Raw genomic sequence first — 44,707 nt, 5'->3', positions numbered from 1 at the left:
CCACGCCCCCCGCCCCCCCCCGCCCCCCCCCCCCCCCCCCCCGCCCCCCCCCCCCCCCCCCCCCCCCCCCCCCCCCCCCCCCCCCCCCACCGCTACGCCCGGGTGACCTGCAGCCCGGTGTCGGCCTCCCCGGCCACCCAGTCGACGACGACCTCGTCGCCGTCCCGGATGTCACCGGCCAGCAGCGCCCGGGCCAGCTGGTCGCCGATGGCCGACTGCACCAGCCGGCGCAGCGGCCGGGCCCCGTACACGGGGTCGAACCCGTTCAGCGCGAGCCACTCGCGAGCGGCATCGGTGACGGTGAGGGTCAGCCGGCGGGCCGCCAGCCGGCGGGCGAGGACGTCGACCTGGATGTCGACGATCCCGGCCAGCTCGTCGGTGCCCAGCGCCCGGAACACCACCACGTCGTCGAGCCGGTTCAGGAACTCGGGCTTGAAGTGCGACCGCACCACCTCGAGCACCGCGTCGCGCCGCCGGGCCTCGGGCACCGACTGGTCGGCGATGATCTGCGAGCCGAGGTTCGAGGTCAGGATCAGGATGGTGTTCCGGAAGTCCACCGTCCGGCCCTGGCCGTCGGTCAGCCGGCCGTCGTCGAGCACCTGCAGCAGCACGTCGAAGACGTCGGGGTGCGCCTTCTCCACCTCGTCCAGCAGGACGACGGTGTAGGGGCGGCGCCGGACGGCCTCGGTGAGCTGCCCGCCGGCCTCGTAGCCGACGTAGCCGGGAGGCGCACCCACCAGGCGGGCCACCGAGTGCTTCTCGGAGTACTCGCTCATGTCGATGCGGACCATGGCGCGCTCGTCGTCGAAGAGGAACCCCGCCAGCGCCTTGGCCAGCTCGGTCTTGCCGACGCCGGTCGGACCGAGGAACACGAACGAACCGGTGGGGCGGTCGGGGTCGGCGACGCCGGAGCGCGCCCGGCGCACCGCATCCGAGACGGCGCGCACCGCATCCGGTTGCCCGACGACCCGCCGGCCCAGCTCCTCCTCCATGCGCAGCAGCTTCTGGGTCTCGCCCTCGAGCAGCCGCCCCGCGGGAATGCCGGTCCAGGCCTGGACGACCTCGGCGATGTCGTCGGGGCCGACCTCCTCCTTGAGCATGGAGTCCTGCTCCGCGACCGACGCCTCGGCCTCGGCGAGCGCCTTCTCCAGCTGCGGCAGCCGGCCGTAGCGCAACTCGGCCACGCGGGCCAGGTCGCCGTCGCGCTCGGCGCGCTCGGCGTCGGTGCGCAGCCGCTCCAGCTCCTCCTTGATGTGCTGGATCCGGCCGATGGCGCTCTTGTCCTGCTGCCAGCGGGCCGTCAGCTCGGCGAGCTCCTCGCGCTTGTCGGCGAGGTCCTCGCGGAGCGCGGCCAGCCGCTCCAGGGACGACGCGTCGTCCTCCTTGGCCAGCGCCATCTCCTCGATCTCCAGCCGCCGCACCGCGCGCTCGACCTCGTCCACCTCGACGGGACGGCTGTCGATCTCCATGCGCAGCCGGCTGGCGGCCTCGTCGACCAGGTCGATCGCCTTGTCGGGCAGGAACCGGGACGTGACGTACCGGTCGGACAGGGTCGCCGCGGCGACGATGGCGCCGTCGGTGATGCGGACGCCGTGGTGCACCTCGTAGCGCTCCTTGAGCCCGCGGAGGATGCCGATGGTGTCCTCGACCGAGGGCTCGCCGACGAAGACCTGCTGGAAGCGGCGCTCGAGGGCGGGGTCCTTCTCGATGTGCTCGCGGTACTCGTCGAGCGTGGTCGCGCCGACCATGCGCAGCTCGCCGCGGGCGAGCATCGGCTTGATCATGTTGCCGGCGTCCATCGCGGAGTCGCCGGTCGCGCCGGCGCCCACGATGGTGTGCAGCTCATCGATGAACGTGACGACCTGGCCCTCGGCCTCGGTGATCTCCTGGAGGACGGCCTTGAGCCGCTCCTCGAACTCGCCGCGGTACTTGGCGCCGGCGACCATCGAGCCCAGGTCGAGCGCCATGAGGCGCTTGCCCTTGAGGCTCTCGGGCACGTCGCCGGCGACGATCCGCTGGGCCAGGCCCTCGACGATCGCCGTCTTGCCGACGCCCGGCTCACCGATGAGCACCGGGTTGTTCTTGGTCCGCCGCGACAGCACCTGCACGACCCGGCGGATCTCGGTGTCCCGGCCGATGACCGGGTCGATCTTCCCCTCACGGGCGCGCTCGGTGAGGTCGACGGCGTACTTCTCCAGCGCCTGGAAAGTGCTCTCGGGGTCGGCCGTCGTCACCTTGCGGTTGCCGCGCACCGTGCGGAAGGCCGCTACGAGGGCATCCCGGGTGGCGCCGGAGCCGGTGAGGACCGCGCCGGCCTCGCCGTCGGAACCGGCCAGGCCGACCAACAGGTGTTCGGTGGAGACGTACTCGTCCCCGAGGGCACTGGCCTGCTCCCCCGCGGCGTTGATCACCCGCAGGAACTCCCGCGACGGCGAGGGCGCGGACACCGTCGACCCGCTGACGCTCGGCATCCGCCGCAGGGCGGCGTCGGCCTTGCTGCGCACGTCGAGCGGGTCGGCACCCACCGCGGTCAGCAGCGGGCCGGCGATGCCGTCGGTCTGCTCCAGCAGGGCGACGAGCAGGTGCAGCGGCTCGAGGGCCGCCTGACCCCGGTCGACGGCCAGGCGCTGGGCACCGGCGACGGCCTCCTGCGAACGGGTCGTGAGCTTGCTCTCCATGCTGGGGCGCACGTCCTTTCGTGTCTCCGGCACGCCGCCCGTCCGTGGCCGGCGTCTCTGCCTGCTGCAACGAGCCGGGGGTTGAGTCTGTTCCGCTCAACTCTGCCAGTTTCTGCGGGCGACCGCTCCGCCAGCCCCCCTCCGGACGGGCACCCCTCCCTCGGGGGGCGGGGGGCGGAAGGTCCCGGCCCGGCGAGCGGCGTCCCCTAGACTCCGGGGCATGACCGCTCTGCCGGCTCCGAGCGCGGCGCTCGACGACCAGCTGTGCTTCGCGCTGTACGCGGCCTCCCGGGCCGTGACCGCCCGGTACCGCCCCATGCTCGACGCGATCGGTCTGACCTACCCGCAGTACCTCGTGATGCTGCTGCTCTGGGAGTCGGACAACCAGACCGTCGGCCAGCTGGGCTCGCGGCTGGCCCTGGACAGCGGCACCCTCTCCCCCCTGCTCAAGCGGCTCACCGCTGCCGGGCTGGTCACCCGGCACCGGCGGATCGAGGACGAGCGGTCGGTCGCGATCGCCCTGACCGACGCCGGGCGGGCGCTGCAGGACAAGGCCGAGGCGATCTCCGCGGAGATGATCGCCGCCATCGGCTTCGACGCGACCGAGTTCGACGACCTGAAGTTCCGCCTCCGACTGCTCACCGACCGGGTCAACGGGAGCGCGGCGACCGAGGACGGCTCGGGCTCCGGACGGTAGGGCGTCCGCCGCGCGGGTAGGAGGCGGCCACGGCGCCGCCCGAGCCGAGGGCGGCCACGGCCCGGAAGGGGCAGCATGCCCACTCGCACCGCTCGCACGGCCTGGAACGGCACGCTCCAGGAGGGCTCCGGACAGGTCGAGCTCGCCAGCTCCAAGATCGGCACCTACGAGGTGTCCTTCCCGAAGCGCACCGCAGACGAGGCCGGGGGGACCACGAGCCCCGAGGAGCTCATCGCAGCGGCCCACTCGGCCTGCTTCGCGATGGCGCTGTCCAGCGAGATCGGCAAGGCCGGTGGGACGCCGCAGTCTCTCGAGGTCTCCGCCGACGTCACGCTGGGCCAGAAGGACGGAGCCCCGGCCATCACCGGCATCACGCTGACCGTGCGGGGTGAGGTCGAGGGCCTCGACGCCGGCGGCTTCGACAAGGCGGCACAGGCCGCCAAGGCCGGCTGCCCGGTGAGCAAGGCCCTGGCCGGCACCGAGATCACCCTGGACGCATCCCTGGAGGGCTGACCCCCCCGGCTGGACCGGCGACGGCCCGCCTCCCCTCGGGAGAGGCGGGCCGTCGCCGGGTCCGGTCAGCGGGTGGCGGGCCCCGATCCGGCGCGCGCCGGCTCGCGGGTGCGCTCGACGTCGGCGTTCCGACCCTCGATGGTCGGTGTCGACCGAGGTGTCAGTCCTTCGACTCGGCCTCGCGCGCCTCGCCGATCCGGTTGAGCCGCTCGAGGAGGACGGCGAGCGTCGCGACGTCCTCGGCGGGCCAGCCGGCGAGGTCGCTCTCCCAGCGGGCGCGCCGCACGCTCCGGATGCGCGCCAGCCGCGCCGCGCCCTCGGCCGACGGCGTGAGCACCTGCGCCCGGCCGTCGTCCGGATCGGCGCCCCGCTCGACGAGCCCGAGGTCCACCAGGCTGGAGAGCTGCCGGCTGACGGTGCTCTTGTCCAGGCCGAGCCGCGCCACCAGGTCGCTCGCCCGCAACGGCCCGGTGTCCTGCAGCAGCGCCAGCAGCCCGTAGGCGGCGCCGTCCAGGTCCGGGTGCAGTTCACGGGCCAGCCGGGTGGAGATGGCGCGCGAGCGCCGCAGCAGCAGCCCGATCTCGCGCTCCAGCGCGACGTACGCCTCGTGGGCGTCGATGCCCGGGCCGCTCACCGGGCACCCCCCGGCCGCCAGACGACGAGCGCCGAGCTCGGCCGCCGGTGCGGCACCAGGTCCGCACGGTAGACCGCCGGAACCGCTGCCTCCGCCGCCATCCGTCGGTTCTCCGAGTGCTGCAGCTCGGCGAGCAGCTCGTGCACCCGCGCCTGCAGCGCCTCCACCTGCGACTCGAGCTCGATGATCCGCTTGATGCCGGCCAGGTTGACGCCGTCCTCCTGGGAGAGCCGCTGCACCTCGCGCAGCAGCGCGACGTCGCGCGGGCTGTAGCGGCGCCCGCCGCCGGGCGTCCGGCCGGGGCTGACCAGCCCCAGCCGGTCGTACTGGCGGAGGGTCTGGGCGTGCATGCCGGCCAGCTCGGCGGCCACGGAGATCACGAAGACCGGCGCGTCCTCGGCGACGGCCCGCCCCACGTCCGCACCCGGTGGCATGGTCATCTTTCGCCTCCGGCCCGCACCGCGGCGGTGATCTGCGGGCGCGGGTCCTCGTCCATCTCCTCGGCCAGGTTCTCGATCACCTTGCGCTGCGCCGGGGTGAGCCGGGCGGGGACGGCGATCTCCACGGTGACCAGCAGGTCACCGGAGCGACCCTTCCCCGGGGCGCCGCGGCCGCGGACCCGCAGCGTGCGGCCGCTCGCGGTACCGGCCGGGACCTTGAGCGACACGCTCCCGTCCAGCGTGGGCACGGTGAGCGTGGTGCCCAGCGCCGCCTCGGCGAAGGTGATCGGCACGGTGAGCGTCAGGTCGTCGCCCTTGCGGCCGAACAGCGAGTGCTCGGAGACGTGCACGACGACGAACAGGTCACCGGCGGGCCCGCCGCGCCGGCCGGGCGCACCCTTCCCGGGCAGCCGGATGCGCTGACCGTCCTTGACCCCGGCCGGGATCCGCACGGTGATCGTGCGGGTCTGGCTGGTGATCCCGCTGCCGGCGCAGGTCGGGCACGGGTCGTCGACCACCTGCCCGCTGCCGCGGCAGTTGCGGCAGGGCTCGGAGAAGGCGAACGCTCCCTGGCTCCGGCTGGTCACCCCCGCGCCCTGGCAGACCGGGCAGGTGTGCGGGCTGGTGCCGGGCTTGGCGCCGCTGCCCGCGCAGGTCGGGCAGCTGCCCGGGCTCTGCATGCGCAGCGGGACCGTCACTCCCAGCACGGCCTCGTCGAACGACAGCGTCGCCTCGGTCTCGACGTCCTGGCCACGCGCGGGCCCGGACGCGGCCTGGCTGCGGGCGCGGGCGCCACCGCCGGCGCCCCCGAAGAGGCCACCGAGGATGTCGCCCAGCCCGCCGGCGCCCCGGGCCCCCGCGCCGCCCCCGGCGGCACCGAACAGGTCGCCGAGGTCGAAGGGCTGGCCGCCGGGGCCCGCCCCCGGGAAGCCGCCGGGGAACCCGGCCCGCGCACCGGCTCCCCCGGCGCCGAACAGCCGTCGCGCCTCGTCGTACTCCCCGCGCCGCTTGGGGTCGGAGAGGACGTCGTAGGCCTCGGAGACGTCCTTGAAGCGGGCCTCGGCGTCGGCGTTCCCCGGGTTCTTGTCCGGGTGCAGCTCCGTGGCCAGCTTGCGGTACGCCTTCTTGATCGCGGCTGCGTCGGCGTCCTGGGGAACGCCGAGCGCGCCGTAGTAGTCCTTCTCGATGAAGTCACGGGTGCTCATCGACCCACCTCCGGTGAGGAACCGGAAGCCTTCGGCTGGTTCATCCGGCTCCCTCTCGCGCTCGGTCCGACGCCGCTCAGCCGGCGGCCGGGTCGGTCGGCTCGGCCCCCTCGGCGGCAGCGGGGGCCGGTGCCGGAGCCTCGGGCTCGGTGACGGCCACCATCGCCGTCCGCAGCACCCGGTCGCCCCGGCGGTAGCCCCGCCGGAGCACCGTGGTCGCCGTCGGCACGCTCACCTCGGCGGAGGTGTCGTGCATGACGGCCTCGTGCAGCGACGGGTCGAACTCGTCGCCGGCTGCCCCGAAGGCCTCCACGCCCAGGCCGTCGAGCAGCCCCAGGATGCGGTCGGCCACGAGCTTGAAGGCCCCGGTGAGGTCACCGTGGTCCCGGGCCCGCTCGATGTCGTCGACGATCGGGAACAGCTGGGTGGCGAACCGCTCGGCCGCCTGGTCGACGGCCAGCGTCCGGTCCCGGTCGATCCGCCGTCGGTAGTTGGCGTACTCGGCCGTGACCCGCTGGAGGTCCTCGGTGCGCTCGGCCAGCTGCCTCGCCAGGTCCTCACCGTCAGCGATCTGCTGCGGTGCGGTGGGCTCCTGCGGCGGTGCCTGCTCGGCGACCGGAGTCTCGTGCTCGCTCATCTGCTCCCCTGGGAGGTCGGTACCGGACCGGACGCCGGCCGGCTGCTCGCCGGCCGGCGTCCGTACTGCACCAGTGGTGGGGTCGATCCGCCGCTTGTCACGGATGACCACCCGCGGCTGCTCGTCCCCCGAACTCATCGGCGGTCGTTGTCCTCGTCGACGATCTCGGCGTCGACGACGTCGTCGTCGTTCGTCGTCGCGCCGCCCTCCGCCGCCCCGGCCTCCGCACCGGGAGCGCCACCGGCCGCCTCGGACTGCTGGGCGTACAGCGCCCCGCCGACCTCCTGCGACACACGGGCCACCTTCTCCTGCGCGGACTTGATCGCCTCGATGTCCGAGCCGCCCAGCGCGCTGCGCAGCTCGGTGAGCGCCTCGCCGAGCTCGTCCTTCTTCTCGGCCGGGATCTTGTCGCCGTTCTCGGCCAGGAACTTCTCGGTCTGGTACTGCAGCGACTCGGCGAGGTTGCGGGTCTCGGCCTCCTCGCGGCGGCGCTTGTCCTCCTCGGCGTGCGCCTCGGCGTCCTTCATCATCCGCTCGATGTCCTCCTTGGGGAGGGCCGAGCCGCCGGTGATGGTCATCGACTGCTCCTTGCCCGTGCCCAGGTCCTTGGCGTGGACGTGGACGATGCCGTTGGCGTCGATGTCGAAGGCGACCTCGATCTGCGGGACGCCGCGGGGCGCCGGGGGCAGCCCGGTGAGCTCGAACATGCCGAGCTTCTTGTTGTACATCGCCATCTCGCGCTCGCCCTGGAACACCTGGATCTGCACGGACGGCTGGTTGTCGTCGGCCGTCGTGAAAATCTCCGAGCGCTTGGTCGGGATCGTGGTGTTGCGCTCGATGAGCTTGGTCATGATCCCGCCCTTGGTCTCGATGCCCAGGGACAGCGGGGTGACGTCGAGGAGCAGGACGTCCTTGACCTCGCCGCGCAGGACACCGGCCTGCAGCGCGGCACCGATGGCCACGACCTCGTCGGGGTTGACGCCCTTGTTGGGCTCCTTGCCGCCGGTCAGCTCGCGCACCAGGTCGGAGACGGCCGGCATGCGGGTCGAGCCACCGACCAGGACGACGTGGTCGATCTGGCCGACGGAGATGCCGGCGTCGCGGATCGCCTGGTTGAACGGCGCGCGGGCGCGGTCGAGCAGGTCCTGGGTCAGCCGCTGGAACTCCGCCCGGGTGATCGTGATGTCCAGATGCAGCGGGCCCTCGGCGCCGGCGGTGATGTAGGGCAGGTTGACGTTCGTCGACTGCGCGCCCGACAGCTCGATCTTGGCCTTCTCGGCGGCCTCGCGGAGCCGCTGCATGGCCAGCTTGTCCTTGGACAGGTCGATGCCGTTGGAGGCGTTGAACGTCTGCACCAGGTGCTTGACGACGCGCTCGTCCCAGTCGTCACCACCGAGGTGGTTGTCACCGGCGGTGGCCTTCACCTCGATGACGCCGTCCCCGATCTCGAGCAGGGAGACGTCGAAGGTGCCGCCACCGAGGTCGAAGACGAGGATGGTCTGCTCGGTCTCGCCCTTGTCCAGCCCGTACGCCAGTGCGGCGGCGGTCGGCTCGTTGACGATGCGCAGGACGTTGAGGCCCGCGATCTCACCGGCCTCCTTGGTGGCCTGGCGCTGCGCGTCCTCGAAGTAGGCCGGAACGGTGATGACGGCGTCGGTGACCGGCTCGCCCAGGTAGGTCTCGGCGTCCCGCTTGAGCTTCTGCAGGATGCGGGCAGAGATCTCCTGCGGCGTGTAGTTCTTGCCGTCGATCGCGCCGGTCTTCCAGTCGGTGCCCATGTGACGCTTGACCGACCGGATGGTGCGGTCGACGTTGGTGACCGCCTGGTTCTTCGCCGACTGGCCGACGAGCACCTCGCCGTTCTTGGCGAAGGCGACGACCGAGGGGGTGGTGCGCGAACCCTCGGAGTTGGCGATGACCGTCGGCTCGCCGCCCTCCAGGACGGTGACGACGGAGTTGGTGGTGCCGAGGTCGATACCGACCGCTCGAGCCATGGAGATGGCCTCTCTTCCGTGTGCTGGGGTGGTACTGGTCCGTGGGGGGGCAGCCGAGGAACCGGGCGGCACGGCGTCCTTGCGCCGAGTTCACTCAACTTTCCTGCCCAGCCTAACGGCAGGAAGCCGTACAGTGTTCCCGGGGGGACGGATCTCGCCGCGCAACCCCCACGGCTGCCGCCGGAGGCGGACCTCGCCCGGACGCAGCTGCCCGGTTCACCTTGCCGCGCGGCCGCCGGCCGCGCCGGGCACCGCGTGGACCGCGCCCGTACGGCGAGGTCGAGGCCCAGGCCGGGTGGCGCCCGGTCGGGGTCCGCCCCCCATGGGCGCGGCGCACAGGTGCCGCCAGGAGCCCGGGGGCGGCGCGCTGTCCTTACCCACGAGTAGCCTTTCGGCGCGCCCGCTATCGTGCGTCGCAGTGCGGGCAGCGGTGTCCGTACGCGATCCGAGCGCCGGTGCAGCGGCGCGCGCACCACACACAGCCCCGTCGCCCGTGTGGCCGGCGGGGGGTCGGCCGACGCCACGAGGCGTACGGGAGGGGAAAACATGACGGGCCCGCTGCAGATCGTCCTGGGGACGATCAGCGTCCTGTTCCTGATCGTGTCGTCCGTGATGGCCTACCGGGCCGTCCGGGCGATGGTGCGGATCATCCGCACCGGCCAGCCCGACGGCACCCGCTTCGGTCCGGTCAAGACGCGCCTGAAGACGCTGGCCATCGAATCGCTGGCGCACACCCGGATGCTCAAGTGGACGCCCCAGGGGATCGCCCACTGGTTCGTGTTCATCGGCTTCTACGGGCTGTTCCTGACGCTGGTCGAGGCTTTTGCCGAAGTCTTCAACCCGGCGTTCCACCTGCCGCTCATCGGTGCGTGGAGCGTGTGGAACCTCTTCGTCGACATCATCGGTACCGGCACGGTCGTCGGGATCCTCGTGCTGATCGCCCTCCGTCAGCGCGACCACCCGCGCCGGAAGGGCCGGAGCAGTCGGTTCGCCGGGTCCAACGAGGGCCGTGCCTACTTCGTCGAGTCCGTCGTCCTGCTGGTCGGGCTCTGCATCCTGGGCATCCGCGCGGCCAAGATCGCCTCGGGCCTGGACTTCGCGCCCACCTGGTCGCATCCGGTCTCCAGCGCGCTGTCGACCTTCTTCCCGGACAACCCGGACCTGGTCTCCATCATCGCCTTCATCAAGATCGTGGTGTCGCTGACCTGGCTGGTCGTTCTCAGCCGCACCCTCAACATGGGCGTTGCCTGGCACCGGTTCAGCGCCTTCCCGAACATCTACTTCAAGCGCGAGGCCGACGGCGCCCCGGCGCTCGGCCCGCTGCCCGCGATGACCTCCGGCGGCAAGCCCATCGACTTCGAGGACCCGGGCGAGGACGACGTCTTCGGCCGCGGGAAGATCGAGGACTTCACCTGGAAGGGGATGCTGGACTTCACCACCTGCACCGAGTGCGGGCGGTGCCAGAGCCAGTGCCCGGCGTGGAACACCGGCAAGCCCCTGTCGCCGAAGATGGTGGTCATGGACCTGCGGGACCACCTCTACGCGAAGGCCCCCTACCTGCTCGGTGAGAAGACGGCGTCGGAGACCGCGCCCGACTACGACGTCCTCAAGCCCAGCGACGAGCAGGTCTGGGCGTCGGGTTACGCCCGCATCGAGGGCACCAACGACGCGCAGGCGCACCGGCCGCTGGTCGGCACGCTGGAGGAGGGCGGGGTCATCGACCCCGACGTCCTGTGGAGCTGCACCAACTGCGGCGCCTGCGTCGAGCAGTGCCCGGTCGACATCGAGCACGTCGACCACATCGAGGACATGCGCCGCTACCAGGTCCTGATCGAGTCGAACTTCCCCTCCGAGGCCGGCGTCATGATGACGAACCTCGAGAAGCGCGGGAACCCGTGGGGCATGGGCGGCAACGTCCGCGAGGACTGGATCAAGGAGCTGGACTTCGACGTCCGCGTGGCCGACGGCCCGCTGCCGCACGAGGTCGAGTACCTGTTCTGGGTCGGCTGCGCCGGCGCCGTCGACGACCGCGCCAAGAAGGTCACCAAGGCCGTCGCCGAGCTGCTGAACACGGCCGGGGTGGAGTTCGCCGTCCTGGGCAACGGGGAGACCTGCTCGGGCGACCCCGCCCGCCGGATGGGCAACGAGTTCCTGTTCCAGCAGCTGGCCATGGAGAACGTCGAAACCCTCAACGGCGTCTTCGAGGGCCGGGTGCCCGGCACCCGCAAGATCGTCGCCACCTGCCCGCACTGCTTCAACTCGCTGGGCCGGGAGTACCCGCAGGTGGGCGGCGAGTACGAGGTCGTCCACCACACCCAGCTGCTCGGCAAGCTGGTGGAGGAGGGCCGGCTGACCCCGGTCACGCCGGTCGACCGCAAGGTCACCTACCACGACCCGTGCTTCCTGGGCCGGCACAACAAGGTCTACACGCCCCCGCGGGAAATCCTCGACTCCGTGCAGGGCCTGTCGACCCAGGAGATGCACCGCTGCAAGGACCGCGGCTTCTGCTGCGGCGCCGGCGGTGCCCGCATGTGGATGGAGGAGAAGATCGGCAAGCGGATCAACATGGAGCGCACCGAGGAGGCGCTCGAGCTCGACCCCGACGTCATCTCGACCGCGTGCCCGTTCTGCATCACGATGCTGAGCGACGCGCTGACCTCCAAGAAGCAGAACGGTGAGGCGGCCGAGCACGTCGAGGTGCTCGACGTCAGCCAGATCCTGCTGCGCTCCATGCAGCCGGTCGCGGTCTCGGCGCAGGGCGCGGACTCCGGCCCCGACGTCGGGACCTCGCCCGGCGCCGACCCGGCCGGCGAGGGCTCCGCGGCCACGGAGCACGGTCCGCAGGCCTGATCCACCGCACCACGGCGGGGGGGGGGGGGGGGGGGGGGGGGGGGGGGGGGGGGGGGGGGGGGGGGGGGGGGGGGGGGGGGGGGGGGGGGGGGGGGGGGGGGGGGGGGGGGGGGGGGGGGGGGGGGGGGCGGGCGGGGCGGGCCCCCCCGCCGCCCCCCCCGGCCCCCCCGCCCCCCCCCCCCCCGCGCCCCCCCCCCGCCCGCCGTCGTCGCTCGGGGCTCCCGGCTCCGCCGGCCCCGGGTGGCCGGCCAGGTGGTTGTCCCGCGCACCGACCCGAGGTCGAGCTGCGGCCGGTCATGGGAGACGCTCTGCGGGTGACGCGCAATGCCCCCGCCCGCAACACCACCGGCACCGACCGCCGCCGGGGTCTCGGGTTGATGGCCGTCGCCATCGTGCTCACCGCGCTGAACCTCCGCACGGCGGTCACCAGCGTCGGCCCGGTGCTGCAGGAGATCGAGCGGGGGCTGGGCATCTCCAGCAGCCTGGCCGGGGTCATCACCACGATGCCGGTGATCTGCTTCGCGCTCATCGGGTTCGCCGGTCCGGCGCTGTCGGCGCGCTATCGCGACGCCCACGTGCTCGCGGGCGCCCTGGTCGCGATGACCGCCGGCCTGGCGCTCCGCAGCACGGCCGACGCCTTCCCGGTGTTCCTCGCCGGCACGGCGGCGGCCATGGCCGGCGGGGCGCTGGGCAACGTGATGCTCCCGGGCCTGGTGAAGCGCCACTTCCCGGGACGGACGGGCCCCCTCGTCGGCGCCTACAGCACGGCGATGGGCCTCGGCGCGACCCTGGCCGCCGTCGCCTCGCAGCCCATCGCCGACGCCGCGGGCACCCAGGGCGAGGGCTGGCGCTGGGCACTGGTCGTCTGGGCGCTCCCGGCGCTCGTCGCGGCGGGGGTGTGGCTCGCCGTCCCGGCCGCTCCCGACGTCTCCCGCCGGAGCCACACGACCGTCCGGATGCGGGCCCTGGCGCACAGCCCGACGGCGCTGGCGGTCACCGCCTTCTTCGGCGTCCAGGCGCTGCAGGCGTACGTCGTCATCGGCTGGTCGGCCCAGTACCTGCGCGACTCCGGGCTGAGCGCGGCAACCGCAGGGCTCCTCCTGGGCCTCAACTCCGTCGTCGGCCTGCCGCTGAGCGCCGTCATCCCGTCGCTCACCGTCCGGCCGCGTCTGCAGCGCCCGCTGCTGCTGGTGTTCATCGCCAGCTCCGTGGCCGGGTGGGTGGGCCTCTGGACGGCGCCGACCGCCGCGCCGTGGCTCTGGATGGTGCTCCTGGCCGTCGGCATGGGCACGTTCTCGATGGTGCTGACCCTCATCGGCCTGCGCGCCCGGACGCCCGAGACCGTCTCCGCGCTCTCCACCGTCAGCCAGAGCTGGGGCTACGTGATCGCCGGGACCGGCCCGCTGCTCGTGGGCGTGCTGCGCGGGGTGACCGGCGGCTACGACGGCATGTTCGTCATCGTGCTCGCCGGCGTCGCGGTGCTCTCCGTCGCCGGGTGGATCGCCACGCGGCAGGTGTTCGTCGACGACGAGGTGGAGCAGTCGGTGCCCGGCTGGTCACCGGCGGGGCGCCGCTCTGACGTTCTGGAGAGCGCCGGGGTCGAGGTCCCGGCCGCCGCCCGCGTCACGGACACCCGGCCGCCGCGCGACTAGGGCCGCCGCGTCTCCGCGCGGGTGAAGTTCCGGAACGACCGCGACGGCGTGGGGCCGCGCTGGTCCTGGTACCGCGAGCCGTAGACCGCGGAGCCGTACGGGTGCTCGGCGGCGCTGGTCAGCCGGAACAGGCACAGCTGGCCGATCTTCATGCCCGGCCACAGCGTGATCGGCAGGTTCGCCACGTTGGACAGCTCCAGCGTGATGTGCCCGGAGAACCCGGGGTCGACGAAGCCCGCCGTCGAGTGGGTCAGCAGCCCGAGCCGGCCCAGCGAGGACTTGCCCTCCAGCCGGGCGGCGAGGTCGTCGGGGATGCGCACGACCTCGAGCGTCGAGCCGAGCACGAACTCCCCCGGGTGCAGCACGAACGGCTCGTCACCGTCGGGCTCGACCAGGGTGGTGAGGTCGTCCTGCTGCTCGGCCGGGTCGATGTGGGTGTACCGGGCGTTGTTGAACACCCGGAAGTACCGGTCCAGCCGGACGTCGATGCTCGACGGCTGCACCAGCCCGGGGTCGTAGGGCTCGATGCCGAGGCGTCCCCCGGCGATCGCGGCCGTGATGTCGCGGTCGCTCAGCAGCATGGCGCGGAGTCTAGGGACTGCTGTTCCGCTCCCTGCGGGTGAATGCACCCAGCCCGCCACGATCGAGGCCGCCCGCGCCGGCGAGGCCGACAAAGGTTCGCCGTCGGCGAGATGACGGGCTCCCGCGCGCCGATCCGCCGCTGACCGGAGGTGCCTGTCGCGTCCGGGAGTCGACCAGGTAGTCTCGTCGCCGTTCGCGGGTGTAGTTCAATGGTAGAACATCAGCTTCCCAAGCTGACAGTGCGAGTTCGATTCTCGTCACCCGCTCCACGACGCGTGCAGACGCCGCCGACGAGGCCCCGGTCGATCCGACCGGGGCCTCGTCGCGTACCGCCGAGTTCCGGCCCCGCGCCGGGCCTTTGGTCCCTTTGGGACGAGCCCGTTTCGCACCAGGATGGGCGCAGCGCTTCCCTGGGAGCGTCGAGGCTCCTACGGTCGGGCCGTGTCCCCGCCCGACCGCCGGTGCCGGCGGTGACCGACGACGCCGCGGCGCTCACCGCTGCGGTGCTCGCGGCCGCGTCGAGCGGGCAGCTCGAGGCGACCCTCCACGAGATCGTCGCGGCGGCCGTCCGCCACGTGGACGCAACCTTCGGGGCGCTCGGCGTGCTGACGCCCGACGGTTCCGGCCTGGACCGATTCGTCACGGTGGGTATGGACCCCGAGGACCACGAACGGATCGGCCGCCCCCCGGCCGGTGACGGCATCCTCGGGCTGCTGGTCGCGGAGCCGGTTCCCTTGCGGCTGGCCGATCTGGGCCGGCACCCGGCGTCCGTCGGCATCCCGGCCGGGCATCCGCCCATGCGGTCGTTCCTGGGTGTGCCGGTCCGGGTCCGAGACTCGGTGTTCGGCAACCTGTACCTCACCGAGAAGCGCACCGGCACGGCATTCACCGAGGCCGACCTCGAGGTGGCCCAGGGGCTGGCCGCGGTCGCGGGGCTGGCCATCGAGAACGCCCGGCTGCTGGAGCACGCCGAGCAGCGCCGCGCGTGGTCCCAGGCGGGCACCGAGATCGCCACGGCGCTGCTCTCGGGGCGGCCGGCCGACGAGGTGCTGCGGGCCGCCGCCGCCCGCGTCGCCGAGCTGTCGGGCGCTGACGCCGTCGGGCTGCTGGCTCCGGTCCCCGGCGACGAGGACACCTTCGTGGTGACAGCGGCCGTCGGCCCGAGCGCCGCCGACACCGAGGGGCTGCTGGTCCCGCTGGGCGACACCCGGCTCGGGGCGTCGCACCGGTCGGGGACGCCGCTGCTGGTCGACAGCGCCGCCTTCCCGCCCGCCGAGCCGACGAACGCGAAGGTCATCGGCCAGCTCACCGAGCGATACGGCCCGGCGCTGTTCCTCCCCCTCGGCGGGCCCTCCCCGACCAGCACGCTGGTCGCACTGCGGATCAAAGGCCGGCCACCGTTCGACCCGGCGGTGCTGGACCCGGCGGCGGCCTTCGCCACCCAGGCCACCGTGGCGATGGAGCTGGTGCGCAGCCAGGAGCGCGAGCAGCGGCTGCAGGTGCAGGCCGACCGGGAGCGGATCGCCCGGGACCTGCACGATCACGTGGTCCAGCGGATCTTCGCCACCGCGCTGGCGCTGGACCGCATCGGCCGGTCCCTGGAGGAGTCGGCGCCCGAGGCCGCCGACCGCATCGCCCAGCGCGTCGACGAGCTCGACGGCACGATCGCCCGCATCCGCGCATCGATCTTCGAGCTGCAGGTGACGCAGGACTCCTCGGCGGCGGCGATCCGGCAACGGCTGGCCGAGGTCGTGCGGTCGGTCGCCGACGGGCACGGTCTGCGCCCGGACCTGCGCTTGCGCAGCGAGGTCGAGGACCTACCCGCGGACCTGGCCGGCGACGTGACGGCGGTCGTCCGGGAGCTGGTCACCAACGTCGTGCGGCACGCCGGCGCCACCCGAGTGACGGTGGAGGTCACGCTCACCGACGCGGTCTGCGTCATCGTCACCGATGACGGCTGCGGGTTGCCCGCCGTGACCGTGCGCAGCGGGCTCACGAACCTGGCCGACCGCGCCGAGCGCCGGGGCGGCCGGATGACGGTGACCGCGGGACCCTCCGGCACCGCGATCCAGTGGTCGGTGCCGCTGCCGGCCTGACGCCTCCTCCCGGGACGCCGGCGGGTCAGCGCCCCGGGAGGCGGCTGTCGCGCAGCTCGGTGGCGAGGATCGCCGCCTGCGTGCGACGCTCGAGGCCCAGCTTGGCCAGCAGGTGGCTGGTGTAATTCTTGACGGTCTTCTCGGCCAGCCCCATGCGCTCGCCGATCTGCCGGTTGGTGAGCCCCTCCCCGATGAGCCGGAGGACGGTGCGCTCCTGGTCGGTGAGGGCGGCCAGCCGGTCCCCGCCGGGCCGGGCCGCGGGCGGCGGGCCGTCGGCCAGGAGCCTGCCGCCCGCGGCCACGGTGCGCACCGCCGACACCAGCGCGGGGCCGCGCACCTGCTTGAGCAGGAACCCGGCCGCTCCGGCCCGCACGGCCTCGTCGCGAGCACTCCGGTCGGCGTAGCTGGTGAGCACCAGGCACCGCAGGCCGGGGACGCGGGCCCGCAGCTCCCGGCAGAGCGAGGCACCGTCGCCGTCGGGCAGCCGCATGTCGAGGACGGCGACGTCGGGACGCACTGCCGGAACCCGGGCCAGCGCCTCGGCGACCGTGCCGGCCTCCCCGACGACGGTGAGGCCCAGGTCGTCCTCCAGCACCTCGGCCACGCCCCGGCGGACCACCTCGTGGTCGTCGACCAGGAACACCCGCACACGCGACGAGGACGGCTCCACGGCTGCCCTCCTCCACCGCACCCGCGCGGTACCGCGCAGCGTAGGGCCGGGGACGCCGGTCGGCCAGGTGGTCAGGCGGGGAGCAGCAGCGCCGCGTACAGCGTCAGGCCCGGGCCGAACGCCATCGCCACGATCGGCCCGTCGACGTCGGCGAGCTCCTGCAGCACGAGCAGGACGGTGGCCGAGGAGCAGTTGCCGTGCTCGGCGAGCACCCGGCGGGAGGCGCCGACCTGCTCCTCGCGCAGCCCCAGCTCGTCCCGGACCACGTCGATGATCCGCGGGCCGCCGGGGTGCACGGCCCAGCCGGCGACGTCCTCGACCCGGAGCCCGGCTCCGGCCAGCAGCTCGTCGACCACGTCGCCGACGTGCCGGGACAGCACGTCGGGGACCCGCGGGGACAGCCCCATGCGGAAGCCGAGGTCGGTGACGTCCCAGGTCATGTGGTCGGCGGTGGAGGCGTCGGTGCGCGCAACGATGCCGGCCAGCCGGTGCCCGCGCGCGGCGCCGGGCTCGACGACGACGGCCGCGGCGGCGTCGGAGAACAGCGCGTGCGCGACCACCTGCTCGAGGTCGGCCTGGGCCGGCTGCACGTGCAGGCTGGTCAGCTCGCAGCACAGCAGCACCGCCGGCCGCGACCGGGCGGTGACGAAGTCGCCGACGGCCGCCAGCCCCGGGATCGCCGCGTAGCAGCCCATGTGGCCGACGAGCAGCCGCTGCAGCCCCGCCGGCATGCCGAGGTCGCTGGCCAGCCGGATGTCGAGCCCGGGCGTGGCGTAACCGGTGCAGGTCGCGACGGCGAAGAGCCCCACGTCGCCGGGTGCCAGGCCGGCGGCGTCCAGCGCGCCGGCGACCGCCTGCTTGCCCAGCGGCAGCGCCTCCTGGATGTACCGGGCCATCCGCGGTCCGGTGCCCCAGCCGCTGAGGTCCTCGTCCATCGGGTTGGCCACCGCGTGGCGCCGGCGGACGCCCGCGCCGAGGAAGATCCGGCGGGCGGCGCGCACGCCCTCGTAGTGCCGGGCGAAGAAACCCTCCCAGGCCGCCTCCTGGTCGAGGGTGGTGGGCAGCGCCGAGCCGGCGCCGGTGAGGACCGCCGCGCTCACCGGCGCGGCTCCTCGGCGGACCTGCTGGGGATCATGCGCCCGACGGTACGTGCGCCGCCCGGCGGTCGCCCGCTCACCGCTTGCGCCCGTACCCGGCGAAGATGACCGCCGTGGACCGGATCGGCTTCATCCGCACACCGCCGCGGCGGCCCAACCGCCAGGCGACCGCGTCGCGGAGCGAGGGCCGCAGGCCGACCAGGCGGAGGTCCAGGCCGAGCCGGTCGGCGGCGGCGAGCAGCCGCTCGCGGTCCACGAAGAGCGCGGGGTCGTGGATCCCGGGCGGCGGGCCGCCGGGCAGCCGCTCGGCGACGGTCACGGTGAGGAAGCGGCCGATCCGCGTGGCGGCGAGCGTGTCGATCACCAGCGCGCCACCGGGCCGCAGCAGGCGGGCGCACTCGGCCAGCACCGCGACGTCGTCCTCGACGTGCTCCAGGATCTCGCCGGCGACGACGACGTCGGCGCAGCCGTCGGCCAGGGGAACCGCCAGCACCGAGCCACGCACCGGGAGCACGCCGTGGCTGCGCGCCGTCCGCAGGCCCTCGAACCCGAGATCGACGCCGACGTGCCGGTAGCCCAGGCGCGCCACGTGGGGGGCCATGAGCCCGCCGCCGCAGGCGAGGTCGACCAGGAGGGCGCCCGGCGGAGCCGCGGGCGGGACGTGCTCGGCCCGCGAGGCCGCCAGCCAGTGGAGCGCGGCGAACCCACCCGAGGGGTCCCACCACTGGTCGGCGAGCTCCTCGTACTGGGCGGGGTCGTTGCGCGGTAGGACGCTGTCTCGCACTGCGGGCCCAGCCCTTCTTCAACGGGTCGTCTCCCCAGTTCACCAGGGAGCAGCCAGCCACTTCTCCAGCTCGCCGGCGGTCATGGTCACCGCCTCGCCGAACTCGCTCCGGACATCGTGGGGATCCTCGGTCGTCATCGGCCCTCGGCTCGGTCGTCGTCCCCCCGTACCGCGGCACCGCCCGGGGGAAACGGCGGGTCTGGTACTGCTGGTGGCCCGCCCACCACCCCGGAGGTCCGCGTGTCCGTCACCGTCGTCGGCAGCCTGAACGAGGACGTGCTGGTGGCCGTCGACCGGCTGCCCGCCCGCGGGGAGACGGTCGTGGCCCGGTCCGCGGCTCTGGCCCCCGGAGGGAAGGGCGCCAACCAGGCCGCCGCCGCCGGGCTGCTGGGTGGCCGGGGGGATCACACCGTGCACATGGTCGGGCGGGTGGGCGACGACCCCTCCGGAGACCGGCAGCTGGCCGCGCTGGCCGGGTCGTGGGTGAACGTCAGCCGGGTGCTGCGCACCATCGGCACACCGACCGGGACCGCGACGATCCCGGTGGAGGAGGCCAGCGGCGAGAACCTGATCGTGGTCGTCCCCGGGGCCAACGCCGAGCTGACCCCGGCCGACGTCGACACCCCCTCGGTGCGCTCGGCGCGGGTGCTGCTCCTCCAGCTGGAGGTGCCGCTGCCGTCGGTCGAGGCGGCGGCACGGGCGGCGACCGGCACCGTGGTGCTCACCCCCGCGCCGCCCCGCCCGCTCCCGGCCGCGCTGCTGGAGCGGGTGGACGTCCTGGTGCCCAACGAGCACGAGTTGGTGCAGCTGGCCGGCGAGGAGCCCGGCGAGCGCTCCCCCGCCGAGCTCGTGGGCCTGGCGCGCCGGGTGACGCCGGGCGCGGTGGTGGTCACCCTGGGCGCCCGCGGTGCCCTCGTCGTGCCCGGCGACGGCCCGGCCCTGGTGCAGGCGCCGCCGCCGGTGACCGTCGTCGACACCACCGGCGCCGGCGATTGCTTCTCGGGGGCGCTGGGACAGGCGCTGGCGGTCGGGTTCGAGCTGCCGGACGCCGTGCGGTACGCCGTCGCCGCCGCGGCGCTGTCCACGACCGGCGCCGGAGCGCGCGGGGCGCTGCCCGATGACGACGCCGTGCGGCGCCTGCTCCCGCGCGTCCCCGCCGCCAGCCCGGTCGGCTGACCAGCGGTTCACCCGCGGGAGGACCGGGCACAGCCTCCGTGACCCGAGCCTCGAGGAGGAGCCCGATGAGCGAACCCCAGCGCACGCCGCGCAGCGCAGACCGCGCCGAGGGAGACCCGGCCGGCGAGGAGGCCGGGAGCGGCCGCACGCCCCACCCGGAGGAGCCGGCCGAGGGTCGCACCGACGCGGCAGAGGGTGGCGCGGACACGCCCGACGTCTGACCTCGGCACCGGTCCGGCGCGCGGGCGGCCACCCGGCCACCGGGCCGGCGCACGGCTCGGCCATACTGCGAGTGACAATCATTGTCAGTCGTAGGAGTGCTCGTGCCGGTCCGTCGCCCGCTCGCCGGCGTTCCTGCGGCCCCGGCCGCCCCCTGCGACGCGGAATCCCGCCGCGCGGGGACGGGTTCCTTCGTCGCGTGGTGGTTCTCCCGGCGCAGCGACGCCCCGACGGCCCCGTGAGCCGCCCCGCGGCCCTGGTCCTCGACGACGTCAGCGTCACCCGCGGAGGGCGCACCGTCTGGTCCGACGGCACCTTCACCGTGGCGGCCGGGGCGGTCGTCGGCGTCATCGGCCCCAACGGGGCCGGCAAGACCACCCTCTTCCAGGTGGCACTGGGCCTGCTGCCGGCGTCCGGCGGCCGGGTGGAGGTCCTCGGCGCCCCGCCACGGCGCGGGAACCGCCGCATCGGCTACGTCCCGCAGAACTACACCGCCGCCCTCGGCGACGCCATCCGCTGCCGCGACCTGGTCACGCTCGGCCTGACCGGCAACCGCTTCGGGCTGCGCCGCACCTCGGCCGCCGAGCGGGCACGGGTGGACTCCGCGCTGGAACGGGTGGGCGCGGCCGGTTTCGCCGATCGGCGCATGTCGGAGATCTCCGGGGGCCAGCAGCAGCGGGTCGCGATCGCCCAGGCCATCGTCGACGACGCAGAGTTGCTGCTCCTCGACGAGCCACTGGCGAACCTCGACCTGCGCAACCAGCAGGAGGTCGTGCAGCTGCTCGGCCAGCTCCACCGGGAGCGGGACGTGACGGTGATGGTCGTCGCGCACGACCTCAACCCGCTGCTGCCGGTGCTCACCGAAGCCATCTACCTGCTCGACGGCCACCCGCACCACGACCCGATCACCGACGTCGTGCAGGAGGAGCTGCTCACGCACCTCTACGGCACCCCGGTCGGGGTCGTGCGCACCGCGCAGGGCGACCTGTTCACCCGCGCCGCCTGGCGGGACCCCCAGCGATGAGCGGCGCCCTGGCCGCGGTGGAGTTCCAGTCGAACTGGCTGCAGATCCTGCAGGCGCCGTTCATGCAGAACGCGATGATCGGCGGCTCGCTGGTCGCCATCGCCGCCGGGCTGCTGGGCTACTTCGTCATCACCCGGCAGAACGCGTTCGCCGCGCACGCGCTGGCGCACATCGGGTTCCCGGGCGCGACCGGGGCCATCCTCGTCGGCGCACCCGTCACCCTCGGCCTGGCCCTCTTCTGCCTCGGCGGCGGGCTGCTGATCGGCCTGCTGGGACGGCGGGTCGCCGACCGGGAGATGGCCACCGGCACGATCCTGGCGCTCGCGACGGCGCTGGGCGTGCTGTTCGCCTCGCTGGCCAGCGCCAACGCCAGCACCACGACGTCGGTGCTGTTCGGCAACCTGCTGGCCATCACCCGCGACCAGCTCGCCGCCTACGCGGCCTTCACCGCGCTGGTCGTGCTGGTGCTCGCGGTCATCGCCCGCCCCCTGGTGTTCGCCTCGGTGGACCCGGCCGTCGCCGAGGCGCGGGGCGTCCCCGTCCGGGCGCTCGGCGTGGCCTTCGTGGTCCTGCTCGCGCTGACCATCACGATGGCCGTGCAGGTGGTGGGCACCCTGCTGCTGTTCGCGCTGGTGGTGACGCCGGCCGCGACGGCGCTGCGCCTGACGGCCCGGCCGGCACGCGTGGCGACGCTCGCCGTCGCCCTGGCGCTCGGCTCGGTCTGGGGCGGGCTGGTGCTGGCGGCGATGGTGAACCTGCCGCCGAGCTTCTTCATCGTGGGGCTCGCCGCGCTGGCCTGGGTGGTCGTCCTGCTGGTCACCGGCCCCCGTGCCGCCCGGCGGGCGAACCGGCCGCTGGTGGGCACCCACGACACGCACCGAGGCCGCGAACGGTGACACAACTCTCAACTGCGATCGACTACGCCCCTGTTTTCCACCACGACCGGTCGGGCAGGCTCTGCCACATGGAGGAGCAGAAGCAGAACCCGCGCAACACCCACGAGTCGCCCGCCACGTCACGTGACGAGTCGACCGTCGAGAGCACGACCCGCGCAGTGGCCCGGCTGCTGGCCAATCCCCGCCGCACCCGCCGGGACTGACCCTCGGAGGAGGCGTCGGTGACGCTCCGTCGTCACACCGACACCAGCATCCTCCGCTACCCCGCACAGCCCGGGCGTCTCTCGTCACCCAGAGCGATCACGGTCGGCGTGCCGCGAACTGCTCCGTCACGTGCTGGTGCACCATCGCTGGCGTGACCGCCGCCCTGCCCCTCGCCGCCGACGACGACATCTCGGCACCGCTCCGCCGCAGCCGCGCCGAGCGGCAGGCGATCGTCCTGGACACCGCCGAGCGCCTCTTCGCCGGGCGCAGCTCACGCAGCGTCGGCATGGACGAGCTCGTGCGGGAGACCGGCCTCGGCAAGATGACGGTCTACCGGCTGTTCAAGAGCAAGGACGACCTCGTCGGCGCCTACCTGACGCGGAAGGCGGCCACCGTGCTGGGCTTCATCGACGCCGAGCTGGACCGGCTGGAGGGCGACCCGCGCGCCGCGCTGCTGTCCGTCGTCGACGCGGTTGAGCGCGACGTCACCCGGACCGGGTTCCGCGGCTGCCCGTTCACCAACGTCAGCAGCGAGTACGACGACCCGCAGCACCCCGCCCGCAGCGCGGCCGCCGACTACAAGTTCGAGCTGCACGCCCGCCTCGAGCGGCTGGCCGACGAAATCGTGCCCGGCGACGGCGACGGCGACGGCGACGACCTCGCCGCCCAGATCCACCTGATCATCGACGGCATGTACCTCTCCGGCGGCCTGCTGGGCCCCGACGGCCCCGCCGCGCACGGCCGCCGGCTGGCCGAGCGGCTGATCGAGATCGCGGTCACCCGGGGCTGACCGCAGGATGGGCGGGTGAGCAACGACCGCACCCGGCCCGACCTCGACGACACGACGGTGGAGGCGCTCGGCAAGCTGTCCGAGGCCCTGGAGACCGCCGACCAGGCACGCGGCTTCCTGTACGCGTTCCACCAGCTGACCGGCAAGGCCGACCGGCTCCTCCAGGAGTCCGTCGAGCTGTTCGGCCGCGCAGGGGCCGACCGGCTGGCCCAGGACATCGACCGCGACCTGGTCGGCCGCAACGTCATCGCCGACCGGTGGACCTTCCAGATCGTCGAGGACTTCGACGAGAACTACTGGGGCACCTTCCGCGCCTACGACGCCCGCGCGCGCGACGAGCTCTCCGGCGGCGACCGGCACGTCTACGAGGCCCGGATGAAGCAGCGCGAGCGCACCTCCGGCCACCCCGCCCACGAGGCCGGACCCGCCCTCGAGGACTGAACGCGCACCCCCTCGGCCCGCCGCCCACAGGTCGCGGCGGGCCCGCGCAGGCACCGCGGCGAGCCGTTTCCGGGCCCACGGGTCCGGGCAGATCCTGAGGATGACCATGCCCGATGAGAACAATGCCGGATCGGAACGGAAGGCCCAGCCTCTCGGCGCCCAGAAGGCACCGGGCGAGGACCGCGACTCCCTGGGGGCCACCGAGGGCCCGGCCGACGGCATCGCCGGCCCGGCCTACCCGCCCGCCGACACCGAACCGGACGCGCAGTGACCGCCCCCGATCCGCACCGGCCCGGTACGGCCGGAGACCCGCTGAGCGTGGGCCTGGGCAACCGCTCGACCGGTTCCGCCGACGGCGGATCGGACGCGCCGGCCCCGGCGCCGCCGCAGCAGGCCCCGCAGAAGGAGCGGCACACCGGCCGGACCATCGGCCGGTCGCTGGCGCTCGCACTGCTGATCTTCGTCACCGTCGTTCTGGTGCTGTTCATCGTCTTCAACGGCCAGACGGTGCGGATCAGCCTGGTGTTCGGCGACGTGCAGGGCCCGCTGGTGGTGGCGCTGCTGATCGCCGCGGCGCTCGGCGGGCTGCTGGCCTGGCTGGCCGGCATCGTGCTCCGGGCGCGGCGCCGCCGCCGCTGAGGCGGCGGAGGAACGACCGGGACGCACGACCGGTACGGACGTGCGTCCCGGCACACCCCGAGTGGTCGTGTCGGCTCGAAGAGCTTGCTCCGTCCTACCGACCGGTAATAGCGTTTGTTACCGGCGGGTAGGGATCGCCGTCCATCGGCATGAGCACGGGAGCCAGCGCATGAGCCACTACACCGCGAACCTGCGGGACCTCGAGTTCAACCTCTTCGAGTTCCTCGACACGAAGGATCGCTTCGGCACGGGGCCGTTCGAGCAGATGGACGCCGAGACCGCCCGCGGGATCCTGGGTGAGCTCCGCCGACTGGCCGAAGGGCCCGTCGCGGCCTCCTTCACCGACGCCGACCGCAACCCGCCGGTGTTCGACCCGGCGACGCACTCGGTCACGCTCCCCGAGTCGTTCAAGAAGTCGGTCAAGGCCATCGAGGACGGCGAGTGGTACCGCCTCGACCTGCCCGAGCACCTCGGCGGGTTCGGCGCCCCGCACACCCTGACCTGGGCCGCATTCGAGATGATCCTCGGCGCCAACCCGGCCGCGTTCATGTACGGCTCCGGCACCGCGTTCGCCGCGATCCTGCACGAGCTCGGCACACCGGACCAGAAGCGCATGGCCGAGCTGATGCTCGAGAACGGCTGGGGCGCCACCATGGTGCTCACCGAGCCCGACGCCGGTTCCGACGTGGGCGCCGCCACCACCAAGGCCGTGCAGCAGCCCGACGGCTCCTGGCACATCAGCGGCGTGAAGCGGTTCATCACCTCCGCCGAGCACGACCTCAGTGACAACATCATCCACCTGGTACTGGCCCGTCCGGAGGGAGCGAGGGCCGGCACCAAGGGGCTGTCGCTGTTCGTCGTCCCCAAGTTCCACGTCGACCTCGCGACCGGCGAGCTCGGCGAGCGCAACGGCGCGTACGTGACGAATGTCGAGAAGAAGATGGGGCTGAAGGTCTCCACGACCTGCGAGCTGACCTTCGGCGACGGCCCTGTGCCGGCGAAGGGCTGGCTGGTGGGCGAGGTGCATGACGGCATCGCCCAGATGTTCGAGGTCATCGAGCACGCCCGCATGTTCGTCGGCGCCAAGGCGATCGCCACCCTCTCGGCCGGCTACCAGGTGGCCCTGGACTACGCGAAGACCCGTGTCCAGGGCGCCGACCTCACGGCGACGTCGAAGGACGCCCCGCGGGTGACCATCACCCACCACCCGGACGTCCGTCGCTCGCTGATGCTGCAGAAGTCCTACGCCGAGGGCATGCGCGCGCTGTACCTGTACGCGGCCGGCTTCCGCGACCAGATCACCCAGGCCGAGGCCGAGGGCAGCGCGGACAGCGCCGAGGCCACGCTGGCCGCCAAGGTCAACGACCTGCTGCTGCCGATCGTGAAGGGCTTCGGCTCGGAGCGCGCCACCCAGCTGCTCACCCAGGAGTCGCTGCAGACCTTGGGCGGCTCGGGCTTCCTGCAGGACTACCCGATCGAGCAGTACATCCGCGACTCCAAGATCGACACCCTGTACGAGGGCACCACGGCGATCCAGGGCCAGGACTTCTTCTTCCGCAAGATCGTCAAGGACGGCGGCGTCGCGCTGACCTGGCTGGCCTCGCAGATCCAGGTGACGATCGACGCCGAGGCCGGCAACGGCCGCCTCAAGGAGGAGCGGCAGCTGCTGGCGACGGCGCTGGACGACGTCCAGGGCATGCTGACGGCGATGTTCGGCCACCTCGCAGCCGCCCAGGAGGACATGGCGAACCTGTACAAGGTCGGCCAGAACACCTCCCGCCTGCTGCTCTCGGTCGGCGACCTGGTGACGGCCTGGCTGCTGATCCGCCAGTCGGAGGTCGCGTTGGCCGCGCTGGCCGGCGAGGTCAGCGCACGGGACCGGCTCTTCTACGAGGGCAAGCTCGCCGCCACCCGCTTCTTCGCCACCCAGGTGCTGCCGCGGCTGGCCTCCGAGCGGGCCATCGTCGAGGCCACCGACAACGCGCTCATGGAGCTCGACGAGGGCTGCTTCTGAGTGCTGCGCCGATGGTCGAGGCCGCCGCCCCGGTCCCGGGGAGGCGGCCTCCACCGTTTCGTAGCGGCGATGTCGGGCATGGGGTCGGGGAACAGCCCCGACCGACAGGAGGCCGGCATGACCGACCCGCAGGGCAGCGACCGCATCCAGCAGGACATCCCCACCTCGTCCGGCACCGGCGCCAACAGCGACCTGGGCTCGTCGTTCGACGACGTCCCCCTGACGGCCGACGAGGCGATCGAGCGCGACGCCACCCAGGGCGACGACCTTCCCGCGAACGCCGACGGCGACATCGCCCGCGCCACGCGGGCCGGCGCCTCCGGCGAGGTCCCGGCCCCCACCAACCGATCCGGAGACGACGGCCGATGAGCGAGTCCCAGCCGTCCGGTTACCGCGAGTCCCCCGACACCACGGACGGGCCGGTCGCCGAGGCGCAGGAGGGCGACGCGCCCGAGAGCGACGCGACGCTCACCACCGACGACGACGCGCAACAGGACGACGGCGTCGCTCGCCCGGGGAACACCTCCGACTGAGGCCGTCCCCGCTGCGGCCTCCGGGGCGCCGCAGCGGAAGCCGCCCCTACGCTGGACGCCGTGCCGCACCCGCCTCGGACCGTCCTCACCCAGGACGAGTGGCTGCCGCGGGCGCGGGCGCACGCGGAGCGGATGGCGGTCTGGACCGGTCCGCACGCGGATCGGCGGCGCGCCGGCGTCGCGCACCCGGTGCTGGACTTCCTGTTCACCTACTACTCCGAGACGCCTGGCCGGCTGGCCCGCTGGCACCCCGGCACCGGTGTGGCCCTGGCCGGCCCGGCCGCCCGCGAGCGCCTCGACTGGCCCTTCCACGCCGAGCACGCCGACGGCGCCGTCGGCCTCGACGCCGAGGCCTTCCGGTCCGCCCGGGGGGAGCTGGTGGCCCGGGTCGCGCACCTGCTCCGGTCGACCGCCGGACGACCGGCGCAGTTCGGCTGCTTCGGCATGCACGAGTGGGCGATGGTCTACCGCCCGGACGACGGCGAGGTGCGGCACGGCGCGGTGCCCCTGCGCCTGGGCGTCGAGGGCACCGCCGAGGTCGTGGACGGCCACCGCGTGCAGTGCAGCCACTTCGACGCCTACCGCTTCTTCAGCCGTCGTGGCCGGCCGCTGAACACGCTCCGGCCGACGCGCGCCGACCAGCCGGAGCTGGAGCAGCCGGGCTGCCTGCACGCCACGATGGACCTCTACAAGTGGGCCTACAAGCTTTCCCCCGCCGTGCCCGGCGAGCTGCTGGCCGACTGCTTCGCCCTGGCCGTCGACGTGCGCGTGCTGGACATGCGCGCCTCGCCCTACGACCTGCGCGACCACGGGTACGAGCCGGTGCCCGTCGAGACGCCCGAGGGGAAGGGGCAGTACGTGGCCGCCCAGCGGACCTTCGCCGACCGGGGCGCGGCGCTGCGACGCCGGCTGGTCGCGGTGTGCGAGCGGCTGCTCGGTGACCTCCCGGCCGAGGCCGTACCGTCCCAGAGGTGACCTCTCCGCACACCGGCCGCTGGATCCGGCTCGACGGCACGACGAACATGCGTGATCTCGGCGGGCTGCCGACCACCGACGGCGGGCGCACGGCGACCGGGCGGATCCTGCGCAGCGACAACCTGCAGACCCTCAGCGACGCCGACGTCCGGCGGCTGGTGCACGAGATCGGCCTGCGACAGGTCATCGACCTGCGCACGACGGCGGAGATCCTCCTGGAGGGCCGTGGGCCGCTGCGCTCGGTCCCGGAGGTGACCCACCGGCACTTCACCCTGCTGCCAGAGCGCGGCCACCACACCGACGTGTTCGCGGTCGAGGAGGCCGACGAGCGGCCCGACCTGCCGGCCGGGTGGCTGGAGTCGCTGCTGCCCCGGCAGGTGGCCGCCCACGACGAGGGCGAGCCGCCGGCGGTGCGGTCCTACCTGGGCTACCTCGGCCAGCGGTCGGAGAACGTCGTCGGTGCGCTGCGGGCGCTGAGCCGGGCCGAGGACGGCGCCTCGGTGGTGCACTGCGCGGCCGGGAAGGACCGCACCGGTGTGGTGTGCGCGTTCGCGCTGTCCGTCGCGGGCGTTCCGCACGAGGAGGTCGTGGCCGACTACGCGCTGACGGCGGAGATCATCGACGCGCTGGTGGCCAAGCTGGCCGCCTCCCCGACGTACGCCGAGGACATGGTCAGCCGTGACGTCGCGAGCCACACCCCGCGCGCGGAGACGATGCAGCGGGTGCTGGCCCTGCTCGACGAGCGGTACGGCGGCCCCGCCGGCTGGCTCGACGCGCACGGCTTCGGTGCCGAGGAGCAGGCGGCGCTGCGGGCCCGGCTGCGGGCCTGACGGCTCGGCGGGTCTCGCGGAACCGACCGGTTCGGTGAGACGGCCAGGTCAGCCACGTGCCGGGGTCGGCCGGTCCGCGTACTTGTGCCGGTACATCGCCGCGTCCGCCGTGCGCAGCAGCTGCTCGGCGGTGCCGCCGTCGCCCGGGTACACGGCCACCCCGACGCTGGTGCCGACGAGGACGTCGGTGCCCTCCAGCCGGAACGGCTCGCGGAAGCACTCCACGACCCGGGCAGCCAGGCCGTGGGCATCCGACGGCTCCGCGAGACCGGGCATGACGACGGCGAACTCGTCACCGCTGAGCCGGCCCACGACGTCGCCGGGCCGGACGGCGGCGCGCAGCCGGGCGGATACCTGGCGCAGCAGCTCGTCGCCGGCCGCATGGCCCAGGGTGTCGTTCACCTGCTTGAACCGATCGAGGTCGCAGAACAGGACGGCGGCGTGGGACCGCCGGTCCTCCGCCGCGATCGCCTCGGCGAGCCGGTCGAGGAACAGCACGCGGTTGGGGAGACCGGTCAGCGCGTCGTGGGTGGCCTGGTGCCGGACGGTCTGGAGCAGCCGGGCCTTCTGCAGGGCGGTGGATGCCTGGTCCGCCACGCCGCGCAGCCGGACCTGCACGTCCCCGGCGAGCGAGGCGGGCGCCTCCCCGGTCTGCCAGCCCACCGTCGCCACACCGAGGAACGTCGAACCGGCGAGCAACGGTACAGCGACGACGTCGGCGCTCCCGATGCCCCGGAGGACCGCTCTCAGCCGGGGGCTGCTCGTCGCGTCGTCGAGGATGAGGGGCGTCCGGTCGGTCAGCATCCCCACCAGCTCCGGGGTGTCCTCCGGGCGCAGTACGGTCCCCGCCAGCAGCGCCGCCTGCTCGTCGGACATGCCGGCGGTCGAGGACGCCCGGAGGACCCCCGCGCCCGGGTCCCACAGCAGGAGGCTGGCACGGCTGCAGCCGACGACGCGCCCGAGCGCCGCGGCGACCAGTTCGGTCACCTCGGCCGGATCGGCCACAGCCGCCAGCTCGTGCGACAGCGCCAGCAGCGCGCCGGCCCGGTCGGCCTCTCTACGGGCGTCCTCGAGCGCGATGATCAGGTCGAGGGCGGCCGCCGCGTGGCCGGCATAGGCGGCCAGCATGGCTGCCTCGTCGCCCATCGCCGGATCGCCGGGGCGGTAGAGGGCAGCCAGCCTGCCGTGGGATCGCCGCGCCGACGCGATGTCGACCACGACCGCACCCGGGCCCATGTCGTCCCCGTCGAGGAGTGCGGCGGCCAGCTCGGGCAGCCGCTCGGCCGGCAGGCCGGACCCGTGCACCAGGGGCGCGCCGCCGCCCGGCGCCTGGACAGCCAGGAGGTAGGCCGGCGCCAGGACCGCCTCCGCGGCCCGGGAGACGATCCGCTCCAGCGCCGTGTCGACGTCCTCGCTGGCGACCAGCTCCGTGGCCGCCGACTGCAGGATCTGCAGCCGGCCGCGCAGGGCGAGCAGCTCCGGGTCGACCGCCACGGCCGCCCGGCGGCGCCACGGCAGGCGCGACCGTCGTCGCCAGGTCTCCATGTCCACGTCCTCTGATCGACGCACGGCCCCGGCGGCCGGAGCGCATCCCCTCGATCGAAGGAGGCCAGCTCGCCCCCCGCGCACCCGGTGTACGCGCACGGCTACAGGATGCCAGCAGAGAGGCGTCCTTGGAAGCGGCTGCTCCCGGACGCATGCGACCCCGGTCTCAGCGGAGACCGGGGTCGAGATGTTCGCGGGCCGCGCGGGCGCGACCGCCGCTCAGCGGCCGAGGAAGGCGCTGTTGTTGGCCATCGTCAGGAGCTCGTCCCGCATGGCCGGGCTGCTGCTGCGCGCCAGCGCCTTGGCGAGTGCCCGCCGGGTACGCGCCAGCTGCCGACGCTGCCGCCAGCTGGTCGTCACGCTGTTCATCGTTACTGCCTCTTTCATCGGAGTGAAACACCTGTAGCCGTAGTAACGCAGGCAGTCGCCACTCTAATCCGACGAAACATCGGCATACTGTCGTTTCCACCGAAGGTTCCCCGCCCCTTCGGGTGAGAGTCGTCACGCGGACACCCCTCCGACCTGACGGGCCCCCGAAAACGCCGACGGCGCCCGTCCCCGGGCGGGGACGGGCGCCGTCGTGGTCCCGCGGCAGCGGGGACCCCGCTCGCTCAGCTGGGGCGCTCGACGTCCCCACGCCACGCACCGGTCTCGGTGCCGCGGCTCTCGATGAACTCCTTGAACTTCTTCGCGTCGGCCTTCACCTGGCGGTCGTCGAAGCCGAGCGCTGCGCCGGCCTTCTCCACCAGCCCGGTGGGCTCCCAGTCGATCTGGATCATCACGCGGGTCTTGGCGTCGTCGAGGCGGTGGAAGGTCACCACGCCGGCGTGCTTGGCCTCACCGGTCGTGCTGGTCCAGGCCACCCGCTCCTCGGGGTGCTGCTCGGTGATCTCGGCATCGAACTCCCGCTTGACGCCGTCGACGTTGGTCACCCAGTGGGTGTGCGTCTCGTCGATCTGCGTGATGCTCTCGACCCCGCCCATGAACTGCGGGAACGTCTCGAACTGCGTCCACTGGTCGTAGGCGACACGGATCGGGACGTCGACGTCGATGGACTCCTGCACGCTGGCCACGTTCTCAGCTCCTTGATGTCGCGTGTTCGATCGCGCACCAGCTACCCCGCCGACGTGCGTGCGACACCTCGAAGTAGCAGGTCAGCGGAGCGCCGTCGCGGCCCCCGCGAGGGGGCCTGCCGGCCGGGGTCGACAGGCTCCTCGCGGGGGTCAGAACGCCAGGGCGCTCCCGGGATCGTGCAGCAGTGCGCCGACGTCGGCGAGGAACCGGCTGCCCAGCTCGCCGTCGACGATGCGGTGGTCGAAGGAGAGCGCCAGCTGGGTGACCTGGCGCGGGCGGACCTTCCCCTTGTGCACCCACGGCATCTGGCGGACGGCGCCGAAGGCCAGGATGGCCGCCTCACCCGGGTTCAGGATCGGCGTGCCGGTGTCGACGCCGAACACGCCGACGTTGGTGATGGTGAGCGTGCCCCCGCTCATCGCGGCCGGTGCGGTGCGGCCGGCGCGGGCGGTCTCCGTCAGCTCACCGAGGGCCGCGGCGAGCTCGGGCAGGGTCAGCCGGCCGGCGTCGGGGACGTTGGGCACGATCAGCCCCCGCGGGGTGGCCGCGGCGATGCCGAGGTTCACCTGCCCGTGGACGACGATCTCCTGCGCCGCCTCGTCCCAGGAGCTGTTGACCATCGGATGGCGCCGGGCGGCCAGCAGCACCGCCTTGGCGACGAAGAGCAGCGGGCTGACCTTGACGCCGGCGAACTCCGGGCGCCCGGCCAGCCGGCTGCGCAGCTTCATCATCCGCGTGACGTCGACGGTCAGGAACTCGGTGACGTGCGGCGCGGTGAAGGCGCTGGCCACCATGGCCGCGGCGGTCGCCTTGCGCACCCCCTTGACCGGGACGCGCTGCTCCCCGCCGGTCCCGGCAGAGGTCGCCTTCTCCACCGCAGGGGCGGTCCGGGCGGCGACGGCGGCGTCGACGTCGGCCCGGGTGATGCAGCCGTCGGTGCCGGAGCCGGTCAGCGTCGCCAGGTCGACCCCGAGGTCCTTGGCGTACTTGCGCACCGGGGGCTTGGCCAGCGGGCGCGGGCCACGGCGGCCGGGCGCGACGCCCCGGGCGGGAGCGGCGTCGTCGCGGAGCGCGGCCGCCTCGGCCTGCCGGCCGACCTCCAGGCCGCCGTGGCGGACCGGCTTGCTGCGCATGTCGGGCGCGGTGGCCAGCAACGGCGGGCCGTCGTCGGAGGGCTGCGGCGGGCGGTCGGCGCCCCCGGAGCCGTGGTCGGCGCCCGGGCGCTGGGTCGCGCGGGCCGCGGCGACGCTGCCGGAGCGCCGTGGCCGGCGCCGGGCCTCGGTCGTCCGCGGACCGTAGCCGACCAGCACCGCGGTGCGACCACCGGGCGCGGTGCCCCCGATCAGGCCGGCGGCGGGCTCGGCATCGTCCGCCGGGGCCGGCTCGTCCGCGGGCGCCCCGCCTCCGACGTCGATCGTGATGATCGGCGTGCCGACGTCGACCATGGTCCCGGCCTCGTGCAGCAGTTCGACGACGGTCCCGGCGAACGGCGAGGGCAGCTCGACGGCCGCCTTGGCCGTCTCGACCTCGCACAGCGGCTGGTTGACCGCGACCTGGTCGCCGACGGCGACGAGCCACTGGAGGATCTCCCCCTCGGTGAGGCCCTCACCGACGTCGGGGAGACGGAACTGCCGCAGCACTGGCGTCGAGTTCGCCATCGGTTCAGAACTCCATCGCGCGGTCGACGGCGTCCAGCACCCGGTCGAGGTCGGGGAGGTAGTCCTCCTCGAGCTTCGACGGCGGGTACGGGGTGTCGTAGCCCCCCACCCGCAGCACCGGCGCCTCCAGGGAGTGGAAGCAGGCCTCGGTCACCCGGGCGGCGATCTCGGCGCCCAGGCCCAGGGTCACCGGGGCCTCGTGGACGACCACGCAGCGCCCCGTGCGGCGCACCGACTCGTGGACCGGCGCCAGGTCGAGCGGGGAGACGGTGCGCAGGTCCACGACCTCCACCGACCGCCCCTCCTGAGCCGCGGCCGCGGCGGCCTGCAGCGCCGTCTTCACCATCGGGCCGTAGGCGAGCACGGTGACGTCGTCCCCCCCGCGCACCACCCGGGAGGCGAACAGCGGGTCGGGTGTGGCCTCGACGTCGACCTCGGCCTTCTCCCAGTACCGGCGCTTGGGCTCGAGGAAGACGATCGGGTCGGGGTGCGCGATGGCCTGCTGGATGCCCCAGTAGGCGTCCACCGGGTTGCTGACGGCGACCACCTTGAGCCCCGCGGTGTGCGCGAAATAGGCCTCCGGGCTCTCGCTGTGGTGCTCGACGGCGCCGATGCCGCCGCCGAACGGGATGCGGATGACGATGGGCATCGCCAGCCGGCCCCGGGAGCGGGCGTGGATCTTGGCCACCTGGGTGACGATCTGGTTGCAGGCGGGGAAGACGAACCCGTCGAACTGGATCTCGCAGACCGGCCGGTAGCCGCGCATGGCCAGGCCGACCGCGGTGCCGAGGATGCCGGCCTCGGCGAGCGGGGTGTCGACGACGCGGGCCTCGCCGAAGTCCTTCTGCAGGCCGTCGGTGATCCGGAAGACCCCGCCGAGCTTGCCGATGTCCTCACCCATGAGGACGACCTTCCCGTCGTCCTCCATGGCCTTGCGCAGACCCAGGTTGAGCGCCTTGCCGATGGTGAGCGTCTCGCTCATCAGTGCTCGCCCCCCTCGAACGACTCCTGGTAGGCCACGAAGTCGGCGCGCTGCTGCGCCAGCTGCGGGGTCTGCTCGGCGTAGACGTGGTCGAACATCTCCGTCGGTGCCGGATCGGGCATGTCGACGGTGCCGGTGCGGATGCGGGCGGCCAGCTCGTCGGCCTCGGCCTCGACGGACTCGAAGAACGCCGCGTCGGCGATGGAGCTGCGCGACAGGTGGGCCTTGAGCCGGGCGATCGGGTCGCGCAGCTTCCACTCCTCCAGCTCGCTGGCCAGCCGGTAGCGGGTGGGGTCGTCGGAGGTGGTGTGCGCACCCATCCGGTAGGTGAAGGCCTCGATGAAGGTGGGGCCCTGCCCCTCGCGGGCGGCCTGCAGGGCCTGCCGCGTCACCGCCAGCACGGCGAGGACGTCGTTGCCGTCGACCCGGACGCCGGGGAAGCCGAAGCCGGCGGCGCGCTGGTACAGCGGCACCCGCGACCGCCGCTCCAGCGGGACGCTGATCGCGTACTGGTTGTTCTGGCAGAAGAAGACGACGGGGGCCGAGAAGCTGGCCGCCCAGATCATCGCCTCGTTGACCTCGCCCTGGCTGGTGGCGCCGTCGCCCAGGAACGCCAGCACGGCCTGCTCCGCGCCGTCGCGCTGGACGCCCATGGCGTAGCCGGTGGCGTGCAGCGTCTGCGCGCCGATGACGACGGTGTAGAGGTTGAAGCCGGTGGCGACCGGGTCCCAGCCGCCGTTGTCCACGCCCCGGAACAGGCTGATCACGTGCAGCGGGTCGATGCCGCGCGCCCAGGCCACGCCGTGCTCCCGGTAGGTCGGGAACGCCATGTCGGATGCGGCCATCGCCCGGCCGGCGCCGACCTGCGCGGCCTCCTGCCCCAGCAGCGAGGCCCAGATGCCCAACTCGCCCTGCCGCTGCAGCGCGGTCGCCTCGACGTCCCATCGGCGGACCAGGACGAGGTCGCGGTACACGCCGCGCAGCTCGTCGTCGCCGATCTGGAGCGAGTAGTCGGGGTGCTCGACCCGGTCGCCTTCCGGCGTCAGCAACTGGACCAGCTCGGTGCGCGGCGCGTGGTGGGGCGCGGCGGCCCCCGGGACGGGGTCGACCATCTCCGTGGTCGAGGTCTTCGCTGTCACGGGTCGCGCTCCTCGCCGTCGGCCACCGCGGCCGGGGTCACCGGCGGTGCGGCGGTGCTGGACGTTCCGGTCCGCCGGATGTGGCGGTCCTCACACATCCTGGCACGGCGCACCCGCCGAGGACCAGCCCTGGCGTGCGGCGATCTGCGCAGGGGCGTCGCCGGGGACTGCGCAGAAAGCCACCCGCGGACCGCCGGCAACTGCCAGACTGCGCAGCATGCCGGAGATCGACGCAACGGACGCGCGGCTGCTGCGTGCGCTGACCGAGGACCCGCGGGCCAGCGTGATGGCCCTGTCCCAGCGGCTCGGGCTCGCCCGGAACACGGTGCAGACCCGGCTGGCCCGGCTGGAGGGCAACGGCGTGCTCGCCCCGCTGGACCAGCGGGTGCGGCCGGAGGCGCTCGGGTACCGCCTGGCGGCCTACATGTCCGTGCAGGTCGCCCAGCGGGGGCTCGGCGAGGTCAGCGATGCGCTGGCCGGCCTGCCGGAGGTGCTGGAGGTGACCGGCCTGTCCGGCGCCACGGACCTGCTCGTCCACGTGGTGGCCACCGACGCCGACCACCTCTGGCGGATCACCGAGGCCGTCCTGTCGATCGCCGGCGTCCAGCGGGTGGACACCGCGCTGGCGATGCGCCGCTTCGTCGAGCGCCGTACACACCCGCTGCTGGACCGCGCCGCCGGCACCGGCTAGCGGGGCCGGCGGATCCGCGCGGGTCCCGGGCGGGTCCAGCCCGGCGGGCGTCGTCCACCCGCTCGGCATGGGCGGCCGCGCCCGGCCCGCCCGTGCCCGTGGTCGGTGGGTGGGCTCGCTGTCCGGCGGGTACCGGCCCGCGCATGGAGAAGCGGACGCCGTTCGGCGTGGCGGGCAAGGGCAAGCGCGGGATCAGCACCCTGGGGTGGGCCCTGCGCGGGGCGGCGGCCGGCGCAGCAGGGACGACGGCGCTCAACGCCGTCACGTACCTGGACATGGTCGTGCGCGGCCGTGGCAGCAGCTCGACCCCACAGCGGACCGTGGAGCGGCTCGCGGAGACAGCGCACGTGCCCATCCCCGGGGACGACGAGACGCGCCGGAACCGCGTCGAGGGGCTGGGGCCGATGACCGGCCTGGTGGCGGGGGTCGGGGTGGGGGTGGTCGGCGGGCTGGCCCGGGCGTCGGGCCTGCGCTCGGCGAAGCCGGTCGGGACGCTGCTCACCGGGCTGGGTGCGATGGTCGCGGCGAACGGGCCGATGACGGCGCTCGGCGTCACCGATCCCCGCACCTGGTCGGCGGCCGACTGGCTCAGCGACCTGGTCCCGCACCTGGTCTACGGCGTCGTCACCAAGTGCACCATCGACGCCTTCGACCGCCCCTGACCACCGCCGCTCGGCGAGATCGGCGATCTGGCCCGCTTCGCAGCCGGAGAAGGGGCGAGATCGCCGATCTCGCCGGGCACACTTCCCGCGTGCACGAGGTCGCCCGCGCTGCTCGGCCGGCACCACCTGCTGGGCGGGCCGGTACCCGACCCCACGTGTGGGCTACTGCCAGCCCCGCTCGTCGACCCCACCGGGCACGGGGGCCTGCGGGTCGTAGGGCGTGCGGGTGAAGACGAACGTGTCCAGGTCCAGGTGGTCGTCGGCGATCCGCAACGTCTCGCCGGCGAAGTAGCCGTCCAGCCCGAGCCACGTGCCGTCGTCGCGGCGGGTGAACCGGCTGGCCCGCCCGCTGCGGCCGGGCAGCGGGCCCAGGTGCAGCAGCCCGCCGGCGACGGCCCGCAGGACGTAGGGAGCCGGCCCCCAGAACCAGACGCCGAGGGTCTCCAGCGATATCGGCGACGGCGACGGGGCCCACGGCTCGACGACCCGCGGCTCGGCGCCGCGCAGGTCGGCGAGCAGCCCGAAAACCAGCGGGTCGACGCCGCTGGTCGCGTTGGCCAGCGAGACCGCGCCCGTCCGCTCCTCCCGGTCGACGAAGACCCCGGCGAGGAAGCCGGGCATCGAGCCGCCGTGCCCGACCAGCGTCCGGCCGTCGACCCGCACCACCTGCACGCCCAGCCCGTAGGCCGACCAGCCCGACGCCGAGGAGTCCACCCCCGCGGGCACCGTCATCTCCTCGAGCGTCGCGGGGTCGAGCACCTCGCCGGTGTCGCCGAGCAGGAAGGCGGCGAAGCGCCCGAGGTCGGCCAGGGTCGCCCACAGCTGCCCGGCGGCGGCCATGACCCCCGCGTGGTGCTCGGGCTCGGGCAGGACGACGTCGGCCCAGGGGTGCACCGCCCAGCCCTCGGCCGCCGGGGCGACGGGGCGGGGGCTGGTGCGGGACATGCCCAGCGGCGCGAGCACCTCGGCGGTCACCGCCTCCTCCCAGGTCCGGCCGCGCTGCCGGGCGACCAGCTCGCCCAGCAGGCCGAAGCCCAGGTTCGAGTAGTGGAACCGGCGGGCGGCTCCGAGCACGACGTCGCTGTCGGCCATGCCCAGCTCGTCGAGGGTGCCCCCCGGGGTGCGCTCCCACCAGCCGCCGGGACTCTCGGCGGAGGCGCCGGCCAGATGGGAGAGCAGCTGCCCGACGGTGCGGTCGCCGAACGGCGTCCCCGGCAGGTGCCGCTCCAGCGGGTCGTCGAGCCCCAGCAGCCCCTCGTCGCGCAGCCGCAGGACGACCACCGCGGTGACGGTCTTGCTGATCGAGCCGAGCCGGTACTGGACGTCGGTGTGCGGCTCGGGCACGGCGCCCCGGCCCGCGGACCAGGCCAGCCCGCCGTCCCGGACCACCCCGGCGACCAGGCTGGGAGCCCGGCCGTCGCGCTGGACGCGGGCGGTGCGCGCCAGCAGGAGGCGGGCGGTGCTGGACAGGACGGGCTCGGCCATGGAGGCGACCGTAGCGAGCCGCCCCGCCCGGGGGTCAGGCGGTCAGCGCCTCGCGCCGCGGCAGCCGGCCCGAGCGGGTGGCGTGGCGTTCGAACCACACCGTGGCCAGCGGCGGCACGGAGGCGACGAGCGCGAGGACCGTGGTGCCGGCCGGCCAGCGCAGCACCCGGGCGGCGACGAGCGCCACGAGCACGTAGACGAGGAAGACCCCGCCGTGGATGGGGCCGAACACCTGGACCCCCACCTCGGAGGCCTGCAGCACCCACTTCACGAACATCCCGGCCAGCAGGCCGATCCAGGTGATCGCCTCGGCGACGGCGACGATGCGGAAGGCGGTGGAAACGGTGCGCGGGGTCAACGGGCGTCCTCAGGTCGGCGGAGCTCTCCGGTGGTCAACGACCGGGCCGGGCGCGGGGTCCCCGCGGCGGGTGTGACCTTCGCGGCAGTGCGCCACCTGGCAGGGTCGGCACCGTGCGCGGACTGGCCCGGCGGGAGTTCTGCCTGGTCCTGCTGCGCCGGATGGCCGACGTCCGACCCGATCTGACCACCGAAGCGCTCCCCCGGCTGGGCGCCACCCGGGCGGAGGCCCATGCCGCGCACACCCGGTGGCAGGCGCTGCAGCACTCTGCGCGGGCGCCGCGCGGGCTGGCGCTGCGCGCGGCGGTCCTGGGGCCGCCCGAGGACCTGGAAGACCGGCGCTTCGGCGACCTGGACCTCCAGGTGCGCCGCTGGCCGCTGCCGCTGTGGCCGCACCTGTGGTGGCAGGTGGTCAGCGGGCCGGGCGGCTCGGTGCTCGACGAGCAGCTGGCGCGCGCGCCCGGATCGCCCGTCCCGGCCGCGACGTCGCGCCGCCTGCTGGTGTGGGAGCACGTGCTCGACGACGTCGTCGGCCTCCGGGGCGCCCGCGCCGTGGATCCGGGCGTGGTCACCCGCCGGGAGGTGCACCTCCCCGGCGGGGCGCGGGCGGTGTTCGTGTGGGGCCTGCTCCAGCAGGTCACCCGGCACGATCAGCCGGCGATGCGCCGCGCCCCGCTGTAGCCGCCCATCGAGTCGATGCTCGCCACCTTGACCACGTCGCCGGACGTGGGCGCGTGCACCATCTGGCCGTTGCCGATGTAGATGCCCACGTGGCTGATCGGGCTGTAGAAGAACACCAGGTCACCGGGCTGGAGCTGGTCGCGGGAGACCTGCTGGCCGACGGCGGCCTGGTTGCGGCTCGCCCGCGGCAGGCTGATGCCGGCGGCGCGGTAGGCGTAGGAGGTCAGGCCCGAGCAGTCGAAGGCGTTCGGGCCCGAGGCCGCCCACACGTAGGGCTTGCCGCGCTGGGCCATCGCGGCGTCGACCGCGGCCTGCGCGGCACCGTTTCCGGCCACCACCGGCATCGACGGCGCTGGGGCCTCGCGGTCGCTGCGGCTGGCCCGCTGCGGCTGGGCGCTGCGCTCCTCCGCGTGGTGCGCGTCGGCCACGGCCTGGCGCTCCGCGACGCCGAGCTGCTCGTACTGCGCCTGGAAGTCGGCGACCTGCTCCTCCAGCTCGGCCTGCTGCCCGGCGACGGAGTCGTAGGTCCGCTGCGCCTCGGCGGCGGACTGCTGCGCGGTGGCCTGGGCCTGGGCGGCGGCCACGCTGGCCTCGGCCGCCTTCCCGAGGATCCCGCTCTGGTGCCCGGCGATCGTCTCCAGCATGGCCACCCGGCTGACGAACTCGTCGGCCGAGCCGCTGGTCAGGAGCGCCTGGAAGGACCCGAGGCCCTCACCGGTCCAGGCGCTGCGCGCGATGCCGCGCACCGCCTTCTGCGCCTGGGCGAGGTCGGCGGTGGCCTGCTCGAGCTGGGCGGCGGCGGCCTCGGCAGCCGCCTGCTGGGCGGCCAGCGCGTCCCGCGCCTCGTTGAACCGCTCCGTGACGACCTCGAGCTGGTGCCCCCGCTCGGCGACCAGCTGCGCCGCCTCGGCCGACGTGGCCGGGTTCCCCGGTGCGGCCGACGCGGGGACCGTGGCGAGCAGGACGCCGAGGGCGCCCGCGAGGGCCAGACCGGCCCGCCGCGCGGTACGACGGCGGGTGGGCGTGCGCAGGGGGGTCGCCATGGTGCGGCGGCGCTCCATTCCTCTTCCACGAGCCGCCTACCGGCGCCCTCCGGGCACGACGACGCTCCGCCGCGGTGGAGGGGCTCGGTCCGGCACCCACGCCTGTGCGGGTGACCGGCTCGACGGCGCCCGGCGGGTGCCACTCAGGCAGTGACAGAAAGCCTCGGCGGGCCTACTCACCGTAGGGGTCGTGACCAGCTCGTCACAATCCCCCGAACGACAATCGTGTGATTCGGCCTGCGCTCTGTCGCACGTGGCACACCCGCCCCATCCTGCGCGCCGGGCACGCGCCGCCACCGCCAGTTGCGCCCACCCACCGGGAACGGAACCCGTCCACGGTTTCGGCGCGCCACCGCCGGACCACTACGAGTGGATGGACCTCCGCAAGCCCCTGCTGCTCCTCGCGCTCGCCGGCTCCCTCGTCGCCTGCGGGGACAACACCGACCTCCAACGCGGTGAGACCAACTGCGACTCGAGCGGGGCCGAGGCGAACAACCCGCACGACGCCAGCTGCCAGGAGACCGGCGTCAACGACGACTCCGACTGACCCGGCGCAGGTGAGCCGGGCGGCGCCCCCAGGGCGCGCGATGCCGGAGGACGGCACAGCCCCGGAGCGCTCCGGCCGGCTGGTGTCCCTCGTCCGCGACGTCGTCCCCGGCGTGAAGTTCCGGCTGCGGGGGCGCGACCTCGCGCTCATCGCCGCGGGCCTCACCTTCTACGCCGGCATCGCCGTCGTCCCGCTCCTGGTGCTGGCGTTCGGGCTGACCGCCTGGCTCACCTCGCCGGAGCGGGTGCACGAACTGGGCCTGCGGCTGGGCGACCTGCTGCCGGGCGAGCTCGGCGCGCCGGACGCTGTGGCCCGGCTGGTCGACGCGGGCGTCGGGCTGGACCCGCTCGGCGCCCTGCTGGCCCTGCTGCCGATGTCGCTGTACGGGGAGGGTCTGCGCCGGGCGCTGCTGCGCTTCAGCTCGCGGCACGAGGGCCTGACCGGCTGGCGCGGCCGGCTGGGCGCCCTGCCGCTCCTGCTGCTCGCGCCGGTCCTGCTCTACCCGCTGCTGCTGGCCGGGGCGCTGATGGCCGAGCTGGCCGAGCGCGGTGGCTTCCTCGCGACCGTCGGGCAGGTGGCCGTCGGCTACTACTCGGTCCTGGCGGCGCTCACCATCCCGCTGGCCTGGGGCTTCCGGGTGGTCGGCGGCGGCCGCGTGCGCTGGCCGGCGCTCCTGGCGGGTGCCCTGTTCACCGCAGCGTGCCTGTCGGGCTTCCTGCAGGGCTTCGTGCTGTTCCTGGCCCTGCCGCTGGACCTCGGCGCCCCCTTCGGCGGGCTCGACGTCGTCGGCGGGGTGGTGGCGCTCGGGCTGTGGCTGTTCGCCCTGCACCTGGTCGTCCTGCTCGGCTGGCTGGTCACCCAGTCACTGGACGAGCGCTGGCGGGGCCGGTCAGCGGGGACGCGGCCACGTGGTCAGGCGCTCGGACCAGGTCCCGAGCTGCTCTGAGTCGGGCGTCGCCGGGTCCTCCGGGAGGACGGGCCCGGCCCGGGTGGGGGGCGATGCGGTGGGAGACACGGCCGGAGGTCGTCACGACAGGTGCCGGCTCCCTGTCGGCGGCGTTGGATGGGGAGCATGCCTGACTCGATGCTGGCCGGCCGGCTGAACGTGCGCACCCGCGAGTTCGTGGTGAAGGAGGTGCCCAAGCCGACGCCGGGCCCGGGCGAGGTCCTGATCCAGGTGGCGGCGGCGGGCATCTGCCTGTCCGACGTGCACCTCATCGAGGGCGAGCTCTCCCCACTGTTCCTCGCCGGTGACGAGGTGACGCTCGGCCACGAGGTGGCCGGCACCGTCGCCGAGCTGGGCGCGGGCGTGACCAGCTGGGCGGAGGGGCAGCGGGTGCTGCTGCAGGCCGGCGAGGACAAGGGCGGCTGGGTGCACACCCGCGGCGTCGACTACGACGGCGGCTGGGCGCAGTACGCCCTGGCGACCGCCGACACGGTCGTCCCCATCCCGGACGACCTACCGCTGGAGCAGGCCTGCATCGTGCCCGACGCGGTATCCACGCCGTGGGCCTCGATCGTGCGGACGGCGCAGGTGCGGGCCGCCCAGCCCGTCGGCGTCTGGGGCATCGGCGGGCTCGGCGCGCACGCGGTGCAGCTGCTGCGGTTGGCCGGGGCCGCCCCGATCATCGCCGTCGACCCGGTGCCGGCCGCCCGGCAGCGGGCACTGGACTTCGGCGCCGACCTCGCGCTGGACCCGGCCGAGGACATCGCCACCCGCGTCCGCGAGCTGACCGGCGGCGCCGGGCTCGCGTACGCCTTCGACTTCGCCGGCGTCGCGCCGGTGCGCGAGCAGGCGGTGCGCTGCCTGGAGCGCGACGGCGCCCTGGTGCTGGTCGGCCTCACCGACCAGCCGCTGGAGATCCGCAACGGCACCCAGTTCAGCTACTTCGGTCAGCGGATCCTCGGCCACTACGGCTCCGAGCCCGCCCACGTGGTGCAGCTGGTCGACCTGATCCGGCACCACCGCCTGGATCTGACCCGCTCCGTCTCGGGCACCCTGCCGCTCGCCGACGCCGCCGAAGGCGTGGAGCGGCTGGCGAACAAGGAGGGCGACCCCATCCGCCTGGTCATCACGCCGTAGGCCTTGCGCGCCGGCCGGTGCCGGCGAGGCCCAGCCGCCCGGCGCCGGCCCGCCGATCCGGCTCGCTCCGGCGCCCGATGAGCCGCCTCGTTGTTCCCGCAGTCGATGTCCGCGTCGGTGCCCGCCGGCGCCGTGGGCTGACGCCGGTCAGCGGCGGTCCCGGGGCTCCACGATGTGCACGTCGACGGCGCGGAACTGCTTCGGCGTCTCCAGCAGGACGGCCTTGGTCGGCTCCCCCACCTCCAGATGCGGGTCGCGGCGCAGGGCGGCGAGCGGGCGCAGCCGGGGGTCGGCCAGCACGTCGTCGGCCAGCCCCCGGTCGCCGCCGGTGAACAGCGCCGCGAGCCCGTCGGCGTGCGGAAGGAGCACCCGGGCGGCGGTCTCCACCGCGTGCCCGACGACGGCGTCGGTCTGGTTGGCGCGGCGGCGGGCGAACCGCTGCTGCGACCAGCCGCCGGCCGCCGTGCGGCCCTGCACCTGCCGGGCGTCCACCTTGGACACCACCAGGTCGCTGCCGTCGAAGACGCCGACCGCCCACCGGCCGCGACGCACGAGCAGCACCGCGGCCTGCCGGGGCCGGCCTGCGGCGGCGGTGAAGCCGGCCAGCAGCGGCGGCTCCGGCGTCCAGCCGAACGGGGCGCGCAGGACGACGGTGGTCGTGTCCGCGCAGGTGATCCGCAGCCGGTCGTCGGCCGGCTCCACCCCGGTGAACGCGCCGTGCCGGGTGGCGACGCCGTCCAGCCAGCGGCCCAGCCGCTCGGGGGTCACCCCCAGCTGCCGCCCGCCGCCGGCGGCGGGCCGGGGGCGGGTCACCGGGACCGCACGGTCAGCAGCCGGTCGAGCACATCCCCCACCCGCAGGCCGTCGTGCTCGTGCTCGGGGTAGACGACGATGGAGTCGGCCCGGAAGGCGAGCAGGTGGGCCGCAGCGGCGGCGGGGGCGGCGAAGGCGCTCATCCGCCGGCCGGTCACCCGGGAGCTGCGCCCGGTGCCGCGCTGGTCGAGCAGAACCACCCGGAATTCGCGCAGCGCGCGCTCGATCCAGCCACCGCGGGTCGGCCGGGGCGACTTCCCGCTCGGAATCGTGTACTCCTGCACGGGCCGACCGATCAGCCGGCGAGCGCGGGCTCGGCGGCGTGCTCGGCGGGCACGTGCAGGAGCTGCTGGAAGACGGCGACGACGACCGCCCCGACCGCGGCGGCGACGACCGCCACCACGAAGGCCAGGTTGGCTCCGGCGACGTCGACGATCTTGCCCGCGGCCGAGGCGCCCACGGCCACCCCCAGGCCCAGTGCGGTGCCGATCCAGGTGAACGCCTCCGTCACCGCCGACCGGGGAACCAGGAGCTCGGCCAGGGTGAAGGAGCTGATCAGCGAGGGCGACACCGCCACGCCCGCGACGACCACGAACGGCACCATGACCCAGATGTCGTCGATGAACAGGAGCGGGACGACCAGCACGGTGAGCAGGATCAGCGCGCCGACCAGCCGGAGCCGGAGGGGCAGCCGCCAGTGGATGGCCCCCCAGCCGATGCCGCTGGCCATCGAACCCACCGCCAGGCTGGCGATGAGCACGCCGGACAGCGACATGGCGTCCCGCTCGTCGGCGAACGCGACCAGCGCGATCTCCAGCGTGCCGAGGATGGCGCCCACGGCGGCCCCGACGACGAACAGGACGCGCAGACCCGTGGTGCGGATCGCCGACGGACCCTGCCGGCTCGCGTGCCCGTGCGGCTCCGGCTCGGTGCGGCGCTGCGCGGCGAACAGCAGGCTGCCCACGGTGGCGAGGGTGAACGCCGTGACCACGCCGGACGTGGCGTGCCCCGTGGTGGAGAGGAACGTGACCAGCACCGGGCCGACGATGAAGACGAACTCGTCGACGACGGACTCCATCGCCAGCGCGGTGTGCAGCCGGTGGCTGCCGCGCAGCAGGTGGGTCCAGCGGACGCGGATCATCGAGGACACCGGCGGGATGCAGGCCCCGGCCAGGCCCGCGGAGGTGAAGACGATCCAGAGCGGCCAGGCCTCGCGCACGGAGAACAGGAAGACCAGGCCGGAGAGGACGAAGACGGCCAGCACCGGCAGCAGCACCCTGCGCTGGCCGTGCGTGTCGGCCCACCGCCCCAGCAGCGGCCCCGCGATCGCCGTCGTCACCGCCCCCACGGCGGCCACGGCGCCGCCGAGTCCGTAGGAGCCGGTCTCCGACGCGACCAGCAGGACCGAACCCAGCCCGACCATCGAGAGGGGCAGCCGGCCGATGAAGGCGGCGAGCACCATCGGCAGGGCGTGCGGCGTCCGCAGCACCTGCAGGTACGGATTGGGCACGAGGGGGGTTGCCTCCGCAGAACGGGAAGGGGCGGCAGCCACGCTAACCGACCCGCGGCGGACACGCTGTGAGAGCGGACCGGGCCGCGAACGGCCGGGGCCCGGAACCATGACGGCTCCGGGCCCCGGTCCAGGCCCTCCCCCGCACGCGGGAGGGGCGTCGCTCA

Annotated in this window: 48 protein-coding genes and 1 tRNA gene (1 of these 49 running past the window's edge); 26 read left to right on the top strand and 23 right to left on the bottom strand. The window is 74.2% G+C overall.

The genetic code is table 11. The annotated features are described in order from the left end of the window. Positions 1 to 92: 92 nt before the first annotated feature. Positions 93 to 2,711 (bottom strand): ATP-dependent chaperone ClpB, encoded by a 2,619-nt coding sequence (gene clpB, locus ACI791_RS15395; RefSeq protein WP_456586828.1) that lies wholly within the window; start codon positions 2,709 to 2,711, stop codon positions 93 to 95. Between the two features lie 187 nt (positions 2,712 to 2,898). Here clpB and ACI791_RS15390 point away from each other — a divergent pair, with 187 nt between their 5' ends. Both ACI791_RS15390 and ACI791_RS15385 read left to right on the top strand, forming a co-directional pair. After that, positions 2,899 to 3,375 (top strand): MarR family winged helix-turn-helix transcriptional regulator, encoded by a 477-nt coding sequence (locus ACI791_RS15390; RefSeq protein WP_456586827.1) that lies wholly within the window; start codon positions 2,899 to 2,901, stop codon positions 3,373 to 3,375. A 75-nt stretch (positions 3,376 to 3,450) separates the two neighbouring features. Then, on the top strand, positions 3,451 to 3,888 hold the full coding sequence (locus tag ACI791_RS15385) for an OsmC family protein (RefSeq protein ID WP_456586826.1): 438 nt from the start codon (positions 3,451 to 3,453) through the stop codon (positions 3,886 to 3,888). A gap of 160 nt (positions 3,889 to 4,048) precedes the next feature. Here the strand turns inward: ACI791_RS15385 and ACI791_RS15380 are convergent, their stop codons facing one another. The 5 genes from ACI791_RS15380 to dnaK all read right to left on the bottom strand — a co-directional run bounded on the left by ACI791_RS15380 (position 4,049) and on the right by dnaK (position 8,798). Next, entirely contained in the window at positions 4,049 to 4,522 is a 474-nt protein-coding gene (locus tag ACI791_RS15380) for a MarR family winged helix-turn-helix transcriptional regulator (protein ID WP_456586825.1), read from the bottom strand. Beyond that, on the bottom strand, positions 4,519 to 4,962 hold the full coding sequence (locus tag ACI791_RS15375) for a heat shock protein transcriptional repressor HspR (RefSeq protein WP_456586824.1): 444 nt from the start codon (positions 4,960 to 4,962) through the stop codon (positions 4,519 to 4,521). Before ACI791_RS15375 ends, ACI791_RS15380 begins: the two co-directional genes overlap by 4 nt. After that, a complete protein-coding gene (dnaJ, locus tag ACI791_RS15370) occupies positions 4,959 to 6,167 on the bottom strand; it encodes a molecular chaperone DnaJ (RefSeq protein ID WP_456586823.1) in 1,209 nt (402 codons plus the stop codon). Before dnaJ ends, ACI791_RS15375 begins: the two co-directional genes overlap by 4 nt. A gap of 76 nt (positions 6,168 to 6,243) precedes the next feature. Then, positions 6,244 to 6,942 carry a nucleotide exchange factor GrpE gene (gene grpE / locus ACI791_RS15365; RefSeq protein WP_456586822.1) on the bottom strand — a complete coding sequence of 233 codons (699 nt, stop codon included), beginning with the start codon at positions 6,940 to 6,942 and terminating at the stop codon, positions 6,244 to 6,246. Continuing rightward, entirely contained in the window at positions 6,939 to 8,798 is a 1,860-nt protein-coding gene (dnaK, locus tag ACI791_RS15360; RefSeq protein ID WP_456586821.1) for a molecular chaperone DnaK, read from the bottom strand. Before dnaK ends, grpE begins: the two co-directional genes overlap by 4 nt. Before the next feature lie 546 nt (positions 8,799 to 9,344). Here dnaK and ACI791_RS15355 point away from each other — a divergent pair. Continuing rightward, entirely contained in the window at positions 9,345 to 11,648 is a 2,304-nt protein-coding gene (locus ACI791_RS15355) for a heterodisulfide reductase-related iron-sulfur binding cluster (protein WP_456586820.1), read from the top strand. 314 nt (positions 11,649 to 11,962) lie between these two features. Next, complete coding sequence (locus ACI791_RS15350; RefSeq protein ID WP_456586819.1) at positions 11,963 to 13,300, top strand: CynX/NimT family MFS transporter; 1,338 nt, start codon at positions 11,963 to 11,965, stop codon at positions 13,298 to 13,300. Here the strand turns inward: ACI791_RS15350 and dcd are convergent. Continuing rightward, positions 13,297 to 13,881, bottom strand: a complete 585-nt coding sequence (dcd, locus tag ACI791_RS15345) for a dCTP deaminase (protein ID WP_347058278.1) — start codon at positions 13,879 to 13,881, stop codon at positions 13,297 to 13,299. The genes ACI791_RS15350 and dcd overlap by 4 nt on opposite strands. Before the next feature lie 196 nt (positions 13,882 to 14,077). Between dcd and ACI791_RS15340 the strand changes: the two genes are divergently transcribed. Both ACI791_RS15340 and ACI791_RS15335 read left to right on the top strand, forming a co-directional pair. Further along, positions 14,078 to 14,151, top strand: a tRNA-Gly gene (locus tag ACI791_RS15340). Positions 14,152 to 14,352: 201 nt separating this feature from the next. Further along, a complete protein-coding gene (locus ACI791_RS15335) occupies positions 14,353 to 15,978 on the top strand; it encodes a GAF domain-containing protein (protein WP_456586818.1) in 1,626 nt (541 codons plus the stop codon). A 25-nt stretch (positions 15,979 to 16,003) separates the two neighbouring features. Here the strand turns inward: ACI791_RS15335 and ACI791_RS15330 are convergent, their stop codons facing one another. From ACI791_RS15330 to ACI791_RS15320, 3 genes are all read right to left on the bottom strand, one after another. Next, positions 16,004 to 16,648: a response regulator transcription factor gene (locus ACI791_RS15330; RefSeq protein ID WP_456586817.1), complete on the bottom strand. Its 645-nt coding sequence runs from the start codon at positions 16,646 to 16,648 to the stop codon at positions 16,004 to 16,006. Between the two features lie 71 nt (positions 16,649 to 16,719). After that, a complete protein-coding gene (locus ACI791_RS15325) occupies positions 16,720 to 17,748 on the bottom strand; it encodes a type III polyketide synthase (RefSeq protein WP_347058283.1) in 1,029 nt (342 codons plus the stop codon). Between the two features lie 73 nt (positions 17,749 to 17,821). Next, positions 17,822 to 18,529, bottom strand: coding sequence for a methyltransferase domain-containing protein (locus tag ACI791_RS15320; RefSeq protein WP_456586816.1), 708 nt, complete (start codon positions 18,527 to 18,529; stop codon positions 17,822 to 17,824). A gap of 240 nt (positions 18,530 to 18,769) precedes the next feature. Here ACI791_RS15320 and ACI791_RS15315 point away from each other — a divergent pair, with 240 nt between their 5' ends. The 14 genes from ACI791_RS15315 to ACI791_RS15250 all read left to right on the top strand — a co-directional run bounded on the left by ACI791_RS15315 (position 18,770) and on the right by ACI791_RS15250 (position 28,270). Further along, positions 18,770 to 19,705, top strand: coding sequence for a ribokinase (locus tag ACI791_RS15315; protein ID WP_456586815.1), 936 nt, complete (start codon positions 18,770 to 18,772; stop codon positions 19,703 to 19,705). A 65-nt stretch (positions 19,706 to 19,770) separates the two neighbouring features. Further along, positions 19,771 to 19,926 carry a hypothetical protein gene (locus ACI791_RS15310; RefSeq protein WP_347058289.1) on the top strand — a complete coding sequence of 52 codons (156 nt, stop codon included), beginning with the start codon at positions 19,771 to 19,773 and terminating at the stop codon, positions 19,924 to 19,926. A gap of 236 nt (positions 19,927 to 20,162) precedes the next feature. Beyond that, positions 20,163 to 20,948: a metal ABC transporter ATP-binding protein gene (locus ACI791_RS15305; protein ID WP_456586814.1), complete on the top strand. Its 786-nt coding sequence runs from the start codon at positions 20,163 to 20,165 to the stop codon at positions 20,946 to 20,948. Next, positions 20,945 to 21,844 (top strand): metal ABC transporter permease, encoded by a 900-nt coding sequence (locus tag ACI791_RS15300; RefSeq protein ID WP_456586813.1) that lies wholly within the window; start codon positions 20,945 to 20,947, stop codon positions 21,842 to 21,844. The genes ACI791_RS15305 and ACI791_RS15300 overlap by 4 nt, the downstream gene beginning before the upstream one ends. Before the next feature lie 68 nt (positions 21,845 to 21,912). Then, the gene (locus ACI791_RS15295; protein WP_456586812.1) at positions 21,913 to 22,047 is read left to right on the top strand and encodes a hypothetical protein; all 135 of its coding nucleotides are present in this window, start codon (positions 21,913 to 21,915) and stop codon (positions 22,045 to 22,047) included. A gap of 152 nt (positions 22,048 to 22,199) precedes the next feature. After that, the gene (locus ACI791_RS15290; protein ID WP_456586811.1) at positions 22,200 to 22,838 is read left to right on the top strand and encodes a TetR/AcrR family transcriptional regulator; all 639 of its coding nucleotides are present in this window, start codon (positions 22,200 to 22,202) and stop codon (positions 22,836 to 22,838) included. Positions 22,839 to 22,853: 15 nt separating this feature from the next. Further along, a complete protein-coding gene (locus ACI791_RS15285; protein ID WP_456586810.1) occupies positions 22,854 to 23,279 on the top strand; it encodes a hypothetical protein in 426 nt (141 codons plus the stop codon). A 100-nt stretch (positions 23,280 to 23,379) separates the two neighbouring features. After that, positions 23,380 to 23,550, top strand: coding sequence for a hypothetical protein (locus ACI791_RS15280; RefSeq protein ID WP_456571054.1), 171 nt, complete (start codon positions 23,380 to 23,382; stop codon positions 23,548 to 23,550). Continuing rightward, entirely contained in the window at positions 23,547 to 23,918 is a 372-nt protein-coding gene (locus tag ACI791_RS15275) for a LapA family protein (RefSeq protein WP_456586809.1), read from the top strand. Before ACI791_RS15280 ends, ACI791_RS15275 begins: the two co-directional genes overlap by 4 nt. Before the next feature lie 169 nt (positions 23,919 to 24,087). Further along, positions 24,088 to 25,932 carry an acyl-CoA dehydrogenase gene (locus ACI791_RS15270; protein WP_456586808.1) on the top strand — a complete coding sequence of 615 codons (1,845 nt, stop codon included), beginning with the start codon at positions 24,088 to 24,090 and terminating at the stop codon, positions 25,930 to 25,932. Between the two features lie 117 nt (positions 25,933 to 26,049). Further along, entirely contained in the window at positions 26,050 to 26,301 is a 252-nt protein-coding gene (locus ACI791_RS15265; protein ID WP_347058305.1) for a hypothetical protein, read from the top strand. Continuing rightward, positions 26,298 to 26,465 (top strand): hypothetical protein, encoded by a 168-nt coding sequence (locus tag ACI791_RS15260; protein WP_456586807.1) that lies wholly within the window; start codon positions 26,298 to 26,300, stop codon positions 26,463 to 26,465. The genes ACI791_RS15265 and ACI791_RS15260 overlap by 4 nt, the downstream gene beginning before the upstream one ends. A 60-nt stretch (positions 26,466 to 26,525) precedes the next feature. Then, positions 26,526 to 27,440, top strand: coding sequence for a 3-methyladenine DNA glycosylase (locus tag ACI791_RS15255; protein ID WP_456586806.1), 915 nt, complete (start codon positions 26,526 to 26,528; stop codon positions 27,438 to 27,440). Beyond that, positions 27,437 to 28,270: a tyrosine-protein phosphatase gene (locus tag ACI791_RS15250; protein ID WP_456586805.1), complete on the top strand. Its 834-nt coding sequence runs from the start codon at positions 27,437 to 27,439 to the stop codon at positions 28,268 to 28,270. Before ACI791_RS15255 ends, ACI791_RS15250 begins: the two co-directional genes overlap by 4 nt. 48 nt (positions 28,271 to 28,318) lie before the next feature. On the opposite strand, the gene ACI791_RS15245 is transcribed toward ACI791_RS15250, so the two are convergent. The 6 genes from ACI791_RS15245 to pdhA form a co-directional block, all read right to left on the bottom strand. Next, the gene (locus tag ACI791_RS15245; RefSeq protein ID WP_456586804.1) at positions 28,319 to 29,815 is read right to left on the bottom strand and encodes a diguanylate cyclase domain-containing protein; all 1,497 of its coding nucleotides are present in this window, start codon (positions 29,813 to 29,815) and stop codon (positions 28,319 to 28,321) included. 219 nt (positions 29,816 to 30,034) lie between these two features. Continuing rightward, the gene (locus ACI791_RS15240; RefSeq protein ID WP_456586803.1) at positions 30,035 to 30,184 is read right to left on the bottom strand and encodes a hypothetical protein; all 150 of its coding nucleotides are present in this window, start codon (positions 30,182 to 30,184) and stop codon (positions 30,035 to 30,037) included. A gap of 242 nt (positions 30,185 to 30,426) precedes the next feature. Next, positions 30,427 to 30,888 (bottom strand): SRPBCC family protein, encoded by a 462-nt coding sequence (locus ACI791_RS15235; RefSeq protein ID WP_347058314.1) that lies wholly within the window; start codon positions 30,886 to 30,888, stop codon positions 30,427 to 30,429. A gap of 150 nt (positions 30,889 to 31,038) precedes the next feature. Further along, positions 31,039 to 32,547, bottom strand: a complete 1,509-nt coding sequence (locus tag ACI791_RS15230; protein WP_456586802.1) for a dihydrolipoamide acetyltransferase family protein — start codon at positions 32,545 to 32,547, stop codon at positions 31,039 to 31,041. 4 nt (positions 32,548 to 32,551) lie between these two features. Further along, positions 32,552 to 33,529 carry an alpha-ketoacid dehydrogenase subunit beta gene (locus ACI791_RS15225; protein WP_456586801.1) on the bottom strand — a complete coding sequence of 326 codons (978 nt, stop codon included), beginning with the start codon at positions 33,527 to 33,529 and terminating at the stop codon, positions 32,552 to 32,554. After that, a complete protein-coding gene (gene pdhA, locus ACI791_RS15220; RefSeq protein ID WP_456586800.1) occupies positions 33,529 to 34,668 on the bottom strand; it encodes a pyruvate dehydrogenase (acetyl-transferring) E1 component subunit alpha in 1,140 nt (379 codons plus the stop codon). The genes ACI791_RS15225 and pdhA overlap by 1 nt, the downstream gene beginning before the upstream one ends. A gap of 217 nt (positions 34,669 to 34,885) precedes the next feature. Here pdhA and ACI791_RS15215 point away from each other — a divergent pair, with 217 nt between their 5' ends. Continuing rightward, on the top strand, positions 34,886 to 35,359 hold the full coding sequence (locus tag ACI791_RS15215) for an Lrp/AsnC family transcriptional regulator (RefSeq protein WP_456586799.1): 474 nt from the start codon (positions 34,886 to 34,888) through the stop codon (positions 35,357 to 35,359). A 143-nt stretch (positions 35,360 to 35,502) separates the two neighbouring features. Beyond that, positions 35,503 to 36,021, top strand: coding sequence for a hypothetical protein (locus tag ACI791_RS15210; RefSeq protein ID WP_456586798.1), 519 nt, complete (start codon positions 35,503 to 35,505; stop codon positions 36,019 to 36,021). A 162-nt stretch (positions 36,022 to 36,183) separates the two neighbouring features. On the opposite strand, the gene ACI791_RS15205 is transcribed toward ACI791_RS15210, so the two are convergent. Together ACI791_RS15205 and ACI791_RS15200 are read right to left on the bottom strand one after the other, a co-directional pair. Next, on the bottom strand, positions 36,184 to 37,506 hold the full coding sequence (locus ACI791_RS15205; protein WP_456586797.1) for a serine hydrolase domain-containing protein: 1,323 nt from the start codon (positions 37,504 to 37,506) through the stop codon (positions 36,184 to 36,186). 34 nt (positions 37,507 to 37,540) lie between these two features. Continuing rightward, complete coding sequence (locus tag ACI791_RS15200; RefSeq protein WP_347058323.1) at positions 37,541 to 37,864, bottom strand: DUF3817 domain-containing protein; 324 nt, start codon at positions 37,862 to 37,864, stop codon at positions 37,541 to 37,543. Between the two features lie 113 nt (positions 37,865 to 37,977). On the opposite strand from ACI791_RS15200, the gene ACI791_RS15195 reads away from it, so the two are divergent. Continuing rightward, positions 37,978 to 38,544 (top strand): hypothetical protein, encoded by a 567-nt coding sequence (locus tag ACI791_RS15195; RefSeq protein WP_456586796.1) that lies wholly within the window; start codon positions 37,978 to 37,980, stop codon positions 38,542 to 38,544. Here ACI791_RS15195 and ACI791_RS15190 read toward each other — a convergent pair. Then, on the bottom strand, positions 38,514 to 39,587 hold the full coding sequence (locus tag ACI791_RS15190) for a C40 family peptidase (RefSeq protein ID WP_456586795.1): 1,074 nt from the start codon (positions 39,585 to 39,587) through the stop codon (positions 38,514 to 38,516). The genes ACI791_RS15195 and ACI791_RS15190 overlap by 31 nt on opposite strands. A gap of 373 nt (positions 39,588 to 39,960) precedes the next feature. Here ACI791_RS15190 and ACI791_RS15185 point away from each other — a divergent pair, with 373 nt between their 5' ends. From ACI791_RS15185 to ACI791_RS15175, 3 genes are all read left to right on the top strand, one after another. Continuing rightward, positions 39,961 to 40,134 (top strand): hypothetical protein, encoded by a 174-nt coding sequence (locus ACI791_RS15185; protein ID WP_347058328.1) that lies wholly within the window; start codon positions 39,961 to 39,963, stop codon positions 40,132 to 40,134. 40 nt (positions 40,135 to 40,174) lie between these two features. Further along, entirely contained in the window at positions 40,175 to 41,080 is a 906-nt protein-coding gene (locus tag ACI791_RS15180) for a YhjD/YihY/BrkB family envelope integrity protein (protein WP_456586794.1), read from the top strand. 126 nt (positions 41,081 to 41,206) lie between these two features. Beyond that, positions 41,207 to 42,217 carry a zinc-binding dehydrogenase gene (locus ACI791_RS15175; RefSeq protein WP_456586793.1) on the top strand — a complete coding sequence of 337 codons (1,011 nt, stop codon included), beginning with the start codon at positions 41,207 to 41,209 and terminating at the stop codon, positions 42,215 to 42,217. A 147-nt stretch (positions 42,218 to 42,364) separates the two neighbouring features. Here ACI791_RS15175 and ACI791_RS15170 read toward each other — a convergent pair whose 3' ends face one another. The 4 genes from ACI791_RS15170 to ACI791_RS15155 form a co-directional block, all read right to left on the bottom strand. Further along, positions 42,365 to 43,030, bottom strand: a complete 666-nt coding sequence (locus ACI791_RS15170) for an acVLRF1 family peptidyl-tRNA hydrolase (RefSeq protein ID WP_456586792.1) — start codon at positions 43,028 to 43,030, stop codon at positions 42,365 to 42,367. After that, entirely contained in the window at positions 43,027 to 43,314 is a 288-nt protein-coding gene (locus ACI791_RS15165) for a hypothetical protein (protein ID WP_456586791.1), read from the bottom strand. Before ACI791_RS15165 ends, ACI791_RS15170 begins: the two co-directional genes overlap by 4 nt. Before the next feature lie 11 nt (positions 43,315 to 43,325). After that, positions 43,326 to 44,540 carry an MFS transporter gene (locus ACI791_RS15160; RefSeq protein WP_456586790.1) on the bottom strand — a complete coding sequence of 405 codons (1,215 nt, stop codon included), beginning with the start codon at positions 44,538 to 44,540 and terminating at the stop codon, positions 43,326 to 43,328. A gap of 164 nt (positions 44,541 to 44,704) precedes the next feature. Then, positions 44,705 to 44,707, bottom strand: partial view of a phosphoenolpyruvate carboxykinase (GTP) gene (locus ACI791_RS15155; RefSeq protein ID WP_456586789.1) — the end only. Its footprint extends 1,812 nt past the window's final position; the window shows 3 of its 1,815 coding nt (coding positions 1,813–1,815); its start codon lies beyond the right edge, outside the window — the gene reads right to left on this strand; it ends in the stop codon at positions 44,705 to 44,707.

Source organism: Blastococcus sp. SYSU DS0973 (assembly GCF_054051055.1).
Note: the sequence above shows the minus strand (reverse complement) of the source record. Positions and strands in the feature narration are given on the sequence as shown.

What these genes read in the sequence shown, in the direction of transcription:
- ACI791_RS15390 (WP_456586827.1), top strand. Translation starts at nt 2,899, where the DNA reads ATGACCGCTCTGCCGGCTCCGAGCGCGGCGCTCGACGACCAGCTGTGC.
- ACI791_RS15385 (WP_456586826.1), top strand. Translation starts at nt 3,451, where the DNA reads ATGCCCACTCGCACCGCTCGCACGGCCTGGAACGGCACGCTCCAGGAG.
- ACI791_RS15375 (WP_456586824.1), bottom strand. Translation starts at nt 4,962, where the DNA reads ATGACCATGCCACCGGGTGCGGACGTGGGGCGGGCCGTCGCCGAGGAC.
- dnaJ (WP_456586823.1), bottom strand. Translation starts at nt 6,167, where the DNA reads ATGAGCACCCGTGACTTCATCGAGAAGGACTACTACGGCGCGCTCGGC.
- grpE (WP_456586822.1), bottom strand. Translation starts at nt 6,942, where the DNA reads ATGAGTTCGGGGGACGAGCAGCCGCGGGTGGTCATCCGTGACAAGCGG.
- dnaK (WP_456586821.1), bottom strand. Translation starts at nt 8,798, where the DNA reads ATGGCTCGAGCGGTCGGTATCGACCTCGGCACCACCAACTCCGTCGTC.
- ACI791_RS15355 (WP_456586820.1), top strand. Translation starts at nt 9,345, where the DNA reads ATGACGGGCCCGCTGCAGATCGTCCTGGGGACGATCAGCGTCCTGTTC.
- dcd (WP_347058278.1), bottom strand. Translation starts at nt 13,881, where the DNA reads ATGCTGCTGAGCGACCGCGACATCACGGCCGCGATCGCCGGGGGACGC.
- ACI791_RS15310 (WP_347058289.1), top strand. Translation starts at nt 19,771, where the DNA reads ATGAGCGAACCCCAGCGCACGCCGCGCAGCGCAGACCGCGCCGAGGGA.
- ACI791_RS15300 (WP_456586813.1), top strand. Translation starts at nt 20,945, where the DNA reads ATGAGCGGCGCCCTGGCCGCGGTGGAGTTCCAGTCGAACTGGCTGCAG.
- ACI791_RS15295 (WP_456586812.1), top strand. Translation starts at nt 21,913, where the DNA reads ATGGAGGAGCAGAAGCAGAACCCGCGCAACACCCACGAGTCGCCCGCC.
- ACI791_RS15280 (WP_456571054.1), top strand. Translation starts at nt 23,380, where the DNA reads ATGACCATGCCCGATGAGAACAATGCCGGATCGGAACGGAAGGCCCAG.
- ACI791_RS15270 (WP_456586808.1), top strand. Translation starts at nt 24,088, where the DNA reads ATGAGCCACTACACCGCGAACCTGCGGGACCTCGAGTTCAACCTCTTC.
- ACI791_RS15265 (WP_347058305.1), top strand. Translation starts at nt 26,050, where the DNA reads ATGACCGACCCGCAGGGCAGCGACCGCATCCAGCAGGACATCCCCACC.
- ACI791_RS15260 (WP_456586807.1), top strand. Translation starts at nt 26,298, where the DNA reads ATGAGCGAGTCCCAGCCGTCCGGTTACCGCGAGTCCCCCGACACCACG.
- ACI791_RS15245 (WP_456586804.1), bottom strand. Translation starts at nt 29,815, where the DNA reads ATGGAGACCTGGCGACGACGGTCGCGCCTGCCGTGGCGCCGCCGGGCG.
- ACI791_RS15240 (WP_456586803.1), bottom strand. Translation starts at nt 30,184, where the DNA reads ATGAACAGCGTGACGACCAGCTGGCGGCAGCGTCGGCAGCTGGCGCGT.
- ACI791_RS15230 (WP_456586802.1), bottom strand. Translation starts at nt 32,547, where the DNA reads ATGGCGAACTCGACGCCAGTGCTGCGGCAGTTCCGTCTCCCCGACGTC.
- ACI791_RS15225 (WP_456586801.1), bottom strand. Translation starts at nt 33,529, where the DNA reads ATGAGCGAGACGCTCACCATCGGCAAGGCGCTCAACCTGGGTCTGCGC.
- ACI791_RS15215 (WP_456586799.1), top strand. Translation starts at nt 34,886, where the DNA reads ATGCCGGAGATCGACGCAACGGACGCGCGGCTGCTGCGTGCGCTGACC.
- ACI791_RS15210 (WP_456586798.1), top strand. Translation starts at nt 35,503, where the DNA reads ATGGAGAAGCGGACGCCGTTCGGCGTGGCGGGCAAGGGCAAGCGCGGG.
- ACI791_RS15205 (WP_456586797.1), bottom strand. Translation starts at nt 37,506, where the DNA reads ATGGCCGAGCCCGTCCTGTCCAGCACCGCCCGCCTCCTGCTGGCGCGC.
- ACI791_RS15190 (WP_456586795.1), bottom strand. Translation starts at nt 39,587, where the DNA reads ATGGCGACCCCCCTGCGCACGCCCACCCGCCGTCGTACCGCGCGGCGG.
- ACI791_RS15185 (WP_347058328.1), top strand. Translation starts at nt 39,961, where the DNA reads ATGGACCTCCGCAAGCCCCTGCTGCTCCTCGCGCTCGCCGGCTCCCTC.
- ACI791_RS15180 (WP_456586794.1), top strand. Translation starts at nt 40,175, where the DNA reads ATGCCGGAGGACGGCACAGCCCCGGAGCGCTCCGGCCGGCTGGTGTCC.
- ACI791_RS15175 (WP_456586793.1), top strand. Translation starts at nt 41,207, where the DNA reads ATGCCTGACTCGATGCTGGCCGGCCGGCTGAACGTGCGCACCCGCGAG.